Source organism: Nonomuraea sp. NPDC001699, from assembly GCF_053596455.1.
This window is the reverse complement of the sequence record NZ_JBSFGF010000037.1, coordinates 1-57671: the sequence shown is the minus strand read 5'-3', so window position 1 is coordinate 57671 and position 57671 is coordinate 1. Positions and strand designations below refer to the sequence as shown.

The window sequence follows — 57671 nt, the reverse complement described above, 5'->3', positions numbered from 1 at the left end:
CGAACTTGCCAGGCGGTCCGGGTACCAGGTCGATGATCTTCGTGATCATGTTCTTGTACATCGCGTACTTCTCGTCGTTCTTTTTGGCTTCTTCGATTTTGGCGATGTTCCCGGCATCGGTGATCGCGTACGTCGTCTTGCTGAGGTTGTCCACTATGCCTTGGAACTGAGAAGATCCGCCGCTGCCGCTCATCGTCTTCTCAAGGATGTCCTGCCGCTTGTCGTCGATCTGCTTCTTGGTCGCTCCGGGATGCGACTTGTGCCATGCCGCGAACTCGGCCTTGACCTCCGCAGCCAGTTCGGATGCTGTCTCGTCCAGGACCTTCACCGAGTACTGCGCGTGGGCCGCCATCACGGTCTTGAACGCGTCGTTGTCGTTGAACGCCCACGCCATGGCCTTCTTGAGCTCGCCCTTGTTGAGGACCGCGCCATAGGGCTCTATGCCGGACAGGGACTTGTCCGGATCGTAGGCGGCGTCCACGCCGTATTCCGTGGTCGCCGGAGCCCGGAAGGCCCGGTGAACGTCGCTGACGTAGTTCGCCTGGATGGAGGCGGCCCAGGTCCGGGTGCCCGGCAGGTTCTCCTGAACCTTCTCCTCAGCCCAGTAATGGCTGGCCCATGAGGCGATGAGCGCGGACTTGTATCCGCTCGACTGCTCCCGGGGCATGCCATGGTCCCGGGACTTCGTCGCCGCCTCGAAAAGGGCCTCGCCGAGCAGTTTGTCGCTCCCCGGTGCCCACCGCCGATCACGCATCAGATAGGCCAGCGGCCTGCGCTTGGGGTCGATGAAGAAGTCCTGGGCGACCTTCGGATGATGGATCAGAGCGTTCAGCATCGCGGTCATGGGGCTCTCGTCAGGGCCGGGCCGCATCTTGTTCGTGCCGGAAAGCGGCAACTCCATCTCGATGGTCCGTGCCTCGGGGTGAGCAACGTCGTAGTCGTAGACCCGCTTCACCACGTTGAGCAGGAACGCGTGGTCGAACGTCCCCTTGCCGAGAAGCTTGCCGAGAGCGAAGGGGCTCTGCGGGGCGTCCAGATCCTTGAGCAGCTCGTCGGCGTATTTGTCGGGCAGCTTCCGGGCCCGGGAGGCGGTACCCAGGATGACGCTGATCAGGTCGGCGATCTTCTTCTCGGTGCCCAGGTCCTTGTCATCCGGGCGGCCGGTGGAAGGGAGATCCGTTCTGAACATGCGGGTGATCAGTCGCTTGAGCTCAGCCGGCGGGAGTTCCTTGGCGAAGGCGGTCGCGAAAAGCGGATCGTTCCTGTGTTTGTCGAGTTGGGCGATCGTCTGGGCGTCGAGTTTCCCGGCTTTGACCTGTGCCCGGATTTTGGCCGCCACCGCCTGGGCGGCGGCGGCGCCTTCCGTGGTGCTGGACTGCCAGTCCGCGCCGTCCGCCCACATCATGCCGTCGCGGTCGAGCCCCACGTCGGGGGTGGCGAGGATCAGGTCCAGGCGGCCTTGCAGGTCCGGCGGCTTCGCGCTCATTTCGTCGGCGATCCTGCGCAGCGCGGGCGAGGCCCACAGCTCGACACCGGCACGGCCGAGCGCGCTCTCGACCTGGCGGCTGGATTCCCGGAACTCGGGGCCGGTGCGCTTGAGCATGGCGATGACCCTGGTCATGAGTTCGGGGTTGATGCCTACCTGAGGACTCATGGAGCCACCTCCGACGTGGCGAGTTGATGGAGGGTGTCCAGGGCCGCACGGAAGTAGTTCTTGGTGTCGCGCTCCCACTGGCGCATGTCGGCGGAGAGTTTGTCGCCCTCCGGCCCTTTCAGCGCGCCACCCTCGGCGAGTCGGATGAGCTCGCGTAAATCCGCCTCGCATTGATCGGAAAGACGCTCGATCTGCCGGCGAGCGGTCTCCACCTCATCTTTCGTCGGCATGGCGGCCTGACCCAGGAGAGACGACTGGACGCTTGAATCGTAACCAGGGGTGGCGCATCCGGGACGAGTCCGACCAAGTGGATATCGCGTCGAACCTGGAGACTCCGGCCGTACGTACAACGTGGGAAGTGGCTAGGGCATGGGCAGGCCACAGATGGCGCACACCGAAACCCTGTGCGTGCAATTCAGCGGCATGCGAGCATTCGAGGGATTTTGTTAGCCGCTCTCGTAGGTGTGGCGGTCAAGCTGGCGATTTATGCCGGATCGGTGACGGGATCCAGGGCGGCGTGTCGGGGAGTCGCCCGTGACAGGGACTTCCCGGTGGTCGTGTGCAGTTGGCCAGGGTATGGTGCTGACCTCGTCCCTGGTCCGTCCCCTGAGCCGCTGTCTCGAACCTCGCCATGCGGATTTCACCCCATCGGGCTCTCCGCATGTCTTTGCCGGTGAACCGCTAGCTGGCGGTTTGGCGGTCAACGAAGTAAGGATGGTCGCTCCATGGTAACGGCAGCGACATCGCGACGCTGGATGCGCTGCGGAAGGCCACCGGTCGCGGTGGATCTTCCATCCCGACCGCAGACCCTCCACAGGCAGCTGCAGGGGATCCGGTGCTTGCAATGGAACCATTGGGACCGCCCGCTACGTTGATCGGTGGACAGTCCCCGACTGCGTGAATGCGTGCGGTCGGCGGATGTGGGGCGGCGTCGGGCAACGGAGGAGTCACGTGACGGCGTGGTTGATGTATCTGGCCGCTAAGGCCAAGCGCGTAGGTGAGGGGTATGACGACAATCCCTCCACCCACTACAGCTGGGACAGCAGGGTGAACAACGCCTCCCAGGTGATGGTGGGGGACACGATCGTGTTGTGGGACGGGAAGACCTTGTTGGGTTTGTCCGTGATCGAGGACATCGCGATTGGCAGCGGCACCAAAGACCTTAGCTGGTGCCCGAAGTGCAAGAAGGCGGACATCAGCCCGCGCGTGAACAAGACGCCGAAGTACCGGTGCTGGAACAAAGAGTGCAAGGCGGAGTTCGACGTCCCGGACGGTAAGACGGTCGCGGTGACCACCTACCGCGCCCGGTATGAGGCTGGCTGGATTGACCTGCGGGGTCACGTCACCGACAAGGAACTGCGGGCTCTGTGTGAGAAGCCCAAGTCGCAGAACGCTCTGCGACGACTGCGTTGGGACGACTTCCGCGCCCGGGTGGAGACGGGAAAGAACGCCACCCCGCTGAACATCGCGGACAACACGCGCAAGGTCATCGCTGGCGGGCATAAGACCAGAACGGTCCGGGTCCGCAACGGTCAGGCCAGCTTCCGCGCCGACTTGTTGGATCAGTTCGGAGAGGTATGCGCCTTCCTTGGCCCCATGCCTGCGGCGGCCCTGGAAGCAGCACACCTGTACAGCTACGCCTCAAGCGGCAAACACCATACCCATGGCGGGCTGCTGTTACGCCGCGACGTTCATCGCCTCTTCGACCTCGGACAGATCGCCATCGATCCAAGCAAGCTGACTTTGGACATCGCGCCTGGCACCCGCGCTTACCCGGACTACGACAAGCTGCACGGCCAGCCGTTGGCCGTTGCTCTCAACCAGGCTCACCAGAGGTGGATCACCCAGCACTGGGCAATGCACCGTGGCGTTACAAGCGCCCTCTCGGGCACGTAGCCAGCGCCAGGGAAGCGCGCGTGCTCCTGGTAGATCCGATAGCCGGTGTTGGCTGTGGCTGTCATGCTGACGGACGCCTTCCTCTTGATGGTTGGAAGGTGGTGGGCGTGGCCTCGGCGAGTGCGCTTGGCGGCTCGTCGCCGTGGCCATGCCATATTGAGTTCATCCGAGGCACCCGTTTCTGCACAGTTACACAAGCGACTGGGCTGGGTGCTTCACCTTTAGAATTGATCGCCTGTAGGGCTTTCGGGAACAATATCGAGCACGAGAGGCTCCCGTGCAGACCCAGCTGGCATGACAGTAGGCCAATCAGATCCACCGAAGTTGGGACGCATCAGAACTCACTTCAACCTTGGCAGCGTTATCCATCTGTCACGTGTGCGACGGTTAGGCCGAGACGCTGCGCTATCCGCTCGTGAGTCGCCTTCTGGTTGGGTGTAACCCGACGTACGAAGGAGTCAACCGCGCAGATCACCCACGGCAGAGGGTCGCCGTCCGCTTGGGCGGTAATTGCCGCCCAAGCAAGGTGCTTGAAATCTCTCACGGGCCCCCATGTGAAGCGTTGCTCAATCTCCTCATCGTCTCTGCGTCGGATGACAACCTTGAGCGGCTTGATATCGAGTGACTCCAAGTCGACCAACCATCCTGCTCCGATGGCCTTCTCGACAAGCACTTCCACGCTGGTGGTGGGTTTGGCAACCAACGGCGCGTACTTACCCACGCCGTACGTTGCACGGGTGTACTCCTTCATCGGCCCATCCTTGATCCACGGGCGGACGTTCTCGGGAGTGCCGACAAAGGGCAGTAGACGGCCGCCGATCCGCGGGTCGGCCGTCCACTGTTGGTACAACCTCGTGCGTTCAGCGTCGGGGAGAAATGTCCAATTCACGTCGGCCGCCTCTCCATAGAGAAGGCGGACGATGTCTTCTTCGAGATCTGTAGGTAGAGAGTAGGCGGTCATTGGATTCCTGTCGTGAGGGGGAACTGAAGACGAACCTCGTCCGCTGCGGTCTCCAGATCGGCGGCGTCCTGGATCCAGTGATCCATAAGACTACCAACAGTCTCGTCGTTGAACTCAATCCGGCTGGCATGGGGCATCCGTACCTTAAGATGCTCGGTCTCCTCAGCCTCGAGCGAGCGACGCAAATCCAAGGTGGCAGCAACACGCCTGATATCTGTGACAAAATCGAGGACGCGAAGAGCTTCTTTGCCGGGGCTCAGACGCAAGCCTCGGCCGAGCTGCTGCACGAAGATACGCCGACTATGAGTGACTCGAAGAAACGCGATCAGGTTGACGTCCGGAACGTCAACACCTTCGTTGAAGACATCGACGCATGTGATCAGTGGAACCCGTCCGAGCCGGAACTCATTGAGCAAGATCTGGCGCCGCTGGCGCGGTAGCCCGCTATGTAGAAACGAGGCGCGAGCCCATGCGGAGTCCGCGCTGGCGAACAACCTGGCCATGTGCTCAGCGTGTTCAATCGTCTGGCAGAAGATGATGGCGCGTGGGTCAGGCGTTGTCCGCCAGGCCTCGCGAAAGTGCTCCACGACCTCTTCATCGCGTTGGGGCAAGAAGAGAGATCGGTTGAGGTCCTTAATCGAATACCCATGGACACTGGCCTTCCTTACGACATCCCAGTCGATGTTGTCCACGTAGAGCCGATAGTCCACGGCGGACAAGTAGCCGGCGGCCATGCCCTCGGCGATGCCCATCTTGAAACTTGGTTCGCCGAAGCGTGACGTGATGTCGAACCTGTCACCGCGCCAGGGTGTCGCGGTCACGCCCAATTGTACGGCGGTCCCGCACAGATCCAGCAGTTCCGCGAACCTACCGGTCTCCGCTACGTGATGAGTCTCGTCAATCATGATGAGGTCGGGGCGATAGCCCAAGCGTGCGGCCCCAAGAACGGACTCGACGGTGCCGACCAGAACGCCATCGAGGTCCTGAGGCCTGTTGTCTCCGGTGAGCAGGCGAGTTGGGATGTGCTTTGGGAGATGCCGCCACATCGCCCTTTCCAACTGTTCGACCAGATCCTTCATGTGGGCGACGACAAGAATCTTAGACTTGGGATCGACAGCGATATGCCGACTGATCACCTCCCCGCCGACAACCGTTTTTCCGAGCCCGGTGGCCAGAACGAGCAGGGCGGTTCCGTTGGCGAGAAGATCACGGGTGAGAGCATCCGCTGCGGCTGATTGGTAGGGACGCAATGCGTACTGGCCAGGCACGGTTTGAGGCATACGGTCACCTATCTCAACCAGTGTGGCCCCGTGCCAAACACTGATCGGGATGCCCACGCTCTTCAGAGCTCGGCGTCGTTCCTCAGCGGCTTGATTGATGTCGGTGTTGGTCACCAGTACGGACCTATCCGCGCGATACCAGGTGCGGGCGCGCTCGAGGTCGTCGATCCCGGTACGGTCAACCTTGCCGTTCGCCTTCCACTTGCATTGAAAGACCCATTGCTCACGGTCACGTACCGCCAGGAGATCTGCGCCGTTGTCGCCAGTGCCGTCGATGACGCGGACGTCGTTGAATCCGAGATGCCACAGCGCTCGTTCAACAGCGTATGGAAGTCTAGTCGGACCTCCTCGCAGGAGTTCGTCCCTCGTCAGGAAGACTGCGCTCAACGTTCCTCCGCAAGTTCATCGGACAGCAGACGGATACTCAACCTCGTGCGCAGCAGCTGGTTTGGAAGACTGGCGGCGGTATAGCTGGCTTGAGTGGCCACGTCAGAGAGGTAGCCGACGGTTCGCGCGAGGCTGAGCCGTTGGGCTCCTCGAGAGGAAACTCCCTGGTACAGCCCCTGAAACACGTTGCCATCCATAAACGGTTCCGGCCAGGACTCCAGCAGGTGCACCAAGAACAGTGGGGGAACGTGCAGCAAGAACTCGCCACTCGTGCCCAAGTCGGTAGTCCTCGTGATCTGCCCGTTCGCGATCATGGCGGTCTCGGTGGCCGTGAGCTCGTCTGGGGACAGATATTGGAATGCACGCTCGGGCTCGCCGGTGCGATCGAGTTCCACCGCCATGCGCTGACGGATCTCGGCTAGCAGTTCCTGTGCTTCGGCACTGATCAGTTGGGCGTCAAGCGCGGTGGCCGGCAGGGACGTGGCACGGATGGCGGAGATGAGCTGGGAATGGCTCCAGTTACTGTCAGCCTGGACTTTGAGCCAGACAGCGGCTTCCGCGATCAGCAAGTCAGCGGGATCCACGCCGAACTTCTCAAAGATCTCGTGTCCGAGGTAGAGGAAGGCGACGAAGGACATACCTCTACGCTGATCGAGCAAAACTGGGGTTGGGTTGAGGTTGTCGTCGAGGAGCGGGCCATGAGCAAGCTGCCGAGCTTCGATGTCGATGTACCCGATACGTGGATGACCGAAGGGACGGCTCAGCGCCGGGTACAAGGCGGAGTTCTCTGTATAGCGGTCGATGCGTTCTTGCCGGGTTTCCTTTTTCGGCTTTTCCTGCGCCGCAGGAGTGATGGGTGCGCCCACTGCTGTCGGTGAAGTCTGCGCTGGCGGTTGGACAGGCGGCTCGGTCGGCTCATTGATCAGCATGTCTTCCGCCTCGTCCAGACCGAGCGCTTCAAGCACTGCGGTTTCATCTGGCCTGTCCGGCGTGCTGATGGCGACCTTCTCCTGCTTGCCGTTGCGTTTAGCTGCCTCATGGTCCAGCACTGCCTGCCACCAGCGCTCGTCGGTCTGATAGGCCGTGATCCCCTTATGGAACTCCTGACCCCATCGGCGGGTATCATCGTGTATCGGCTTCCGGCCATCCCCCGGTATGAGGTAACGCTCGCCGGCGTCATTCCGACGGTATCCCTTCACCAATCGGGCTAGTGGGCTGGTGTTTTCCGGGTACTGCAGGGCTGCTGCCCTCTGAGGGAGCAGCGGGCCGACACCACGTAGAATCTCCACAGCCGAACGCCAGCTGCGATCACCGTACTCGAAGGCGTTCTTTTGGTAGCCGACCGGAACATGGTCAAGGTGAATCTCGCCAATAATGCGGCCCCCTTGATGGGCAAGCTCCACGGGGTACTCGGGCTCTTCGTTGCCGACACCACCGTCGGGATTGCTCCAGGTGAAGAGCCGCTTGTCCCACCGCAGAATTTTGCGGCCGTTGCGGAGGAAATCGATCCCATACTCCTGCTTGTGCAGGTAGCGCTGGATCCCAAGCCATCCGTGTACTCGACGCTCACGGATGCTAAGCCGGTCGCTGCCGCAGTCCTCGCACACTTCTCTACCGGGCAGCTGCCACTGTCCGCAATCGGAGCAGGCTAGGCCGTCTTCAAGCTTCTCATTGATCTCGATATAGGCAGGGATCCGCTCCTTGCTGTTGTAGAGCACAGAGCGATCGTCTCCCCAACGGCAGTGTCTCACCGGCTTGACCTGAACACCCCCGACCCACAGCTCGAACGGGCGGTTCTCGAACAGCCAGGAGTACACCCCGCCGAGGATGTTGCGCAGCGCTGTGCCATTCTTGCGGAGCCACTGGGCACGACCAGCGTTGAGCCTACTGATGATGATGCGGGTGCCGTGCTCGTTCGGGTCGACCTTAGGCTCCACGATGTCCTCGGCTTCGAAGTCATCTCGGATGCGGTCGAGGTCGATCTCTACGCCGATCCACTCAGGATCTCCTTGACGCGTCGTCAGTACGCGGGTGCGTCGGCCCAGCCGGGCCGTAGACACGTTGAAACCCATACCGAAAAGCCCGAGCTTGTCGTGCATGTCGTTGCCCGACCATCCGGCGCGCACTGCACGCTCAAGACGCTCATAAGTCATGCCGCGTCCGGTGTCCTCGATCACCAGCTCACCACTGGCCGAATCAGGGAGCCGTACGCTCACCCGGAAGCCTCCGGCCCAGGGGATGCCTGCTCGATGGATCTCGGTAAAGTCGTCGAAAGCGTTGTCAACGAGCTCCGCGATGCACTGCCATTCGTCGAACTCGATCTCGCCCAGCATGCGGAGTACACGCGCGGAAGGAGTGATCTTCATGGTGCTGGTAGCCTCCTGCCCTCAGCCGACGCGCGAGCACGCTAGAGGCCCTTCGCAGGCACCTCTCAACGTTCCGACTCTTGATAGTCAGCGCGCGTAGAAGAAAGCCTAGAGGCAAGCACCAACATCTACGCTCGGCTTCATGTCACAGTGTTGGATGCCGCAGGTCGTAGGTGCTGAGATGCCTCTTGCCGGCAGACGCCGGGTTTGCGTCTGAGGGGACAGCTGCGCCCTCTACATTATTGAGCTGCCGCGTAGCCGCTCGGACTCAAGCTTTCACGAGCCTTGGTAGGGCCTGCTGGAGAGCGTCGCCTCAGCGGGCAGACGCTGGGACAGTTGCAGCAACACCTGACCGTAGTTGCTCGATCACGTGACCGACCATATCCGCTGCTGCAGCAGGGTCTTCATGCTCCCAGATCCGGATGACTGTCCAGCCAGCTGCCGCTAGCCGTTCGGTGGTCTCGGTGTCACGAGCCTTATTGCCTTGGATCTTTTCACGCCAGAAGTCCGCATTCCTCGTTGCCGGACGGTAATGTTCCGGACATCCATGCCAGAAGCAGCCGTCCACAAAGACCGCGACTCGGTCGGCAGGGAAGACTACGTCCGCCTTGCGTCGAATCTCGGAGAGTGGCTGGGCATTGACTCGGTAACGCAGGCCACTCTGATAAAGCTTCTTGCGAAGGGCCAGTTCAGGCTCCGTGTCCTTGCCGCGGTTGCCCCGCATTGAGGCACGGACCTCTGGCGAAGAAGCTGTCGACTCAGGTGGTAGGCGCTCTTCGGTCAAGAACCCCTGCGCCCAAGCCTGGTGCCACGCCTCGACGAGGTTCTTGCGACGGGAAGCATGCTCGACTTCGCAGACGTATCTCTCCTCGGTCTTGCCGTCCTGAGACCAACGCAAGTACGCGCGGATGCGCCGAGTGCGTCCGTACAACCGAAGCGTGATTGAGGCCCGCGCGAACCGGCCATCACCAAGAGCGATGCTGCGGCGGTTGCGGCCGCCGGCGGCACGATCCTGTTCCACTGATGGCGCGACGGCACCAGCGCGACGTTTGTACGCTCGCTCCGCAGGGATCCCTCTCTTCCAGAGTCCCTCGCCTTGGCGCGCCATGGTGTCAGTGTCCTGCGGCTGCGAGCGCGTCAGCGACGGCGTTTGCGAAGAACTCACCCAGGACGACCGGGACCGCGTTGCCCAATTGTCGCATCTGCTCACCCCGTGGACCGGCGCCGAGCCACTCGTCGGGGAAGGTCATCACACGCGCAGTCTCACGAACTGTCATGTAGCGGTGCCGGTAGGTCCATCCGTTAGGAGCTTGGGGATCGCGGTACCTATCGTCCAACAACATCACCGACTCGCCGCCTGGCACACCGTGTACGCCAGCCTTAACTGTTTTGGCCGGTCGGTCAAGCTCGTTCGGAGTGTGCCCCTTGTAGATCCGGGCGCCGGGCCAGCCAATGTGGTCTGTTACGTTGATGTCCTTGCCGAAGTCGAACTTCTCGTCAAGTCGATCCAGATCCACTGTCGGCAGCGCTGGCAGCTTCACATCTGTGCCATACCCCTGGACCGCGTCACGCAACGTCCGCCATGGCTGACAATCGTCTTCCTTAATCACCTTGGGAAGGCGGGCTCGGACCCGCTCGCGCACATAATCCGGCACCTGGTGGCGTTGCCAGTAGGGACCGTCTTCGTCACGCATGGAGCGGAACAGAGCGTTTTCGGAAAACTTCGGTGTCCTGACGTACTTCTCGAACGTCTCTACGTCAACGCCGAGGTCAGCCCTGAAGGCGACTATAACAACGCGGTTGCGCACCTGTGGAACGCCATAGTCGGCCGCGTTGACCGGCACCATCACGACCTTGTAGTGGTCGGGATCAGTGTCATCATCAGAGAGCTTCTCGAGGATGCTCGTCAGATGATCGTTGTGTTCCTGCCACCTCACCTTGTCGTTCCGCTTCTGGAACGGGAGCCGTAGTTCATTCTGGATGTACTTGAAGTACTCCGCGAAGGATGGCCGCAACAAGCCCCGCACGTTCTCACAGATCACGGCCTTCGGTCGAATCTCGCGAACGGCCTTGAACATGGCGGGGAACATGTTGCGCTTGTCCTCGTCGCCTTTGGCGACGCCGCCCGCACTGAACGGCTGGCAGGGCGGTCCTCCTGCCAGAACATCAACCTTGCCCTCAAGGGCGCTCATGTTGAGATGGCGTACATCACCCGCGTATAGAGGAGCGGGCATGCCCGGCTTGGGCGGCTCAGGTCGCGTCTCCTGAGTTCGCGCCAAGCCGTCGACCCCGAGAGTCTTCTGGGCGCTGGCCACAAGCGTCTCGCAGGCGCGGTTGTCGAGCTCGTTGAACAGAAGCGGGCGGAAGCCCGCTTGGTGAACCGCCATGGCAAGGCCGCCACCACCCGCAAACAGCTCAACACTGGTGCGAGGTTCTTGTGTCGCTTGCGGCTGGTCAACCATGCGAGAACCATACCGCGGAGCTGTCGATCTTGGGCACCTCTCGCCAAGATTTCGATTACAAGTCGCATAGAGTGGCGGTGCTTCCAGTGCGGACCCTGCCAGGATGAGGCTGCAGTGGATCACGGCGCTGGCCTCAATGGCAACCTCCAGTGTGCCGCACCGGCTCTCACGCGGCGAGATCGCGGTACGGTCACCACAGCAAGTCCGACCTGAGCGTGACACATGGAACGGAAGCGCGCATGTCTGCTTTATTCCCCTCTGGTTCGCTGGAAGGCGACAGGGAGCGGGCGCCGAGGGCGCCCAGGGTTCCTCGTAAGAATCGATCGTGGTCTGCCGTCGCTCGACGATTCGAGGCGTACAACCCTCTGGATCTAGACAACCTAGGTCGCAGTGTCGAGGTAGAACTTCTCTCCCGAGACCCGGAGCCGCTCGGAGACGTCGCCCCCATGTTCGGAAGCGGCATCTATGCGATCTACTACAATGGTTCACACGAGCTGTACGCTCCAATCAGTTCGCCAGACTGCAAGGTGCCCATCTATGTCGGTCAGGCTCGGCCAAAGGGGACCCGGAAGGGAGTGGCCGACGAGACTGTTGACTCCACCACCCTTTGGGACCGCATCAAAGATCATAGATTGTCTATCGAGCAGGTCCTCGACCTAGAGGTCGAGGACTTCCTGGTCCGGCATCTTGTCGCTATTGAGGCGTTCGTTACCCTGGCCGAGCGGGTCATGATCAGACATCACCGTCCTGTCTGGAACAGTCTCGTGGACGGTTTCGGAAATCATGATCCAGGCGCGGACCGGCGACGAACTGGTAAGCGTCCCCCGTGGGATGAACTGCACCCTGGCCGCTGGTGGTCTCATCGATTGAACATGCCCACGCCAAGTCTTATCTCCGCCGATCTTTCTCGGCAGCGGATCAGAGACTTCTTCGCGGGTCAACTCTCGGAAGAGGAAATCGAATCCATCGAGGCCGAAGAGACCTCATAAGTTCAATCCCCTATTTGGAGACCTGGTCGCATGGTTTAGGGTGGGCGTACGAGGAGAGCAGGCAGAGTGTCGGGAAAGTCATCCGGATTGTCGAGCTTCGCATCTCGGACGTGGCGGATCGGGTCGCGTCGGCCACGATCGGTGGAAGAGCCGCGGCGCGACCCTCAGGCAGTCGTTGATCTTCCCCGCCGACAGTCGCGCCGTTAGCCTCCGGCTCGGATGGTATTAGCCTGAAATAACAGAAAAGGTGCTCCTGAACTGCAAGGATACGAGTGTAGGAGCCGTATCCACCGCAAAACAGGTCCACCTGGCTCGTCACCCCGTATGGGGGCAAGAACCAGGCCAACCGAATGGCTCCTCTTGGGAACGGCCGGCAATCCCATATCCGGTGCGGTAAGCGATCCAAGCATGCCAGAGTGATGCACATGATCCCCGCACGTATCCCGGACGAGCCGCCGCTCACCTACGCCGACAGCTTCGACGTACCGGTCCTTTTCCGTAACGGGCCTGAGAGGAAGCCCAGGAGGCAGTGGCGGACGGCCAAGCAGGAGTTGTGGGTGGGGCCAGGCGGGTTCCCGGCGACCGATGGCTGGTACGTCTCGACCACCACCTGGCGGGAGATCATCAAGGCCGCCATTGAGGTCGGACGCGACGTCACCCCGCACTTGCAGAATCAGCCGCGGTATGCGCACGGGGAACTCGTCGCCCGCGTTGCGCCGCTGTACGCCTATCTCGGCATGCACCCCGTCATGCTTCAGCATCCCGTACGAGGCACCAAAGGCTGGCGCCTGACCTTGAACCCGGTCTACGCGTACGGCACCGAGCGCAGCGCGAAGAACGCGGCCTCCTACCGGCTGGGTATGACGATGGCCGAGTGGGCCTGCCGCTCACTGCTAGGCCTGGGGCAGACCGAGCACCTCGAACTTGGTGGCCCGGTCCACGCCTTGCGTGACATGTTCAAGGATCCGAAGCTGATGCTGCCCGACCTATGGGGGCAGCATCAGGCAGAGGGCCTGTACTGGCTGATCGAGGCCAAGGGGGGCGACGTGGGCTTCGGCGCGCTCCGCAAGGGGTGGGCGCAACTGGCCGCCGGCAGCAAGATCCTTGGCTCGTACGCCCACCGCACTGTCCTGGTCGGAGCGTGTGTGCGGCCCGGTGACGACCTCTTCCTCACCATCGACCACGGCCTGCACTTCGGACAGCCGCCGCTCCCCGCAGCCGGATTCGACATCGATGACGAGTCAGCGGCCGGCCCGGGTAATCTCGAAGACCGTCTCGGCGACAGCGACGACGCGCTCATCGGTGCGGCCCGCGCCCAGATGCTCACCTACCTGGCGCTGCGCTCCGCTCCTGCCTCGCAGCTTCGCACCGTGCTCGTTTCCGCCGACCGCGCGTCCCGTCGTCGGCGCTCCGGGCTGACCACGCCCCTGGAAGGCGACGACTTCACCCGCGCCATGCGGGCCGAAGCCCTCGGAGTAGCGCCCTACACCGAGCGGCACACGCTGCGCGCCAGGGTCCGTTCCTGGGGCCTTGATGACTTTCTCACCTGCCGCATTCCCGGAACCGAGGTTCGCCTCGGCATGTCCCGGAAGCTGTTCGCTGCCTGCGAGCGGCTCCACGAGGAAGACCTCGCCATCGCCCAGCGCACCCCAGGGCTGCGTGCCGAAGACCAGCTGGCCGATGTCCAGGAACTCAACAAAGAGGCTCAGGAAGAACAGCGACTCATCCAGCGGCGGATCTTCCGTGAGCGGCAGGAGGAGGTCCGCCCCCGGCTGCGCCCCCTGCTCCGCAGTGCCTACGAGGAGGGAGCGACACGCGACTGGAGTGATCTGCTGCACCGTTCCCAGGAGCCAGAACTCGACCTGGCAGGAGACGGTGGGCTCCTCGAAGCGGCGACGCCGGAGACGTACCTGGCCGTCAGCAGCTCCAGCCTGCCCCCACCACGCGCCTAGCCATCAGGGGCACTCATTCGATTGCGGTGACCTCAGGTCAAGTGCCCGGAGTACGGGAAGCTCCGGGGTGAGGCCAGCATGTCGGTTTGAAGATCTCCCCGGAGCCTTGCCGCCTCGCATGGATAGCTCACGCTACGTCGCTCTGGGTCTCCGGGAGCCTGTACCGCGTCAAACTCATCGTGTGGGGCTTGACCTGCGGGTTCTCTGGGGTGGCTACACAGCTCGGTGGTACTCGTTGATTAGCCCGCCGAACACCCTCTGGCGTTCGATCCGGCCTTCCAGCGGCATCACGGTTCGCTCGTGGTGATCGGGTGGCTGCTGTCGGCCAGACTGGTGCAGCCGATGGCCATCGTAGTGATCGGCGGCGTACTGGGCCAGCACCGACCGCAGGTGCCGTTCGTTGTAGATCAGCATGCGATCAGTGCACTCGGCCCGCACAGTGCGCACCCGCCGCTCGGTGTAGCAGTTGACCTGCGGCGTGTGCGGCGGGATTTTCACCACCGTCACGCTCTCGCCGGCGAAAACCTCATCAAAAACAGCGGTGAATTTGGTATCCCGGTCGCGGATGAGGAAGCGGAAAGATCTGACCCGGGCACCGAGGTCTATGAGCAGGTTGCGAGCCTGCTGGACCGTCCACGCTCCGGTGGCGTTGGCTGTCACGCCGAGGATACGCACGGTCCGGGTGGCGACTTCCATGACGAACAGCACGTACAGGCGTTTCAGGAGATCGTGTCGATGTGGAAGAAGTGGACGGCCAGCAGCTATTTGCTTGGGCGCGCAGAAAGGCCCCCATGAGGTGTCGACGTTTCGGGGCTGGATCGAAGCGTCGGCGCCGCAGGATCCGCCCGACGGCCGCTTCACCGACCTGATAGCCGAGCCGCACAAGTTCACCGTGCATCCGGCGATATCCCCACGTCGGATTCTCCTTCGCCAACCGCACCACCAATTTCCGGATCTCCCTGCTTGTCCGAGGCTGGCCGGGCCGGCTCGGATACCTCCAGGCGCGTTTGACCAGGCGGTGGTGCCAGGCCAGCAGGATACCAGGTGTCACCAGCCGGGGAGCCCGCAGCCCGGGCGACAGGAGCCTGGCCAGCGCGGCCAGGAGCGCCCAGTCGGCCCAGTTCGGCTTCGGACGGCTGACCTGACGGCGCAACATCGCCACCTCATGCCGGAGCACCATGATCTCGGCATTCTTGACCGCCTCACTTCGGCCCAGCAGCGCCAGCCAGCCGAACATCCGAATCTTGATCATATACAGCAGACGGAGAGGCACAGGAACCGATCTTCTCCATACCGCCGCATCAGCTCGACCTGCAGGTTAAGCGCCCTACGAGGATTTTGAATCGGTACAGCGCGTGACGATTTCCGCAACCCGCTGACCGCCTCGGTCTCACGATGTGAGAACTCCTTCAGCCTTGTTCACCACCGCTCTCGGCCGATCGCTCTGACTCCGCAGAACTCGCGGCAATCACACCCGTTGGCCTTGATCCCAGGAGGGGTACCTAGAGGGCGCAGGTGGCTGGCGGGCAGTACGCCCCTCACCGTGCGGTGGCCCCACATCCAACCTGAGGCGAAAGGTGACAACATGTCCGGGACCGTTCAGCATCGCACCTACACGATCCGAGAGGGCCTGTTGGAGGAATGGTCGGAGAAGTGGCGATCGCAGGTCGTGCCGCTTCGTCTTGAATTTGGGTTCGAAATCCATGGCGCCTGGCTGGATCATGAACGGAGCCAGTTCGTGTGGGTGCTTTCGTACGACGGACCGGAGAGCTTCCAGGAGCGGAACCAACAGTACTGGGCCTCTCCTGAACGCGTTGGAATGGGCCTGGATCCATCGCTGTACCTGGTGGACCGGGTGGTTCGCGAGGTGACCGCCGTCTATTGACGTTCGGTGAGGGGCAGCATATGTCTGCGTCGTTCTTCCACCGTCAGGATCCGGTAGACCCGACCTCGCGCCAGGGCTTGCAACCGGGTTTGGTCGGGAGTGGCCTGCCAGACTCGCGCGGTTCCGTCGAACGATGCGGTCAGCAGCGCCTGCCCATCTGTGGACCAGGCGATGGAGTGGACCTTTCCTCGATGGACGCCGGCGATAGTGATCTCTTCACAGTTCTCGGCATCCCAGACCCGTACGGTGCAGTCGTCGGATCCGGTGGCCACCCGCGTGCCGTCCGGCGACCAGGCGACCGCGTGGACTCGGCCCTCGTGGCCGTGCAGAACTCCAATCTGCCTGCCAGAGCCAATGTCCCAGATGCGGGCGGTCCGGTCCGCCGAGCCGGTGACCACGCGAGTCCCGTCGGCGGACCAGGAAACGCAGTCGACCCAGCCGTCGTGGCCACGCAGCACGGTGTGTTGCTCCCCGGCTGAGATGTTCCATATGCGGGCGGTACGGTCGTCGGACGTCGAGGCCAGCATTTGTTGTGTCGGGGACCAAGCAAGGCAGCTGATCCAGTCCTGGTGGCCGGTCAGTACGGTGAGTTGCCGCCCGTCACCGGTCGCGTCCCAGATGCGAATGACCCGGTCGTGGCCGCCGCTGACCAGCCGGGTTCCGTCCGGCGACCAGGCGACACACTCGACGATCGAGCCACCGGGATCCAGTCGCATGCGCGCGGTGCTTTCGCCCAGCCGCCAGATTCGTACGCTCCGGTCGCTGGAACAACTCGCCAGGGCACTGCCGTCAGGTGACCAGCGGACCTGCTGCACCAGATCGTCATGACCGCTGAACACGTACTGGCTCCGCCCGCTTCGGGCGTCCCACAGACGTACTACGCCGTCTTGCGAACTGGTCGCGACCTGCATGCCATCTGGAGACCAGGAAGCGTCGTACACGTTGCCGCCGTGAGTGGCGAACAGCACGGTTTCGGCCCCTCGCTGCTGTAGCTCCCATATGCGAGCGGTGCCATCGGCGCACCCGGTGGCGATGCGGGAGCAGTCCGGGGACCAGGTGACACCCCAGACCCCGTCACCGTGGCCGCGCAGCGTAGCGAGTGGGCGGGCATCGAGAGGGTCCCAGATTCGGCTGGTACGGTCTGCCGACGCAGACGCGAGCATCCGGCCGTCCGGTGACCAGGCGACGTTCCAGACGGGTTCGGTATGGCCACGGATCAACAGCGTCTGGCGGCCGTCGGAGGCGTCCCAGATCCGGATGGTGTGGTCGCCCGACGAGGTGGCCACCTGGACTCCATCGGGAGACCAGGTGATCCCTTCGACGTAGTCTTGATGTCCCTCAAGCGTCAAGTCCGCCGTACCATCTGCGACATTCCATACGATCACCGTGCGGTCGTGGGACGCAGTGGCCAGGCGGCTGCCGTCGGGTGACCAGGCCACACCGAGCACGTTGTCGCGGTGGCCGTGTAGTTCACGCACTATCTCGCCGGACTCCGCATGCCAGATCCTCACGGTCAGATCCCGCGAAGCACCCGCCACGTGCCGACCGTCCGGTGACCAAGCCACGCCTCGCACGACGTCCGCCGCACCGGTCAGAACCCGCTGGAGTTCGCCGGTCGCGGCGTCCCACAGGCGAACACTTTGGTCTCGTGACGCGGTCGCGACCATGGTTGAGTCGGGCGACCACGAGGCCATCTCGACCATCCCCTCATGGCCGGAGAGCACAGCCAGCGTCCGGCCTGTCACGGCGTCCCACACCCGACCGGTACCGTCACGCGAGGCGGTGACGATGCACCTTCCGTCAGGTGACCACGCCAGATTGCGCACCGCGTCCGTATGCCCGTGTAGAGACAGAGTGGAGTGGCTGAACGCGAGCGCGGCCATGAGGCCGCGCAGCGCGGCCGGAGTTGTCGCGCACTCGTCCAGTGCCGCTAGTGAAAGGAGCAGGGACTCCTCCGGAGCCTGCTCGGCGGAAGTCAGCACATGGCTGCCAATCCCATCCGAGATTCGCCGGAGGTACGCCAGATCCCGGCGCTGAGAGACCTCGACCAGTTCGCGCACACTCTCGGTGGCCTGGCCGGACTCCGTCAGGTCGGTCACCCATCGCTGAGCGAGCGCAAGCCGGCTCCCCGTCAGCAGATAGTCGTCACTGCGCCCAGACCTTTGCCAGTCGACCGCCCATCTTTCCAACTCAGCGCGCTGGCGCAGTTGTTCGGCACGAGTCTCAACCTCTTGCCGGAGCGGCGGCCACTGACGGAAGAGGGCCTCGTGTGCAACCTGCCCCACTGGCTGGCCATCTCGTACATCGGTGACGAGCAACCGGGCATCGACGAATGTGTCGATGATTCGCCGTTCGCCAGGTGTCAGTTCGGCCAAGACGACTCTGCGCCGAGTCGCTTGCTGCCCCTCGAGGGTCACGAACTTCAACAGCACAGCGAGAATCGGCTCGATGCCGACCTCGTCGTGTAGCGCCACGACAACTTGGTCGGCCTGACGTGCCATGGCCCCGCCCACACCACCGAGGGATCGGTAATGGCCGATGTCAGCAGTCCTGCCAGAGCCCACAGAGTCGTACAGCTCCTGCAATAGGTACGCCATGAGTGGCAGTGCGTCGGTGGTTCCGGCCTCCTCCACGATGAGATCCACGAGACCGGGGGCGAATCGCATTCCCGCCAGCCGACCTGGTTCCTCTACGGCCTGCGCCAGTTCGAGGTGCCCGATTGCCCCGATGGCCGCCGGGTTTTCAAAAAGCTCCGCTTGTCTGGTCTCCAGAAAGTCGCGCAGGAACTCGATGCGCAGCGTACCAATTACCCAGAACCTCCGATCTCGGTCAAGGGCTGTATGAACGGCGGAAAGGAAGAGATCCCGCTCACGTTCTCCCGCTGATGTGAGCAGCTCCTCGAACTGGTCGACGACCAGTAGCAGGCGACTGAACCGGTGCCCGGTCGTCATTCTCAACTGCTGGACATGACGAGCGAGCGCATCCGGTGACCGCCGCAGTCGGCGTAGTAAGGCATGCGACTCGGTTGTGCCTTCGGCATTGGCCGCAGCTACGGCAAGCGCCGCCATCGGGTTGCTTCCGGGCGTCATTACGGGCAGCACCAACCAGCGCCGATCCCGCACCCTCGGGATCACGCCCGCTTGCACCAGCGATGACTTACCGCTCCCGGAGGCGCCGATCAATGCTACGAATCGGTCACCTGGTTTGGTGGAGGGGCCGTATAGCCGCCGAACGAGCTCGGAGATCTGCCGGTCGCGGCCGAAGAAGACGGCCGCCTCGTCCTCTTTGAAAGCATCCAGTCCGGGATACGGTGCACGGTTGGCATTCCATACTCGTTTTGGAGGCGGTGGGTTCTCCAAACGGTACGTGATCACGGTCCCAGCGACCAGGATGAGGACCAGCACCCCGATGGCCGGAGCAGCGATCTGTTGCAGAATGCGCAACAAGAAGGGGGCGCCCTCGACGCTGGTCGCGTAGTTCGTCACGATGCCAAGAAGTGCGGCGACCACGATCAGGAGGAGCTGTAGGAGCAACGACAATCTCCGGCGTCTGCTCATCGTGGTCGTCCAAAGCAGGCACGCATCCGGACTCTCCTGTTGCGGCGTTACGTTCCTGTCCTATTGACGTATATCAGGGATGTTCCTCGTCAGTCTCATGGAGCTGAGCATTAGTCTTTATGGTCCGCCCTGATTCCGTAGATTCGTGTCAACGACGGCCGAATTCTGACCCCTGGCGACGCGCGGGTTCTAGTGTTTGTCGCAACACACCTGATCATTAGGCGTGTTGATGGCGAGGCGAGGAGCTATGCGGCCGGGCCGGGCTGGGCGGTGTAGCAGCGCGGACAGATGACCACGGTGGTGCTGCTCGGGACCTTCCAGCGATGACGGCACAGGCGCGTGCGCCGGCAGCGGGTGAGCGTGTCGTTCGGTAGCAACTCGCCCACCTGGAGCGGACCAGCGCGGCCGCAGGAGGGATTGGTCCATTCTGGCGGCGTCTGATCCCCGTCGACCAAGCGCCCTCGACGGTGGTGAACCGCACCAAGACTCGCAATAGAGCCTCGCCTTCGCTGGCCGTGGTGCCGCAGGTTGCGCAGCGGACATAGCGGGGATCGCCGGACAGGTGCCGGTTGAGCGCGATCGAGATCAGTATGCGGATCACGCGGCAGCCCTGACCTTCCTGAAGGGGGAACATCGCGGCGCTTGGATCGTCCGTCCGTCCACCCGTCGTGACAAGCAGCGGCCTCTATCGCATATAGAGAGCCCTTATCTGCGGCAACGGGCTCATGACGTTTCGCGATGCCTCGATGGGATCCCTGGCCAAGCCCTGAGCGGCACGTGCAGCGATCACGCCGCCACTGGGGTGGTGGCGATGCTTATCTGCGGTTTGAGCTTCCTGTCCTGTTGCTCATGGGGTCATTCCTGCCTTTCTGGCATTGCTTCCGACGGTGTGTAGCGTTCCCGATACTTAAAGTGTGCATTGAAGCGCCGCACTTGCATACCTGGGTAGCGGGGGCTGCGCCCGTTGCCGGAGCAATTTGCCCATATCATTCCAGGTCGCAGCTATAGGTGAAGTCCTGGCAGCTTCGAGTTGCTTTGTACCGGTAACATCACTCTCTCTCGGGTCGAGATATATGTGGGTGAACGGGAGAGGATGTCGGTGTGGGAGTGACGCCTGCGTGAGTGCGAAGCAGCCTGGGGCTCCTTTGGATGAACTGCCCATGACGACGAAGAAGGAGCAGTTCAGCCTCGCTTACGTACACATGGTGGCATCTGCGGCTGGATGTTCCATCAAGGACCATCGAACCGATCTCGACGGAGTCGACATCACGCTGGCCTCGTCCGCTGAGTACGAGGTGTTCTACTGTCCCCAGTTTGAGCTGCAGCTCAAGTGCACCTCACAGAGGCGTGTGTTGTCTGAGGAGCACGTAACCTGGCAGATGAAGGCGGGGCCGTTCCGGAGGCTGACACACCCAAAACGTCACATTCCGGCCTTTTTGGGGATTTTGTTCGTTCCGCGGGAGTCCGATGGCTGGCTGGATCAGGACGAAGAGCGCCTCCTCATCGATAGCCGCATGTACTGGGAGGCTGCCCAAAACTTAGGAAGCATTGAAGAGGCGCAGGAGTCTAAGATCGTGCATCTACCCCGCTGTAACCTCTTTGATGTTGAGCAGCTTGTTGGCATCATGAAGGCGATCGGAGATGGAGGTAGCTGGTGACGCGCTCCACCCTAGACTCCTCTCTGCTGGAGCTGACCTCGAGCCTCACGCCGGCTGCGGTCTCCCAGTTCCTGGCCACGCAATCCTGGGAACTGGAGTCACGGCTCGATGAGGTCCGCGAAATCTGGCGATTACGCAAAGATCACGGTGCGCTGGCCGCCCGGATCATGCTGCCGCTGTCGAGCGACTTCGCCGACTATTCTCATCGCTTCTACGACGCTTTGAACGCAATCCGGCTGATCAACGACTGGGACGTAGACAGCCTCTACGAACACATCGTCGCGACACGTGCCGATCTTCTGTACATCAGGCTTGATCAAGCCATGCCGGATGGGACCATCCCCTTCAGGCAGGCAGAAGCCACCATCAAGGCAATCCACCGCATGATGCGAGCAGCTGCGACGACAGCCGCGGACCCCAGGCACTCCCATCGTGGACGCCGGTCTGCCGTCGTGACCGAGTTTCTCAACGAGGACGTGCGGCTAGGTCATACCAAGCGTGGAAGCTTCGTCTTCACGGTCGTAGCAAGAGTTGAAGACGACGCTGACACTGGACACGCGGCCAACCTGCCTCGCGCGGACGGCGATCCCATGGGGGACCCCTTCCCGCGCAAGGTTATGGAGACTCTAGCGAGAGGGCTTCAGACAACACATCGGCTTGCTCGAGGACAAGACCGGGAAGCTCTAGAAGACCCCGCAGCGTGGGGACTAAGTGCAAACCTTATCGAGTCCTTGGAAGAGATGGCTGAGCCCGAAGGACTGCGATCCCTGGACCTGTCCTTTGAGTGGGCGGCAGCTGGACAAGCCCCTGCGGTGGGCAGGGAGCCCATCAAGCTCGAGCGCGAGATTCTCGGCGAACTAGCTCGTGTCCGTGAGCGCCTCGTCAGACAGGAAGAGCCACCACGTCGGGAAACCCTTGTAGGTCCTGTCAAGTCGCTGGCTTGGGAAGAGGGCGGCGATCTTGAGGAAGAGGTCGGCGCGATTGTGATCCTCGCCGACGTCAACGGCCGCACCCGGAGCGTGCATCTGACCCTTTCTGGTCGGGATCACGACTGGGCTATTCGGGCTTACCAAAACAAAATCCCTCTAACCGTGACAGGCAACCTGGCGTACGAACGACGAGCCTGGCGTCTTCAAGGTGATGTTGAGGTCGATACAAGTTTCCTGCAGCACACACTTGGCGACCTGCCGGATCGCTGAGCGTTAGTCGGCGCCTGTCGATAATTCCATCCATGCAGGTCAAGCCGCTTGTGAGTGCTCATGGAGGACGCCGCCGAGCCGGTCTCGTCGGCGTATGTTCAGGTCGATGATTGGCTCGGGATCCGTGATCGGATCGGGGATGGTGCGTAGCGGGGCGGCCTGGTTCAGGGCTTGATGGGCCCGGTGCTGGTTGTAGAAGTGTTCGTACTCGCGCTGGGCGTGCCGAAGGTGGTGTTCGTTCCACAGGAGGCAGCGGTCGAGGAGTTCGCGGCGGCAGGACTGCACCCACCGTTCCATGATGGATTTCATGCGGGGCATCCGGATGCCGGTGAGTACGGTCTGGATACCCGCGTCGGCGAGGATTCCGTCCATGAGGGTGGGGAACTTCCCATCCCTGTCTCGGACCCGAGAGCGTGCTCGGCAGCCTGCGTCTTCCAGGTCCATCACCAGATTCCTGATCACCTGGATGACCCGGCTCGCGCTCGGGTGAGCGGTGGTGCCGAGCACGCGGATCCGTCTGGTGGTGTGCTCGATGACGGCCAGGATGTCCTGGCGCTGCCCGTTCAAGGTGATGGTTTCGATGAAATCACAAGCCGGCAGGGCGCCGGCTTGCGAGCGCGGGAAGTCGGCCCACGTGGTGGACGCCCGCTCGGGCGCCGGACCAAGGCCGGCCCGCTTGAGGATCTCCCACACCGTGGACGGCGCGACCTTGATACCGAGTGTGGCAGCTCACCATGCGCCCTCCGACGGCCCCAGCCGGGGTTCTCGCGCACCAAGCGCAGGATGAGGGCGTGAATAGAGCGGACGGTGGGTGGGCGGCCAGGCCGCTTCGGCCGGGAGGTACGGGCGTGACGACGTCGCATGAAATCGCGGTGCCAGCGGAGAACCGTGTCCGGACGGATGAGGAGCCGCAGCCGGCACAGGACCTTGCGCGGCAGCGACGTCAGAAGCGCGGTAAGGAAGGCTCGGTCCTCGGGCGCGAATCGCACTCTGGTGTCGGCGCCGAGTTGGCGTTCAAGGACGGTGATCTGGTGGCGCAGGGCGAAGGACCTCGATGTCCTTGTCCCGTTCGCCCATGGGGAGCAACCACAGCGCGGCGAACGTGTTCGTGACGGTCAGGTAGGCCAGGCGAAGCAGCACGGCGGATCATCCTGCCGTACGCGCTTCCGTCTCCCGGGGGACCGGGGCTCGCGCACGCCACGCGAAGCCCTCGCAGAGTCATAACCTGAGTGGATGCAACCATCGGCAGGCGCACAGCCACCGCTGTAGCGTCCGATAGCAGACGCCGCCCTCGCCTTGGGCGGCGGCCACCTACGCCAGCGGCACTTCCTCGAAAAAGTGCGGCGCGAGCATCTCGTACCGGCTCAAAGCCTGGGCACGCCCGGCGTGACCGGCCGCACCGCCGGCGCGCCCGCTGCCCGGCCCGGCCTGTGCGCGTTGTTCGCCGACACTACTGACTCTGTCATCGTCCGACCCCACAACCGATGCCCACCAGTGAAGGTCACGGTTTACGACAACCTCCACACACCGGGATCTGCGGATTTTGACCGCGATCGGTAACGGATCGGTTCAGTTGCACCCCGCTAAGTGCGGTGTCTGATGCGCAGGGAGAGAAACACGCCGACCTGCTCGCTGGCGCGGGTGGTCAGGGGCTGACCGAAGGGCTGGCCGGTAGAGGGGCCCACAATCGCACCGTTCCGCCCTCGTCGATGCTGACGGCCAGCAGGGGGCCGTCGAAGGAGCGCAGCGCGGTGACGTCGCCGTTGGTGGGGGCGGTCAGGGGCTGGCCGACGAGCCGGCCGGTGGCGATGTCCCACAGCAATACCGTGTTGTCCTCGCTGTTGGTGGCTAGCAGAGAGCTGTCGGGGGAGAAGGCCACGTCCCAGACGGTGTTGGTGTGGCCGACAAGGGGTTGGCCGACGGGTCGGCCGGTGGCGGGGTCGCACAACCGCACCGCGGCCATGCTTCAGGTGGCGGCGGTCAGCGCGCGGGCGGCCATCCACGCCGAGGCCGGTGGGCGGTGGCGCAACGGTGTTTGCGGGCATGCTGAAGAGACTCCTGCTCTCGTGATTGATCAGGTGGGGGCCCGGGGTGGCCGGCGTGCTTGGCGGCTTGGACGGCCGCCCCCAGGGGATCAGTCAGAACCGCGGTTCGTCGCCGTCGTACACCCCGCCCGCGCTCTCAGGCCACGGCTCGCCGGCGCCTTCGGCGGGGCGGCGCGTGGTGGTGCGGGTGGTGGTCGCGTTGGCCCACCGCAGGCTGGGGCCGATGTCCTCGATGTCCAGGCCGTAGCCGGTGCGCCGCACATCGTCTGCCGAGATCCACCGGCGTTCCCCGGCTGGTGGCTGATGGTGCGTGCGCTGGAACAGCCACCGGGGGATTGGGTGGGTGCTCACACGGCCGTGCGCGGTCGCCTCGATGTGGTGGCGGTGCCGTTCGGTGCAGGCTTGACTTAAGGCAGTCTTCTACGTAACCAAGGTCACTTCCTACGTGAGAAGTACGAGTTCCTACGTAACTTTACCATCTATTTACTTGGTGATAGCCTGCTACTACCTCAGATGAGGCTCGTTGTTCGTCGTTCAAGGAGACACGATGGAACTTCAGCTTCCGGGCATCGGCTACAGGCAGGGCCAGCGGCTCATGGTCGTCACCGCCCTGGACCCGATCGCACTGGTCAAGACCGTCACCGAGCCCGACCCCTGGAACCCGGTGGGGGAGCAGCCACACGGCAACCGGCCGGTGGACAAGCCGCACCGCAAGCGCATCGCGATGTACCTGGAAGAGGAGGAAAACTTCGTCCTGAACTCTGTGGTGCTCTACGCCCGGCCGCAGGAGGCGCGCTTCGTCGCCGCCGACGGCTACAAGGAGGCAGCGGTCCAGTTGGGCACGCTGTTCCTGAACTACGGCGCGCAGTTCGACGTCGGGGACGGTCAGCACCGCATCGGTGCCTACTCCGACGTGATGAAGCAGCACCCCGACGAAGAGGACCCGATCCGGATCCGGATGCGCAAGAGCGGCCAGCCCGTCGTCATCGTCATCGATGACAACCCGCTGCACCGCGCGCAGGATTACACCGACTTGCAGCGCAACACCAAGGCGCAGCCGACCAGCCTGGCGATGAGCATGGACCGGCGGCAGGCCATCAACCGCGCGCTCATCAAGATGGTCCAGGACCCCAAGCTGCCAATCTTCGGCGACGGCGCCGGCCGCGTCGAGTTCATCGGCGACTCGCCGGGCAAGTTCAGCGCCAAGCTGCTGTCGTTCAAGACCATCCGCTACCTCAGCGGCACCGCCCTCATCGGCGTGAGCCAGCGCACCACCGCAGGGTGGGACAAGGCGGTGAACGCAGAGGTCGAACAGGACGAGAAGAAGGCCAGCCAGGTCCTGCACGAGCTGTGGGACGGCATGGGCCGCCTTCCCGACATGGCCGAGATCATCGACGGCAGTCGCACGACCGCTGACCTGCGCGAGAAGACCTACCTCGCCGCGGCCGGCGTCCTGTACGCGCTGGCCAACGCCGTCCACAAGGCGCACCACGACCACCACATCCCGGTGCCCAAGGCGATGGAGCGGCTGGCGACCGTGGACTACCGGCGGGCCGAGCGTGGCGAGGGCCAGCCGCCCCTGACGGCCAAGGACACGATCTTTGCGGGGACGCTGGTGGACCCCGAGACCGGGAAGGTCGGATCGGGCCGCCCCGCCTGGGAGGCCGCCAGCGAGGACCTGCTTAAGGTCATCCTCGACACCTAGCCAGGCCCTGCCGCAACGGCACAGACAGCTCAAGCACCTCCGCGTCCGCCAGCGTGACAACGCTGGCGGACGCGGAGGTGTCGGGGCCGGCCGGAACCGGTGACCACCGCCGTGGCTTGGGCGATGTCCGGGCCGAAGGCGATCACGCGGGGATAGGTGGGGTCTGGGTGGCCAGCGCGCGGGCTCGGGCGGCCATCCACGCCGGGGTCGGCGGCCGGTGGTGCGATGGGGTGGTTGCGGGCATGCTGAAGGTCCTCCTGTACTCGTGATGGGTCAGGGGTTGGGCCCGGGCGGCCAGCGTGCTTGGCGGCTTGGACGGCCGCCCCGGGGCGCGGTCAGAACGGCGGTTTGTCGCCGTCGTACATCTCGCCCGCGTTCGCAGGCCACGGCTCGCCGGCGCCTTCGGCGGGGCGGCGGGTGGTGGTGCGGGTCGGGGGTGCGGCGGCCCACCGCAGGCTGGGGCCGGTGTCCTCGATCTCCACGCCGTAGCCGGTGCGCTGGACGTCGTCTGCCAAGATCCACTCGAACTGGCGCAGGACGCTGGTGGCGATGACGCGCTGACCCTTGGCAAGGGACTGGCCGATGTGGTCGGCCAGGCGGAGCAGTACAGGAACAGTGGGTCGCCCTCGCGGTAGGTGCCGCTGCTCTGGTCGTAGACGCGGGGGTTGGAGGCGATGGTGAATCGGGCCATCGTGAAGCCGTCCTTGGCTTTGCTGATCTCGGGGCGTTGGTGAGGTTGCCGATGATGGTCAGGGTCGCCTGTCGGATAGGCATGATGTGGATCTCCCTATGCGTTTCGTGAGGTGCTGGTAATACGCACGAGCCTCGGCGCTGTGGGCGCCGAGGCTCGTGCGTGCGTTGATGCTGGTACGGGTGGCCCTAGGCCCTGTCTCAAAGGATCGTGAGCCAGTCGTTGATGGCCGCGATATGGACGGCGGCCTCGTAGCGGACGGCGAGTTTGTCGTACCGGGTGGCGATGCCGCGATGGCGTTTGAGCCGGTTGATGCCGCACTCGACGGCTGAGCGGGCGCGGTAGTCGGCCGCATCGAAGGACGGAGGACGTCCACCGCGGCTGCCACGCCGCTGCCAGGCGGCGATGCGGTCGGCCGGCTCAGGGATGGTGCACCGGATCTTACGAGCGCGCAGCTGCTGCCGGATCGCGCGGGAGGAATACGCCTTGTCAGCGCGGACGATCTCGGGTCGGGTGCGCGGGCAGCCGGGCCCCAGCCGAGGCACCTTGATGGCAGCCATGACCGTGGGGAACTGTGGCGCGTCGCCGCGCTGCCCAGCCGTCACCACCAGGGCCAGCAGACGCTGGCCCTGCTCACAGGCCAGGTGCAGCTTGGTCGACAGGCCGCCCCGGGAGCGTCCCAGGGCGTGATCGGCGGGCTCGGGCTGGGCACCACCGGGCGGCTCAGCCTGCGTCTGGCCGTTTCTGGAGGCGCCGGCCGCGTGCTGGTGGGCCCGGCAGATGGTGGAGTCCACGCCGACCTGCCAGCCGATCAAGCCCGCAGCATCGGCCAGAGCCTGTAGGTGGGTGAGGATCTGCTGCCAGACGCCGGCACGCTGCCAGCGGCGGAACAGGCTGTAGACCGCCTGCCAGGAGCCGTAGTACTCCGGCACGTCCCGCCAGGGCGCGCCCATTCGTACTCGCCAGCGGATGCCGTCGATCAGCTGGCGCTTGCTCCACCGCGACGGGCGACCTGCTTTCCTGCCGGCAGGCAGCAGCGGTTCCAGCCGCGCCCACTGCGCATCGGTGAGGTCGAACCGCCGCGTCACCGCTAAGGTGTCCACGAGGTCTCCGGGGTGTTGGTTCTTCTTGGTCGTTGAACCCTTTACCGGAGACCTCTCTGCATGTCCGGCTTCGACACGCTGTTGATCAAGACTTCGAAACAGGCCCTAACTCCCAGCTCAGTGAGCAGAGGCCGTGTTGCCCTGGGAGGCGGTTACAGGTTGCTTACGTGCTTGACGTGGTCTTGCCGGTCGCAGACGCAGCAGCGGTCGAAGTCGAAGCGTTCGGCTGACGCTTCCTCCCAGATGGCCATCCTGTTGGGACGCGAGGGGGAAGGGTCTATCACCCTGATGATGACGAGCGCGACGACTTCTTCCGCCCCGTGTTCGAACAGTTTGGACGCGGCGCTCTGCACGTGGGCGCCGGACATGAACCAGTCATCCACGAGGAGTACCCGTTCGCCCCGCAACACCTGATCTTCTTTTTGTGTCCCCAGGATGTGGAAGGCGTCGGGGTGGGAGTACCGACCGTAGAGCCTTGGCACATACTCATCGTTTGCCAGCAAGAGTTGCGGCTTGTGCAGGTCCCTCAATGCGCTGACGTCATTGATGACCCGCATCAGGGGGTGGAAAGCCTCAACGAGCTGGTTTCTCCGGGTGGTGGGGATGAAAGTCACCCGTGTGAACGGCCCGCCGGCTAAGCCTGTCAGGCATGCCTCGTGGGCTTCGTAGAAGCGGGACAAAGTCGCCGCCATCAGGGTGCGAGGCGTCATCCAACCCGGAGCCGCGTTTGACTTGCTGACCACAATCTTGAACAGGCCGTTGTCGTCGCCGTCCTGGACAGCTAACGAGATGGGCACCACATGCGTGGCCGGGCGGTAGAGCCCATCCATGGTGCGCTCGCAGCTTGAGCAGATGTCGTATGGCTCTCCTGTATCCGGATTGTTGTTAGGCCCCGTGTGGCAGATCCGGCAGACTCCGGAGCGCATCGCCGGAACGTTCCTGTACAGCTGGATGACATGGTCGGTGATCGCCCTAGCGTTACCCATAGTCAGAACATGGTCGTTTGGGAGCACATATCTACGAGATTGACCGCGTGCTTGGACAGGTCGTCAGTGTCCTGGACGACAGTGATGCCTCCCCGGAACCCTACCTGTGTGACCCACGAGTGTTCCTGCTGAAGCCGCTGGGGCACGAAGACGTGCTTGCCTGTCTTCAGCACCATTTCGGTGCAGCGGTGGCCGGGCCCGTCATCGCCGCCGTCCACGATGTACACGGTGGCGGCTAACCCGCAGGTCACGATGCGTTCCTGCGCGATCGTGCGGTCGGTGAGGGTGGTGTCGGGCCAGAATGGGGAGACCAACGCGCCGCGCTGGCCTATCTGCTGCGCGACACTCGCGTACGGTCCGAGCACGTCGGGTGCAGCCATCCCGCCGGCCAGCACGCCGAGCGTACGCCCGCCGGTGTCGAACACGGCCTCGTGGACGGCTGCATCCAGATCGGAACGCAGCGGCGCGATGACGGTAAGTCCGGCCTCAGCCAGGGCACCTGCAGCGGCGGCGGCAAGCGCGCTGTCGTGTTCTCCGACGATAGCGACGGCCCGGAAGTCTTCGGGAGTCATCCGGCCGCGGACCCACACGAACGGCTGGTAGTTGTTTGCCCACAGCATGTTGCCGGGGTACGTGTCGTCGAGGACGGTGAGGAGATGGATGTCGTCGACGCGCATGGTGGTGATGAGGTCGCGCGCTTGCTCGAGGTCTTCGATGCTCACGCGGGAACGGAGATCAGCGGCGTGTGCCTGGTCGGTTTCGTCCAGCCCGGTGACATCGCCGTCCATGAGCTTGAGGGCGCTGCCTGCAGAGGCGATGGCGCGGGCAGTGTGGTGCCAGGGCTGCGTGTGGGTGGCTTTGGTGAGGGCGAGAACGGCGGCTTGCTCATCGATCGTGGTCATGGTCATCACCATCTCGAACGTGGTTTCGGTGCAAACGTACGCTCCGACGCCGACAAGAGCGGCGACGGGATGCGTGGCTGCCTTGGGGCCTATCGTGCCGAGGTCGGCACTACGGCGGGGCAGGTTTACCGGGTTGGATACCTTGCCGTGCCGGCCGTGCCGCGGGAGCCTGGTCTTGGTCACCGGGTTTTCGGCGTCGTGCGTGAGTGGTGCGGCTTCGGCGGCTCCCTTCGTGGATGCTCTGTCGGCGGTGGGGAAGCAACCCCAGCGGGTGCCCAGGATTTCCGCGTCGGCCTCGATGGGTACGCCGCAGAAGGCGGTGGTTATGGCCTCCATGAGAAGTTGCCGGATGGCCTCAGCTTGGTCTTCGGGGACTTTGCGCCTGCTGAAAATTTCATCCACGCAGGTCAAGCGGCATGTGGCTTTTTGTGGAGGACTCCGCCGAGTCGGTCTCGTCGGCGTATGTTCAGGTCGATGATTCGTTCGGGGTCTGCGATCGGGTCCGGGACGGGACGCAGCGGGGCGGCTTGGTTCAGGGCGCGGTGGGCGCGGTGTGGTTGTAGAAGTGTTCGTACTTGCGTAGGGCGTGCCGTCGGTGGCGTTCGTTTCAGATGAGGCAGCGGGACAGGAGTTCGTGGCGACAGGACTGCACCCACCTCTCCATGATCGAGTTCATCCGCAGCATACGGATACGCGCGGACGGTGGTGGAGTCGACGCTTACCAGGCCGAGTTCGGCCTGTCCCCGGGCTGCGACCTCGCTGATCACGGCTTGCATCAGTTGCTCGAACACGCCGTCCCGCTCCCAGGTGCGGGACCGGTCGTAGGCGGTGGACCATGGCCCGTACTCCTGCGGCAGGTCACGCCAGGGGCTGCCGGTACGAAACCGCCACATCACCGCGTTGAACAGCCGCCGCAGATCCGGGATCGGCCCCCGCTCACCCAGGGGTAAGTGCGGCTCGATCAAGGACCATTCTTCGTCGGTGAGATCTCCACGCGCCATGTTCGATGGCCTACCAGGGCCACCGGCCGTACCGCAGCGCAGGCAATCCCTCTGATCTCAACTCCGTACAGGCTCTAGCACCGTTTGCACAGGTACACAGAAGGCGTCCAGTAGTACGAGCATGTGCGCTCGCTGCACGGCGGGCGCTTCTGCAGGGTCTGATGGGACCTTCCCATGGCCGGCGGGCCGCATCCGCCGGTCTTGCCTTGCGCCGCGCCTCACTGCCCGCAAGGCGGCATTCCGTCACTCTCGGCGTGGTCTGCCTGGGCGCCCCGCCTAGGAAGGTGCAGCCGCACGTCCCATTCCACTACACCGCTGATGCAAAGTCCGATCGAACACACTCATACGACCCTTTAACGCACAAACCGGATTCAGGCGATATCGCCACGACCCTCAACTAGGAATGCCTCCGATCTACACGCATTGGACGGCCAGAAGATGTCGACCAAAACCCATGCATCTCAGACGGAACAGCGGTACCGTAGCACCACGTCGATACCGGAGTGACGGTGCCAGGATATAAGAAGATTAAGCGGATCGGGTCGGGCGGCCAGGCAAACGTATGGAAGGGCGTAAATGTTGACACTGGTGACATAGTTGCTCTTAAATATCTGCAACTGCAAGGCGACAAGCGAGCCGACGCGGGGACAATTGCAGAGGAACGCGCCCGCTTCATCCGTGAGGTGCGCATCCAGAAGGGGCTGGACCATCCGAACATTGTCCCTGTCTTGGATTATGCTGACAAGGGCTATCATCAATGGTATGCGATGCCTCTTGCTGAAGAGACGCTCAGTGAAGCCCTAAAAGCCGACAGTAGAAGCGAATCCTGGTCGCTTGAGATTATTCACCAGGTAATCAACGCGATGGAGTATGCTCATGGTCGCGGCGTAATTCATCGGGATATCAAGCCCAACAACATTCTGAGGATTGGCGACGATTGGCTTGTTTCGGATTTTGGATTCTGTAGAGACCTAAAGTCCGACAGCCTACTGATAACCAAGGCAAACACCTTCCTTGGGACCCCCTACTATGCGGCTCCCGAACAATACGACGACGCACATCTGGTTGGCCCGACAGCGGATGTTTATGCCATTGGGAGAACACTTCTTCACTGTCTCACGGGAAAGCAAGCAGGGCCATCTCTTAAATTTGACGGCGTCGCTGCACCTTTCGAATACATAATCAGGAAGTGTGCCGCTGAAGAGCCAGACGACCGGTATCAGTCCGTTGCCGAACTGCGAACGGATCTCATCGCGGCTAGCGTATCAACGGCATAGAGACTATGATAAGGAGACGCCATGTCTTCAATGTTCAAGGAAGACCCCGTTTTTAAGGCGACGCCTGAAGCCGTTGGCGCGCTGGTCGCTTCTATTCATAAAGGCACGCTAGCACTTCCAGACTTTCAGCGCAGCTTTGTCTGGGAGCCTAGGCGAACCATTGAGCTCCTGAAGTCGATCATCTCGCGATACCCTGCCGGCACCCTGCTTACATGGGAGCAGTCAGATACGCACTTCGGCTACCGCAAGTTCGAGGGAGTTCCCCAAAGCGACACTAAGCCGCGCCGTCTCGTGCTAGACGGGCAGCAGCGTCTGACTTCGCTATATCAGGCATTGACGGGAACCGGCGATTACCGATTCTTCATGAAAGCATGGCCTTTCATAGATCGAGAGAACCGCACTCTCCGCCCGCTGGAGGATGTGGATCTAGACAATACGCTCATCGCGTATGACGCCAACCGCAAATCCCGCCACAATCCTGCCAGCGAAGACTGGCAGATAGCGAATGGCGTATTCGCACTCGCCGACTATGAGAAACTGCGTCCATGGTTCAAGAAGCTAGCTCGCACGGTTACGCCTGATCGAGATGAAGCTGACCAATTGGAGGAGCTTCTACATCAGCTGCGAGACACCTACCTGCAGCCTCTCGAATCCTACGCCTTCCCGGTTGTAGACCTGCCCGAGCAAACTTCCCTGGTCGCGGTCTGCAACATTTTTGAGACTCTTAATAGGTCAGGGAAGGTTCTAGGCCCATTCGAACTGCTGACAGCCAAGTTCTATCCTCAGCATGTCAACATGCGAGAGCTATGGGATGCCGCGCGCCAAGAATATCCGATTCTTAGCGAGTTCGATATAGATCCGTACAGTCTACTCCAATCCATCTGCCTGCGTGTACATAATTCAGCCCAGCGGATCGATGTACTCAATAAACTTAGCGCAGAAGACATCAAAGACCAGTGGGACGTTGTCGTCGCTGCCGCTGCGGATGTCATGGACATGCTGAAGCGGGAGTGCGGCGTAATATCGATTCATTGGCTGCCATATGGAATGCTTCTTGTGCCTATGGCTGGAGTATTTCCGGAGATCAGTCACCTTCGGTCGTCATATCGAGTTACTGCCAAAGAGCGACTACTCCAGTATTATTGGTGCTCGATTTTCTCGGAAAATTACGATCAGGGTGCCAACAGTCAAGCCGGTGCAGACTTCCGCCTTCTGCGCAGTTGGATATTGGACGAATCCGCCGCAGCTCCAGAAGCGGTCGCCGAATTCGACCTTACAGATTCCGATATCCTTAGCGCGCGCGCGAACCGGAAGGCGCTATACAGAGGATTCGTATCTCTTCTAATTCAGCAAGGTGCCAAGGACTTCAGTTCGGCGCAGGCTATTTCAAGCACTTTCGCCAGCGAAACAAAGATCGACACTATGAGAGTGTTCCCTAAAGCGTGGCTGGATAAGAGCGGAAATAATCCAGAATCCCACGGCGCAGACCTGATACTCAACCGAGTACTGGTAGACCAGATCACAAAGAAGGACATCCGTGATCGTCCGATAAGCGAGCATCTTCAATTGCTGGATGCGAGCAGTCAGCGCAAGTTTATAGAAGTACTAGACTCGCAGCTCATAGCGGCAGAAGACGAAGAAAGTGGGCTGCGCTCCTACAACTATGCGCTATTCTTGCGAGAGAGACTTTCGCTCTTGATTGAGATGATCGAAAGCGCTACTGGACAGTCAATAATATATGAGCCAGATTCGTCGGAATTCTGAACTGCCTCGGCGATGAGCTAGGTGTTCCCCCGGTAGCGGTATGAGGCGGTGCTGACCGTCTCCCGGGGGAACAAGGTTGTGTCGCAAGTTGGGCGGTTCTAGCGACCTTGATCGGATTTCAACGCCCGCTTCTATTCGGCGATTGATCTGATCATCACGCCCATTGAGGCACCTCTCGTGAAGGACCTTCTTACGTGCCCAGGCGAGGCAGGTGCTAGCCGTCGACCTCTTCCATGTCGACGCGGCCTTCTTGAAGCGCCTGTACGTGTTGTTCGTGATGGAAGTGGCCACCCCTCGTGTGCACCCACTCGGGTGTGACTGGCAACCTCACTGGTGCCCGGACGGCCAGCAGGCCCGCGACCTGCTGATGGACCTCGGCGGCCGGGCCGGTTCGTCCCGCTTTCTCATTCGCGACCGAGATGCCAAGGTCACCCGCGTCTTGGACACAGTCTTCGCCGGCGCGGGCGTTACGGTGGTGAGGACACCGCCGTGGAAGCCACGGACCGAAACTGCTATGCCGAGCGATGGGTGCGCACTGTACGGACGGAGTGCGCCGACCGCATGCTGAATTACAACGAACGACGCCTACGCTTGGTGTTGGCTGGATATGTCGACCACTACAACGGCCATCGCCCACACCAGTCCGGCTCACACCTACCGCCCGATCACGATGAGCGGACCGCCATGTCGCTGGGAGGCCGGACCTGCACGATCACTTTACATCGAATTTGGGGACGATGACTCGCGTCCATGTGGTGATCTTGTCTAGAAGCTTGAGGATGACCTCTCGGCCAGCTGTGGAGAACGGCAAGACGAGGAAGGACGGAGTCATCAAGACTACGATCAAGATGGCTGGGGCGACCAGTAGTCCCGCTAACGCGACACGCTGCCAGGTAGCGTTGACGATGAACAATATTGCCCACCTTCATTGAGCAAGAGACCCTGTGACGTTGTGGCGAACGTCTGCGGATCTCTCGCATGTTAAAGACGGTGGTGGGCGTTCAGAATCAAGCTTCTCCAATATACCTGCATGTTCGGCCATCAGCATAGCTGAGCGGAACTTAGAGGTTTCGTTTATGGCGGGCGAGGAGTGTCAGCGCTGGGATATTGAGTTACATGGCCAGAGCTGCGGAGGTGGCCTGGTGCGGCCGCCCTGCACGTCCCTCGAAGAGGGTGCCTACTCGAGGTCGCGCCATGTCCATATCCCGGCAGGGGTTCCATCCGATTTGATTCCAAAAAGGGGCGAATCAACCCAATCGCATTCAAGGCTTCGTTGGTAGTGCCCTGCCGCGAAAAGCCGTTTGACCAGGACGGCCACCTGTCGATGGAACGCGAGTTCCCGCAAGGCATTGAGCAGCGTGGCTGCGGCTGAGAAGTCGTCGAGGGCTGCATGTCTCGCGGCCCTGTCTGCCAGCGTACGGATCTGCTGACTGGCTTTCACATGGTGCAATTCGATCATCAGCTCGACCACGGCCTGCGGGTCGTCGACGGCCGCGTCAGCGGCTCTGGCCGCCAGTGCGCGCACTTGCTCGGCGGCCTCGACATTGTCAAGGGTGCTGAGCAGGCGTGCCACAGCGGCTGGGCGGCCCAGCGAGGCGCGCGCGGCAGGGGCGCGGTTCAGCAGCGTCTTGATGTGGTCATCGGCCCCGACCTTGCGCAGGTTGGTCAGCAGCGTTGCCACAGCGCCGGGGTCGTCGATCGCGACGAGGTCGACGGCGCGGTCGGCCAGCCTCGTTACCTGCTCGTTCTCCCCCATGGCGTGCAGCGTCTTCAGGAGTCGGGTCACGGCGCTCATCTCGTCGATGCGGGCCTGTCTCGCGGGGTCAAGGGCCTGGAGCAGGGCGCTCTGTTCGCCCTCCCCTGCATGCTCCAGCCGCTGCAGGAGGTCGGCCACGGTCGCAGGGGCGTCCATCGGGATGTGCGCAGTGGCGTGACCGGTCAACGTCATGGTGTGCTCGCGCGCATTCCGGTTCTGCGGCCTTGCCAGCTGCCCGGTCATTGCGGCCGTGTCGTCAAGGGGGACCTGCGCTGCGGAAGCGCGGCGGGTCAGCAGCAGTCGCATCTGCTCGTCCGCCCCGAGGTGATACAGCGTACGCAGCAGGTCGCGCACGACCTCGGCGTCGTCGACCGGAACGTGCATTGCGGCGCGGGTGGCCAGCACGCTGACGTGGGGGCCGACGGGACCGAGGTCGCGCGGGCGGGCCAGCAGGCTGGCATGTTCGTCCAGGTCTAGATTCCGCAGCGCGTACAGCAGCCGCTGCACGTCGCCCGGATGATCGAGGGCAGCGTACGCGGCCGGGTCGCGCTGAAGGAGCGCGGCGATCTGGTCGCCGGCGTCGAGCTTGCGAAAGCCTGTCAGCAACTCGGCCACCTCTGACGGTTCAGCGAAGGACACGTGGGCGACGGCCCGGCCGGCCAGCACTGTGAACTGTTCGTCAGCTTCTACCTTCCGCAGTACCTTCAGCAGCTCGACTACGGCGGTCATGAGATCAAGGGGAGAGCGCGCGGCGGCGCGGCCGGCCAGCGCCGTGAGTTGTTCGCTCGCCCTTACCTCCCGCAAGGTGCTTAGCAGCCATCCTGTCGCCTCTACGTGGTCAAGGGCGACGTCCTCGGCGGCGCGGCCGGCCAGCTTCAAAACCTGGTGGTGCGCTCCTAACCGGTGCAACACGCTTAGGAGGTTGGCCACGTGGGCGGCGTGCTCGAGGGTTGCATGTCCGGCGGGGTCGCGCGCCAGCAGCGTACTGATCGGACCCCATGTTCCGGCCAGCCAGAAACTGTGCAGCAGCTCGCTGACGAGGTCTGGGTCGTCAAGGGCGGCGTAGGTGGCGGCCCAGTCGGCGGCGTCGTGGATGACGTCATCGAGGGCGCGGACGTGCTCGACGAGTTCGGCGGCGGCGCGGGTGTCGCCATGGCGGGTGGCGTTCTTCCACAGCTGGGCCGCCTCGCGAGACAGGCCACGCGCGTGCGCCGCCCGGCCGAGGGCGCCGAGGTCTCGGGGCAGGGCGTGTAGAGCGGCCACGGTCCAGAATTCTTCGGGCGGCAGCCGATCGGTGCGGTCGCGGGCACCGTGCTGGTCGAGGTAGTCGGCCAGCACGTACAGCGACCCGGTCTGCTGTCCGGCAGGTTGAGCAGGTCCGGTACGACTGGCCCGCTCGCCATGGCCGGAGCCGCCGAGAGGTGGTCTCTGTGTGACGCGGGTGAGAATTTTGGGGATTGCCCTGCCAGGCGGGGCCAGGTACGCCAATGCCTCATCCAGCCAGCGCTCGTTGTCCAACTGCTCCCAGTCGGCATCGGCCAGGTAGTAGGGGACTGCCTCAGCCAGCAACGCCCACGGAAGCTTTTGCCCGCAGCCGAGCCTGCGGGCGTCCATCGCAGCGTGGATTAAGCCCTTGGCCGCCGGCGACGCGTTGCGGTAGCGGCTCATCAAGACCGGCGCCCCGGCCAGATACTGGGTGATCTGGCCATCTCGGGTGCGCTCAGCCGCTTCTGCAAGGCGGGAATCCTTCCTAACCTGAACGGCGAGCGCGTCCAGATCGGCGCCGGTGAAGGCGGCAGGAACCTCGATGTCGGCACCGGTGAGCAGCTCCCGCGCGTGGGCGTGCCGGTCCGGTTCGGCCCGACCGGTCAAGGCGTCCCAATACTTTGGCCACAGGGTGGCCAGCACCAGCACCGGCGCCCTGCGCGCATTACGTAATAGGTTCCGCAGCGCGGCAGCCACCTGCTCGCCCCGTTCCCGGTCCGTCAGATAGAACTGGGCCTCGTTCAGCCATATCACCGTGCGCGGACCAATCTTGGCCAGATCGGCGAGCACCGCCTCGGGACGGCTCGGTTCGATGGGATGCCACAGCCGCCACGACTCCGGCTGGGTCCGCAGCTGGTGAAGCGCCTCCCAGCAGGCCCGGGTCTTACCCGTCGACGATTCCCCCACCAGCACCGCGATCCGGCTGTCGCCTGCGGAAGCGTGCTCCACCATCTTGCGCAGCGCTCGGTCATGATCGCGCTCAACGTAGGAGGGCAGCGCTGGCAGGTCGATAGTGCCGGCGTCGATGGCGCGATGCACTTCCAGGTCGAAGCGGAATGGATCGGTCACCTGTTCCAGCGGCCAGCCCGGCCGCATCCGGTCCAGCACAGCCCGGCCCTGCTGCGCCTGCACTGCGGTGCGTGTCGCTTGCGCGCGACGCTGGGCCTCGGCCTGATGGGCCGTCCGCCAGCGTCGCTCATCCAACAGCATTGCCACGTCGGAGTCCTGGTCCAGGCCGGCGCTTCGAGCCCGGGCCTGCAGCGCGGCCAGCACGGTCAGCAGCCGGTCGGGCTGCTGAGGGAACCCCTTGCCGCACAGCCAGTTGCCGATTGTGGTCGGACTGACATTCGCGGCCCGGGCCAGAATACGAGCCGACGGCTCGCCCCTCAGCCGCTCGCGGCGGAACTCGACCAGTTCGGTGAGCAGGGCGAAGTAGTCCCCGTCTCGTGCACCCGCCGTAGGATCCGTCACGGCCGTCTCCCTCGACACCTCTGTTTAGCGTCCATCCTGCCCTGTGGACAGCCGTTCTGGACACAACCTTTCCGATGTGCGCTCGAGGCAACTGTGCAGCTGTTTCGCCTCTTCTGGCGTCGATTCGCGGTACAACTCCTCATGGACGGCGGTGTGGACAGGCAGTTTCGAAGTGTCCACCCCCTGGCGCCGGGGACCCCCATTGCTTTGACGGGAGCCCTTCTCGATGAGTCTCGTGCAAATTTTGTCCCTGCTGCTCGCTCTGTCCATCACGCTCAACATCGCCGTCGGTGCCACGCTCCTCGCCCGCTGGGCCGGCGTCGGTCTCGGCAACGCCATCCTCACCGGAGCGGGTGCAGCCGCCACTAGCCTCGCGCTCTACCTCGCCGCGGTTGCCGCCTACCACTGAGCAGGCTGCCACGCTGTAACGCGGCCGGCTCATCACCAGCTGGACTGGTATGAGCCGAGTTGTCTCCATGTGAGGAACAGCCTCTGCTCTATCCGGCGGTCGCAGGTTCGACTCCTACAGGGCGTGCTTCTCCACCTGCGGAACTCCAGCCGCAGTCGCGGCCGGCGGCGGCACGAGAGGCAAGGCTGGAGCCAGACGCTGAGCTGCCGCTCCAGCGTGTTCGTGGGCATTCAGCACCGGTCGGGCTGTCTTCCCGGGTGGCTTTCTGGGTCACCTTCGGTGGCAGCACCGAGATGTAGGCGTCGGCAGTCAGCACGATGCTGGCGCGCCCCAGCGTCGCTTGCACCGTCTGGGTCCTTGCGCGCGGTACAGCTTCGCGGCGCCGTGCCATGCCTCGCCGTGCTATCTCCCTGATGTGTCGACCGCTGACATGCGAGTCGGGAAGAATCCGGGCCTACTCGATCCTTCCCCGGCGAACCGGTAGGTGCATGCCCTGGAGATCACGCCGGCCGGTGGGTCTCCGTTCTCGATGATGATTGATTGCCCGGAGAAGTTCAGCATGTCTCGGTAAAGTGGTCGACCACGGTTGATGTCAGTGTGATGTCATCGTCGGCCGATTCGATGATGGGATCCCGGTAGGCGACAATTGGGGAGTCAAGGACGACAAAGCCCAGATGAGGTGTGGACTTGTTGAGGCAATAATTGGCCAGAGCGGTCGTAAATGCTGAATGTAGAACCGAACGGACACCCTTGCCGTGATTGGCCCGGTGTCGACATCCCGCACGAATGTCCATGGTGTACTGGTCGTACTCCGCGAACTCCACAGCGGGTACCTCCCAGGCATCCAGCGTGCGGCCGGGCGTCTCGTCGAACACGGACAGAATCCGGGTGGGGACGTATTCGGCAGGTCGAGTTGCGGGCACGGCTCCCTCTCCCACCAGCCGCGACCGTCGCTCCTCCAGCTCGTCGATGCGTTCGGGGAGTTCCAGGGCCCGCTCTACGGACGAACGGGCCTGCAAGATCTCCTGCAGGCGCTCGCGTATAGGCGTAATCAGTTCCTCGGCTCCCGTGATTTCCTCATCGATCTGAGCAGTCTCTTCGATGAGAGATCCCCGCCGGGCGCTGAGGTCGTCGAATTGCGTCCGTAAGTCCTGGATCGTGGGGAGCAAGTCGGTGAGCAAGGCATTGGTTTTCGCGGTTTCGTTCTGTACCGTAATGTGTAGCTGGGTAGCTTCGTGGTCTCCGTGACCCGGGTTCTGATGCTCGGGCTCCGCGCCACAGAACACGCAGGTGCCCACCCGGAAGAAGCCGAGAATGCTGCCTGCTTCGGTCACCATTTCCAAGCGGGCGAGGTCTGATCGGTACTGTGCCTTCAGGAGGGAGAGTCTGGACACGAGGTCGCCGATCTCCCTGAGGCGCGATTCCACCTCTGCCAGACTCTCGGCAGTACGCATGGGTCGGGGAAGATGCCGACCACGTCGGTGCGGCGGCGGATCTCCTTGTTCAGCCGTTCTTGCGGGTTGTTCGACCAGATCTGGGTCCAGATCTCGCGCGGGAAGGCGGCGAAGGCCAGCAGATCCTCCCGCGCGGCGTCCAGATGCTGCGCGGCGGCTGGATGCTTGGTCTCCAGCGCGTCCAGCACCCAGGCGTGCTGGGCCCGCACTGAGGCGGCGTCGGGCTGATCGAAGATGGTCCGCACCAGCGTGGCCACGAACGGTTGCGCGCTCTTGGTCACGCAGGTGAGAGCAGGTTGCGCAGATGGTGGGTTCTGCATCGCTGCCAGGACGCGCCCGCCAGTACGGCGCCGATGGCCGAGACCAGGCCGCGGTGGCAGTCGGAGATCACCAGGTGCACGCCGGACTGGCCGCGGGCGACCAGGCCGCGCAGGAACGACAGCCGGCCCGCGCTGTCCTCGCCGGTGGTGACCTCCAGCCCGAGGAAGGTGTAGGGGCCGGCGTCCAAGGCCCGGGTGCGGAAGGCTTCGACCTGCTCGTCCAGAATCTTAGCCATCTGGCTGACCTGGCTTTTGGAGATGTGCTTGATGCCGAGCTGCTCGACCAGCTTGTCCACCCGCCGTGTCGAGACTCCGAGCAGGTACCTGGTGGCCAACACGCTGATCAGCGCCTGCTCGGCGCGGCGGCGGCGCTCCAGCAGCCAGTCGAGGAAGTAGGAGCCCAAGCGCAGCTTGGGGATCGCCAGCTCCACGGTGTGGCTGTTGCTTTTCGAAAACGATCTTTGTGTGTCATGGGTTTGGTGATCTGAGTGACTCTTGTATGGGTGGATGGCAAGAGGCTTCCGACGGGTTGATCGGGATCAGCAGTTTCTGCTGCCGGTGGATATGCGTGAATGGCTTCCCGACGACCATGTGGCGTGGGTGCTGCTCGAGGTGGTCGAACATCTGGACGTCGCTGCGCTGGAGGCTCGGTATGTCCAGAGCGGCCCGGGCCGCCGGGCCTATGATCCTCGAATGCTACTGGCGCTGCTGATCTATGCGTACTCGGCTGGAGTGCGCTCGTCGCGGCAGATCGAGCGGTCGTGCCGGACGGATGTGGCGATGCGGGTGATCTGCGGGCTGCAGGCGCCTGATCACACGGTGATCGCTCGGTTCCGACAGCGGCATCAAGACGCAGTGCGGGATCTGTTCACGCAGGTGCTGTTGATCTGCGCGAAGGCCGGGTTGGGGCGGCTCGGGGTCATCGCCGTGGACGGCACGAAGATCGCGGCGAACGCGGCGAAGAAGGCCAGCTGCCGTCGGCAGTGGCTGCAGCAGCAGGTCGATGAGATCCTCACACGGGCCGCGGCGGAGGACGCAGCCGAGGACGCTGCGCTCGGGGCGGGCGAGTGCAGCGAGGAGACGCCGCGGCAGTTGCGGGCTCGGCGTGATCGGGAAGAGCGGATCAAGCAGGCGCTGGCTGAGGTGATTGCCGAGGAGGCCGAGCGTGGGCTGGATGCCGAGTCCGCGGCGGCCAAGGAACTCGCATTCCTTGAGGCGACCCGGGCCGGCCGCAGTGACGTGGGGTCTCGACCGGTGGGGGCCGATCCTGTGGCGATCGCCGAAGCGAGGCTGCAAGCAGCCCGAGACCGGCTGGCCGAGGAGGTCGCGGCCAAACGCGAGCGGATCGCGGTGGTGCGCGAGCAGATCCGCCAGTTCGAGGCCGGTCAGGGACCCAAGCCGCATCTCGGGCCGTTCAGCTTCGATGAGAATCGCGGTCAGCAGGTGGCCCGAGCCAAACGGTGGGTGGCCCGGGCCGAACGGGAACTGGCCACCGCCCGAGCACGCAAGGCCGCACCTCCCGCTGAGGACATGCAGGCTGATCTGTCACCCGTGCCGGGAGGGGGCAGGCATGGGCCGCGCGGCATCACCGCCAGGAGCGAGCGCCCGGTCGCCCGGCGCAATGTAACCGATCCCGACAGCAGGCTGATGCACGACAGCCACGGAGGCACCGTGCAGGGATATAACGCCCAACTCGCGGTGGCAGACGACGGCCTGATCCTTGTCGCTAAAGTCGTCCAAGACCTCAACGACCGACGGCAACTGCGACCAATGAGCCAGGCGGCGCTTCGTGCGGCGTTGCTGGTTCACCAAGCCCGGTGCCTGCGCCAATGCCCGACCCTGGGCGGATGCTGCATCAACGCCTCAGAGCTGCAAGCCGATGGCGACCCGCGCGGTTGCGCTGACCTGGACTGTCCGTGCCTGGCCGACTGGATCGGCCCCCTGCTGTTCGATGCCGGCTACTGGACCCAAGACAACCTGACCGTCCCCGGTCCGGACCGGCTCATCGCGCCCGGGAAGAACTCTGCCCTGCCCCCGGTCGGCCAGCACCACGCCCCTCCGCCCCCAGACGCAGATCCAGCCACCCACATGATCCATCGTCTGGCCTCGAAAGAAGGCGCCACGCTCTACAAACGGCGTGGTGCCACGGTCGAACCTGTCCACGGTCATCTCAAGGACCGCACCGCCTTGCGACGCTTCGCCCGCCGTGGCCTGCCCGCCTGCCAAGCAGAGCTAACCTTCGCCGCCATGGTCCTCAACCTCGGCAAGTTCTGCCGCCTGGCGTCGCCTCAGCGCACAGCCGCACTGACCGGCTGAAAGCCGCGGCGCTCATCGGCAGGACTCTGGGCTCAACATCTCAACGACCTGCGCGTCCGTGAATCACGGCCGCTTGCAATTTTGCAACAGCCACGGTGCCGGCGCGGGTGTCCCACTCCCGCCGGCGGTAGCCGTTACGGGCGTTGGTCCGCTCGTTGCTGCGCTCCCCGTAGGGCGCTCCGCACAGGGTGTCGGCCCCGGCCGACATCAACGCCTCGGCCATGGTCTTGACCATGGATCGCAACACGTCGGGGTCATCGGTCTGGATCTGCTTCGCCAGCCACTGCTCAGGCGTCACACTGTTGTCTGCGGCCATCGCTTTGATCTCCTTCGTTGTTCGCACTCGAAGGATCACGCGATGGCCGTCTCTGTTTCACGGCCGCCACGCTTGTGACCAGGTCAAACTCGTACACCACTCCCGTGGACGCAACCGGTGAAACGCAATCTTGGGGCGCTCATCGTCGCGTCGGCGAGAACATCACTGGAGTCATCACCCGCAATATTGTGCGTGCCCGACGGGGCCTTTGCCTTGCGTGACAGTTACGGTGACGGACGTTTTGTCGCGCAGGCGGATGAGTACGACCCGGTACCAGCGTTCTTGTGCGTCCCAAACGACCAACGATTCGCCTGGGTGGATAGATCCGGAGCACTCATCTCGATCTGTGGCGAGAGCGAGATCCGCAAACGAGTCGAAGACCGTAGTGGCCCCCACCCGGAGTCCGTCCTTAAAGAAGGTCTTGGAGTCGGCTTGGGGAATGACCGCAGCCTCACGCTTGCGCTTGCTGGAGCTCGCAGGACTGGGGGTGGGTGTTGGGATGGGCTCCGTCAACGTCGGTGAGGGCGACTGGTACGGCGTGTCCTCTGGCATCGCTGATGGGCTTGAGGAGGCCACTGCTGTGTTTGGCGGCTCCAGGGGAATCATCTGCACCAAGACGAGGAGAACGACCGCCAGGACCCACGAACCTATGGCTGACAGCCATCGCCAAGCCATCCGCTTGACGTGCCGGACCGAGACGAAACCGATGAGAAAGAAAGCTATGGCTACGACAGCCAACCACGCCCGTCCCGGCGGAAGCTGACTGAAGGTCAGAATGGCGCCTATGATGCCGAGCATCACGGCGGTGAAATCTAAGGAGACCGTTCTCGGTGCGTCGGGTACTGGTGGGGTGACGTCGGCCGGCTCCTTCTTCTTGCGCTCCCGCTTGTTCGGAGCGCGTGACTGGAGGGTGGGTTTCTTCACCAAGATTCACTTCCAGCGGGCGACGACCCGGATGCATCTGTGAGGCAGCGCTTTCCCGGCCTGCAGAGTCCGGTTGGGGTCTTTTCTAGCAGAAGCCGATGGTCGTGAGCGGTGTCCGAGCCGATGACTCACGCCGGTCCGTCGGTCAAGTCATGGTCGAGAGCTGAGGGTAGCTGGGCGTCACCTCGACGAGGGCGTTCGCCGGTCACGCGTTCGCGCAGGGGACGCCAAGAAGGGACAGCGGCGGTAGACACATGCAGCCAGGGTAGGGCGGCCAGGATGCCCGCCGCGTAGTGACTCAGCGGATGTGCGGCACCGAATCGGCCGATAATGAGTTGTCCCGGCTGGACGGTTGACAGTGCCACCCGTGGCCGTAGCGAAGTCTCGCTTTGGTCCTGGATTCGCTGGCTGCGGCAACACCGGTGAGTACATCGTGTGGTACGACGAGGGCCTGGGGCTCATGGTGGAACCCGGTTCGTAGCGGTGGCCTCCCTTCGGAGGACCACTTGATCTGGCGCAGCCAGGCGACCTTCGGCGAAATGCTACGCCTGCACCCACCTGGCTAGCGTCAGACTTGATCCCCGCATCGCGGGGCCAACCAAGTGTCGAGACACGACCCACAACACAACTGGGGATCATCCCCGCTCTGGTCAGGCCGCGGGGCCGAGGACCACCCTACGCGTTCCGCTGCGGACACGTCCTCCCTATGTCACGCTATCCCTAAGACAGTCCCTCAACAGAACTGCTTGATGGATCAGTAGATCCACTGGTCCGCACTGCGGCACCTGGGCGTCTCGCGAGGGCGAATGCGTGGGCTCTTACTTCCCTATGGAAGTCGGCCCGGGAGGGGACAGAATGCACGCGATGGGCTCTGGGGATTCGGACGGCGAGGTGATCTTGCTGCTGCTGCAGTTAGCGATCATGTTGCTGGACTTGGCCCTGAAGGCGAAGGGGCTCAGCTAGCAGTCAAACTGCTAGCTGAGCCCTCCGAGACCCCGTCTTTGGTTCCGAGGCCGGACGGGGTCTCTTGCGCTCCTGGACGAGAGGCTGCTGCCTCTTGTCGAGGTTCTATGTCATCTTAGCAAGAGGTAGTGCTTCCTGGCGGATTCAATTCATATTCAGAAAGAAGTCAAGGCTGTAATAAGACTGAAGTTTCTCGAAATCGGCAGATGTAGACCGTTGGATTACGGTGACTTGTGTCCAACGTGGGGCTGGGTGCCAGTATTGTTCTCGGTCGGGTCAATGTTAGCCTGACATTCCAAATGTGAAATATCGGTGGTTCGCTGCAATCGAGGGAGTAACTCATGCATAACTTTGATCTAATCGAATCTCCCTGGCTGCGGCTGCGACCCATAGGTGAAGTGAAGAGCGAACTCTGCTCGTTGCGTGACGCTCTGTTTCGTGCCCACGAGTTTGACGTGCTCGAGGTCGAGGTTCCCACTCAAAAGCCGGCGCTTTTGCGTCAGGTACTCCTACCTGTCGTGATGGATGCCTTAGGACGTCCTGCCGATCTGGCGGAATGGGCGCGTCGCTTCGCCAACAGGCGATTCACCGACGAAGAACGAGAGGCAATCAACGCCTACCTCGACGCGTTTCGGTCTCGTTTCGACTTGTTCAGCGTCGATGCCCCGTTCGCTCAGGTGGCCGGGCTGCACACGGCCAAAAACGAGACGAAGGGGTCTGCGCTGCTGGTGGCCACCGCGGCCTCGGGCAATAATGTGCCGTTGTTCGCGACGCGTACCGAGAGTGACACACTATTGTTGACTCCGGAACAAGCAGCACGATGGTTGTTGCACGCACACTGCTGGGACACTGCAGGGATCAAGTCAGGAGCGAGTGGCGACCCCGCTGTGAAGGCCGGAAAGACCACGGGCAACGTGACCGGTCCGCTCGGCCCGCTGGGCGTGATCTTGCCGGTCGGGCGGACGCTGTTCGAGACCCTGATGCTAAACACCCCAATCGGCTACCAGTCCGTCGAAGATCTTCCCCAGTGGCGCCGTCCGCCCGCGCAAGCTCACTGGCAGAGCCGCGCTGCGGCTGGGCTACTAGATCTGTGGACGTGGCAGGCACGACGGATCCGCCTCATCCCAGAGGAGACAAACGAGGGCCTGCGCGTCTCCCAGGTGGTGCTGTGTGCGGGGGATCGGCTGCAGACCATCCCGGAATGGGAACCCCACACCGCTTGGACCTTCCAGAAAATGCCCAGGAGCCGAACGGGACCCCTTCGCCGCCCGCGACGGCACGTCCCGGGCAAGGCGGCTTGGCGCGGCTTGGAGGCGCTGCTGGCCTCGGAACGGCAAAACGGCGACGGCGATGTGGAAACCTCGGTGCTACTGAGCCAACTCGCCGACATTCAGGCCAAGGGGCATGTCGATTACGACTACCCGCTGCGGGTGGAGACAATCGGCATCACCTACGGAACGCAGTCCGCCGTAGTGGAGGACATCATGTTGGATTCGATCCCGCTGCCGGTCGCCGGACTGCGCGCCGACACCGACACGTACACCACGTTGATCGAGGTGGCTGAGCAGGCCGAGGAGCTGGCACGGGCCGTGAACGAGCTTTCGGCCGATCTGCGCCGGGCTCGGGGCGCGGATCCGATCCCTTGGGACAGGGGACAACGCCCCAGTGAGTTCGTCTTGCACGCTCTTGACCCGCTGGTACGGCGCTTCCTGATCGGAGTACGTTCCGCCGAGGGCGATCCAGACCTGCTGGAACGTGGCCGCACTGCCTGGGAGAAGCACGCCCGCGACCGGACCAAAGACGTCGCCGAGAAGCTGCTTGCCACTGCCACTGGTAGTGAGTTCGCCGGGCGGAATGTGAAGAAGGACAGAGGCGAGTACGTCTACCGGCTCGCCTACGCCGAACAAAACTTCTACCAGCGAGTCAGCAACGCGCTACCCCGTTGGGCCAAGACGGCGCGCGAGCTGCGGCAATCTAGCGCAGACCCGCTCATCGCCCCGTCGATCGCGTAGCCGACCTGAAGGCAAGGACACACATGACAGATGCCAACGAGCGCGTCGTGCGCTATTGGACCCGCTACGTGAGCGCCGACGGGACCTGGCGCGACAAGCAGAGACCGCCGGGAGAGGACCTGGCCGCGTTTCGGGCTGGACTGGGTAGGCCGGCCGGGACAGTGCCAGCCTTATGGCCGTACTACACCTCGCCCATCGACGACCGGCTCGCCCAACAGGGCAAGGTATCGGCGGAGCTGACGGCCGAACATGCCGCGCTCGCATTGTATGGCCTGCACCAACAATCCCGCCCTGAGCCAATGCACCGGCCTAACGTCCGGCTGGGCCAGGCCCTGCGGCAGCTCCGCAAGGAGAACGACAACGACAAGGGCTTCGGCCGGGAAGCGGTGGATCGGCGGGTCAACGCCACCGCCTCCGCTACCCAAGTCTCTGCCTTCCTCAACCACCTGCGCGGCCTGATTTCCCAGCTTCGGACCGTTGGGCAACCACTGGACTATGACCTGCTCCTGACGGACATCCTCGGTTGGCAGCGCCCCGACACCCGCCAAGTAGCCCGCCGCACGCTGGGGCTGGACTACTACGGCTGGCGCCCGGCCCAGAAGTCTGCAGCTGAAGCAAAGCCGGCCACCGTTCCCACTCCCAAATAGTGGGTCCAGGACCACGGCAGCACTTCTTTCAGACCCATCTCATCAGGAGTCCCCATGGACAAGCGCCTGTACATCGACGTGCACATAATTCAGTCCGTTCCGCCGGCGAATCTGAACCGCGACGATCAAGGTAACCCAAAGGAGGCCTACTTCGGCGGGCATCGCAGAGCTCGTGTCTCCTCACAGGCATGGAAGCGCGCCACCCGTGCCAGCTTTGCCAAGGACGCACCGCAGCAGGACCACGCCACCCGGACCAAGCGAATCGTAGGCAAACTGGCCGAACGGCTGACCGCCCGAACCGGACTGGAGATTGAGCAGACCGCCCGCCTGGCGTCGGCCTTGCTGGAGCCGCTGGGCATCAAGGCAGGCAAGAAGGCGGGCGACACCGCGTACCTGCTGTTCTTTGGCTACCGGCAACTCGAAGACATCGTCGACCTGATCGCCGACCAGGCAGACGCCCTGGCCGCCCTGGAAGACGAACAGCTCGCCAAGGCGGTCAAAGGTCTACCTGTCGCAGACAAGCTGCAACAGGGCCATCCGATGGACGTGGCGCTGTTCGGCCGTATGGTCGCCGATATCGCCGCGCTCAACGTTGACGCCGCCACTCAGGTCGCCCATGCGCTGTCCACCCATGCAGTGGATCTAGAGTTCGACTACTACACGGCAGTCGACGATGAGAGTCCCACAGAGGAAGCCGGCGCTGGCATGATCGGCACCATCGGCTTCAACTCCGCCACGCTGTACCGCTACGCCACCATCAACCTTCCTCAGCTGATCGCCAACCTCGGCGACAGCGACGCCTCGCTGCTCGCCGTCGGCGCCTTCGTTGAACACTTCGCCCGGTCTATTCCCTCCGGGCATCAAAATTCCTTCGCCCACAGAACGCTGCCCAGCCTGGTCGTCGTCGTGGTTCGGGACGACCAGCCGGTCAATCTCGTCTCAGCTTTCGAAATGCCGCTCATGGCCAGCGAAGAGGGCGAGGGCTTGGCCGCAGACTCCGCCGTCCGTCTGGCGGTGGAATACGAACGTGCCATCCGCCAATGGGGCGACACCCCCATCCATGCCGCGGTCTGCCATACCTTCGCTCCCGATGGGTACACCGGCGAACGGCTCACCACGATCTTCGGTGCGAACACCGTTTTCCCCGCCCTACTCGCCGACCTGCGCGCCACGCTGGCTGAGCATGTCGAGCAGGCTCGATGAACACCTCTCACGCCACCTTGGTGCTGCGCCTGGCCGGTCCCTTGCAGTCCTGGGGCGATCGCAGCGCCCTCAATCGCCGGGACACCCGACCCGAACCCACCAAATCGGGCGTGCTGGGTCTGCTCGCCGCGGCAGCTGGCCGAGCCCGCGGAGAGGCCCTCGATGACCTGCTCGGCCTGCAACTTGGGGTACGCGTGGACCAGCCCGGCAGTCTGCTATACGACTATCACACCGTGAGTGACTACCGGGGACGTCCTCTGCCGCAGGCAGGCGTATCAGCCAAGGGCCTGCAAAAGCCCACATCGCCTGCTAAATACACGCACATCACCCAGCGCTTCTACCTCCAGGACGCAGTCTTCCTCGCCGCGCTGTACGGTCCCGCCGACTTCGTGCAGACGCTCGCCGATGCAGTCCGGCGCCCGGCTTTTCCCCTCGCACTTGGCCGCCGCTCCTGCGTCCCCACCCAGCCACTCCTTCTCGCCATACGCCAGGCGCCTTTGCTGGAAGTGCTGCGTACAGAACCCTGGCAAGCCACCGAAACAGCGAAGCAGTTCTACACTCGCGACCGGGGTAAACCCGCCGCCATCGACGTGGCAGCCACCCTGGATGACCCGAACGGTCCGGACTCTCTCACCGACGTGCCGTACTCCTTCGACCCGTGGGAACGCCGCTTCACCAGCCGTCGGATCCGGCACATCTGGATCTCGGTACCCACAGGCTACGCTGCACCCGACCACACGGGGCCAAGCCACGACCCGTTCGCCCTGCTGGGCTGGTGACCCGACATGACCTTTCTGTCTCGTATCAGAATCAACCCGCTGCGTGAGAAGAGCCGACTCCTACTGGCCAGTCCGCACGCCATGCACGGTGCCGTCCTGCACGGCATTCCTGACCCTACCGACCAGCGCATCCTGTGGCGGCTGGACGCCGACAATCCCCACCGACCATTCCTGTTCGTCCTGACCGTCACTCGGCCCGACTGGAGCCACCTCGTCGAACAGGCTGGCTGGCCCAGCGCCGACGGCGAGCACGTGGCCGTACGCGACTACGCGCCTCTGCTGGCGCAAATCGCCGTCGGTCGACAGTTCGCTTTCCGGCTGACCGCCAACCCTGTCCAGAACATCTCAAGCCCTATCAAACCCTCGGCCACTCAACTGGAACGAGCCACCGAGGCCAAGCGGCGCTCCTTCCGCATCGGTCACCGCACCATCACCGCGCAACTTAACTGGTTCCTCTCTCGCATGGGCCGATGGGGGTTCGAGATCCCCTCGGCCCACATCGACACGCCCGCGCCGGGTCTTGAAGCGCCCAACGACAAGCAAACGCCCCCGCCCCCCGACCTACGGATCATCGCCCGCGAACGCCGCTCCTTTCGTAAAAAGAGCAACGGTGCCAAGCCAGTCGTCCTGCACATAGCCACCTACGAAGGGCGACTTCGCATCACCGACACCGCCATCTTCACCGAACGCCTTCTTTGCGGGATCGGCCCTGCCAAGTCCTACGGTTGCGGCCTACTCACCCTGGCCCCACTACCCGGCTACGCCGCCCAGCAGGACCGCTGATGGCAGACATCTGGTGGAAGGCTCATCCCTACGATCTGCCTTGCATCGCCGGCCTCGACGGCGGCCACGTCCACGGGTGTGGTGTACGAGTAGTGATTTCGAAGACATGGCCACAGCGCCCTTAGCGGGCGGTGCCCTGTTGAGGACGAACTCGTCGGCCTGTCCTGCTGGCCTGGGACGTCGGTGATTCTGTACTCAGCCACAGCGGCCTCCGTGCCGAGCGCGACAAGCCGACAGTTCTTGCTGGCACTGGTGTGGGGCTCAAGAACACAATCTGTCGCCAGCGCCGGGCTTCCTCGCTTGGCGGGCCGAGCGCTTCCAGGGCGCTGGGCGACTGTACGCCTGCCGAAAATTCCATCCACGCAGGTCAAGCCGCTTGTGAGTATTCGTGGAGAACGCCGCCGAGCCGGTCCCGTCGGCGTATGTTCAGGTCGATGATTCGCCCTGGGTCCGTGATCGGATCGGGGACGGTGCGCAGCGGGGCGGCCTGGTTCAGGGCTTGATGGGCCCGGTGCTGGTTGTAGAAATGTTCGTACTCGCGCTGGGCGTGCCGAAGGTGGTGTTCGTTCCACAGGAGGCAGCGGTCGAGGAGTTCGCGGCGGCAGGACTGCACCCACCGTTCCATGATGGATTTCATGCGGGGCATCCGGATGCCGGTGAGTACGGTCTGGATACCCGCGTCGGCGAGGATTCCGTCCATGAGGGTGGGGAACTTCCCATCCCTGTCTCGGACCCGAGAGCGTGCTCGGCAGCCTGCGTCTTCCAGGTCCATCACCAGATTCCTGATCACCTGGATGACCCGGCTCGCGCTCGGGTGAGCGGTGGTGCCGAGCACGCGGATCCGTCTGGTGGTGTGCTCGATGACGGCCAGGATGTCCTGGCGCTGCCCGTTCAAGGTGATGGTTTCGATGAAATCACAAGCCGGCAGGGCGCCGGCTTGCGAGCGCGGGAAGTCGGCCCACGTGGTGGACGCCCGCTCGGGCGCCGGATCAAGCCCTGCCTGCTTGAGGATCTCCCACATTGTGGATGGCGCGACCTTGATACCGAGTGTGGCGAGCTCACCAGGCACTCGCCGGCAGCCCAGCCGGGGTTCTCCCGAACCAGAGGCAGGATGAGGGCACGGATGGAGCGGACCGTGGGTGGGCGGCCAGGCCGCTTCGGCCGACAGGTACGAGCGTGACGCCGTTTCATCAGATGCGATGCCGGCGCAAGACGGTGTCGGGGCGGATGAGCAGCCGCAGCCGGCGCAGGACCTCGCGGGGCCAGCGAGGTCAGGAGAGCGGCCAGGGAGGCTCGGTCCTCGGGCGCGAATCGCACTCTGGTGTCGGCCCTGAGTTGGCGTTCAAGGACGGTGATCTGGTGGCGCAGGGCGAAGGACCTCGATGTCCTTGTCCCGATCGCCCATGGTAAGCAACCGCAGCGCGGCGAACGCGTTCGTGACGGTGAGATAGGCCGGACGAAGGAGCACGGCCGATCATCATGCCGTATGCGTTCGCCCTCTCCCGGTGGTTGGAGCTCGCGCGCGACGCGAAGCCTCCAGATGGCCATGACCTGGGTGGATGTAATTATCGGCAGGCACACTGCTGGACGCATGATGCGCCTCAGCGGCTGCGGGGCCTGATGGCCGTGCTCAGGCCCTATCTCGACCGCCGTGAAGTTCTATCATCAGGGACATTTCGGCGCATCGTAAGGCAACTAGAGGTCCACGAGAGGGCGATATCATTGCGAGCATGGGAATGGTCGGATTCTCCAGATACAAATGGTCTCCCGTCCCGAACGGGCCGGATGGAATTCAATGGCGTGAGACGCGGGATCTGGCGATCAGCCTCGCTTCTGTGGTACTGACCAATGGTCTCTCCTCCATTGCCGGAAGCCGACACGGCTCCTTCGAATCGCTGATGCTCGAAACCCGGCTGCTTGCCACGGCGCTCGACAACACAGGAGGAAGCACCAAGGGCGCACTCCGCCGGACAAGGGCGTATGACTGCTCGTCACACCACATCAAGACGTTCATCGTCACCTCCGCTGGCCTGGGTCTGCTGACGGCGAGCATCGAGAGCCTGATCGCGCAGGGGGCGATCGGGCCACTGCAGATCAGCCACTTCGATCTGATGTCCGCCGTTTCCTCACGTGGGCCGAAAGGCGGGTACTCCAGGCCTGACCTGCTGATCGAACTACCCAGCTATCGTGAGATGGTCTGTGAGGCCAAAGGAAGAAGCGGCGGCTCGGGGCGGACGACGATGGCAATCATGAAATCGCTTAAGAAGCTCTACCTCTGGGCGTCGATCAATCGGTACGTCGGGTCCTCGCTCGCCTTGAGCTGGGCCGCGATTCGCAAGAACGAGACCTTCGTCAACCTGTACCACACGGAGCCGGGAAAGGACGTCGATCTCATTCCGCAGAACACCGACGATCAGCAGGAGCAATCCGCGCAGGTCGCATGGGATTCGGTCGACCTGTGGCCCGACCGCCTGGATCTACTGGACCAGGAGCGTGAATGGGAGCGCCTCACCAACGAGCTGGCGACACCCACCATGGCCCAGCTCCGCGAGGATCCGCTCTTCTGGAGTGCCCCCAGTCCCCCTCGCGGGGAAGGGCACCTCGCGGACACTCCGGTTCGCGGAGCCTGGGCGCCCGTGGGTCGTGACGGGCGATCGGTGTTCGTCGGCGTATTCCAGCACGCCCCAGAGGACGATGCCTCGACGAGCATGCGGCGCGAACGCCTGCTGAGCATTGCCGAGAACCAGGTCAGCCCCCTGGACATCGCTGCCGAAGAGCGGCTCATCTTCGCCGTCGCCCAAAACGCGGAGTTCGCCACTTGGCGGGCGCTTCGCCAGTGGATCAGCTGAACACAGCAGCCGCGACCCAGTGACCCATTCACGCGTCCCCTCGACAGCGAGCACCGTAGCGATGGCGCGCCTCAAGTGTTCGCCACATGCGTCATCTGCGGTGTGATAGCTCCTGACCAGCTCACTGATCCGCTCCAGCCGGGCCTGAATCTGATCGATCCGAATCCTGAGCCCTCGCAGCCGGGTGCCCTGGGCTCCCATCTGGCGGCGCATCCCGAGCAGACGCTCCTATCTCCGACTGCATCGCCACCGGCCACCCCCCACCTCGGAGCCGTGCCCTGCCGCTAACTCATACCCGCGTCCACGTCCGAGCCCGGTTCTGCAACCGATGCTCAAGCGTTCTCACCTTCCGAGAGGCCCGGACGCGGGAGGCGGCGTGCTTCCGCGTCATCGTTCTCCGGTGCCGCGTTCGGCCGCCTCCGCCAGCCATTGGCCGCTGTCGACCAGTTCCTGCCTCTGCTCGGGGCCGATCGCGTCGCCGAGGCGCATGACGAGATGCGTACCCTCCCTCATCAGGGCTCGGACGCGCTCGACCCGATCACCGCACTTCGCCTCATGCAGCTCGTCGATGATCTCCTGCAGCCGGTCCGAGGGCGGGGACCGGCGGAACGTCTCGATCTCCTTGGTCAGCTTCCGGAGAGCAGGGTCGGCGGCAGCGGACTCCGTCAGAGCGGCGTGGGCGTCGAGCAACTGGGAGATACGTCGGTGGTCGCCCTTGGTCCTCGCCCCTCGAAGCTGCGCGAGGAGCAGCGCGAGCTCGTGGCGTACCGCGTCCATGGACACCCGGACCGGCGGGTCGCCACCGAGCGCCCGTGTCGTCTCTCGCCGGGCAGCCGGCGCCGGGCTCGGCTGGTGGGCCTGCGTCCTGGCATGCGCCCAGCGATCCACCTCGATGACCTTGGCACGCTCGGAGCGGAATTCCCTGCGGGTCAGCTCGCTGAGAAGGGCCCGGTGGGCGTCGAGCATGGCCAGGACCTCGTCGTGCCGACCCGCGTTCCTGGCCTTGCGGAGCTCGGCGATGAGGGTGGTCAGCCTGTGCCGGATCAGCTCGTCCGGCGCGGGGGCCTTGTCCGCCTCCGACTCGGGCGGGTTAAGCGGGGTGACGCCCGCGCTGAAGATCGTCCATGTCGGGACGGGATGTCCTTTCACCCCGGCGGCGTCGACCGAGGCGGGCTCTACCAGCGCGTACGGCTCACCGACCACGAAAACATCATGGCCGGGCAGCGCGAGGCGGGCTTTGAGCGGCTCGCGTTCGCCCACGACGACCTCGATCGCCGCGACATGAGAGTGAGGCAGGACATCCGGCCTGGTGACCGGCTCCTGAGGGCGGACAACGACGTCCTTGACCGCCAGGGGAAAACCGGGCGGCGTTGTGGCGCGGCCGCCGGTTCGGGTGTTGCGGAGTAACGGGGTGACGAGCCCTTTGTCGGTGAACTCGCAATCGTCCAGGCTGCTCCATTCGAGGTCGCCGTCGCGGGTCTCGGTGCCGACCATGACGGCCCGCACGCCGTTTCTTCCCTTCGCGCAGCGGACATGCAACGCGTAGCCGTCGCGCTCCAGCAGATGGCGGCCGGTTCTGCTCGCCGTGGGGCCGACCATCCAATTCACGTGCTCGAACTGGGCATGCAGGAGTTCGTCCTGCTCCGCCCATTCGGCGGGGGTGAGGTTGACGAACTGAACCTTGACGGCCGACCTGCTCCTGCGGCGGCGTACGAGAAGGTCGGTGCAGCGCTCCTTGTCCATCCGGCCGTCGAAGCGCTGCTGTTCGCCCATGCGCGACGTCAGGCCGCGATGAATGAAGAGATGGTCGGCGCTTTCGATTCCGCCCCGGCGTTCACAGGCGGGGGCCATTCCCTCCGGGGCGGGAAGATGCGCGAAATGACAGACTCGGTCACGGTAGAGTTTGGCGGTAAGCCGCCATCCGCAACCCCCGAGCCACAATCCGCAGTAGAACGCCTTTCCGCGATACCTGGACAGGTACCAGTCCGCCTCTTTCCGGTCCGTCGGGAGGGAGAGCGGATGGTCGGAGTCGGGGCTGTCGAGTACCGCAGTCTGCACGCGGCGATTGTCTGGAGCCATACGGCCTCCCGGTGAGATACCGATTCGGAGAATCGCACATTACTCTTGACAGCCGCGCGCTGGGATCCAGAAATGGCCTCCATGCGATCTGGCGTGTTTCCTTCAGCATCCCGCGTATGTGACTCGCCCACTCCAGCGGCTAGCCGGGTGCTACGTCGCGCCTATGCCGGATCGTGTCGTGCAACGCATGAGGAAGCGGCGTCGACGTCCAGACCGCGCTCGGCCAGCCGCCGGTAGAACTCGTTCGAGATCACCGCTGCCTTCTGGTCGTCGATCGACCACAGGGTGCCGAGGGCCGCGGGAATCCGGCGAGCATGAAGGCCGACGTGATGTGTACGGCCTCGTCCAGCACGCGGGTGCTCGGGTCACCGGTGTTGCAGGCCGACAGGTAGGCCAGCCCGGCCTGAAGGGTGTCAGAACTAGGCCCAAGGCGCTGACCTGCCTCTTCACGACTGAACCCCCGTTGGTCAGCTGGCTCGTTGATACTCGTTGATCAGCGCGCCGAGGACGTGATGACGCACGATCCGGCCCGTCGGCAGCAGGATCACGACGGAGTCGTGATCGGTGCAGGGCTTGGAGGCCGAGGGAGCGGTGCGGCCGGTGCCGATTGTAGTGATCGGTCGCTGGCCGTCCTATTGTTCGGTGCGGGTAGGTCCAGTGACGTGCGATCAGATGCTGGTGCCAGCGCAGCAGCGTCCCTGGTGTGACCAACCGGTGGGTACGCAGGACCGCCGGCAGTTCTCGGGCCAGCGTGGACAGCACTGCTCGGTCCGCCCATGACAGCCTTGGGCGGTGGACCTGGCGGCGCAGCACGGTGACCTCGTTGAATGGAATACGGACACCCTTCAGGTAACTGCCGTCGAGAACGCGATTCGGAGTTCAGGCACACCCACGCATATTCAGAACTTGCTCAGCCCTTCAGATGGCGCGGTGGCCCGCTTGCCACGTGTGATGGCATCGTTGGCATCGATAGACGTTCCAGTCGACGTAGTGCCATGGTGCGGAGGTGTCGTCAGCGGCGACTTCTGGGTCGTCGTAGGCCCAACCCTGGTAGGTGCCGATGTCGACGTCTGAGGCTCCGCAGCGTCGGCAGGGGACGCGGGGTGTCCGCGACCACTGATGATCACAACTGGTACACATCAGGCGGATGCGTCCGTCAGGCAGCGGGCTGCCGTGCACCTCGTCTTCTGATCCACACACTGGGCAGTCCAAATCAGTGCGCGGCCCTGTCGGCAAGGTCTCTCGAGGAATGAGCTGCGGCACGCCGTACTCATCGATTTGGATGTCAAAGGCGCGTCGCACGCCGGGCGCTACTGCCCAGAACACGGTCGCGCCGAGCCTCGACAGCGCGGCGATCTTACGCTGTGTTGTACCCATCGGCGCTGTGACCTGGCGCGCCGTCGCGGTACGCATGTGGTCGAGCATGCGGTCCAGTGACGCGGTATCGCGCTTGGCCTCTGCTACCACCACTGGCCGTCCAGCCTCGTCAAAGGTCCCCAGGTCGAATGCGCCGTACTCGAACGCCACTAGCCGTGCCGGCCAGCGATGCTCGGTCACCAACTCGGAGAAGGCCGCGATCTGCACTAGGTACTCGCGATTGAGCGATGGGGTGGGACCTTGTGAGAAGAGGTTGTACGGTCCTTTGCCGGGTGCCGCGCCGGCGAGCCGGAACACTCCGTCGGGTTGTATCTTTACCAGCCCCGCGCCGACAGCGTGGATCAACCCATTGGCCTCGTCTAAATCGAGTGGCGGGTGCAGTCGTAATACCTGAGCGGACAGGCCTCGCTCGCGGGCGAAAGCCGACGCCCAGTTGTCCAGTTGGGTACGACAGGCTGCGATGAGATCATCCATGGGCACTCCCGATGTCCTGCCTCACCATAAACCGGTCCACCGACAATGCGTGCGGGATGTCTTCCGGGTGCTGGCCGCATACGTGCTCTGCTGCCCGCGCTCGCCCAGGTCTCAACGCGGTATGACGCTCCCCAAACCATGTCGCGAAGCAGCCCGCCTGGTAGAGGCTCCGCAGGCAGAGTTGTCTGTCAGCGGCGTTGGAGCACGCGGCGAGCACAGAGGCGTCAACCATACTCATTGCGGGGCGGCCTGGAGCCCGGGATTCACTACACGAAGTCACGGCGTGATGATTCATTTGGGTGTCCGCCGTGCTCGGTGCGTGCTCGTACGCCCCGTCACGCGCCGTCAGGGCCCGGCACTGTGGGGCACACAAGGCATGCTGTGATGGCACGAACTGCCATCAAACGGCATCGCACTTCTAATCCGACGGTCGCAGGTTCGAATCCTGCAGGGCGCGCTTTGTGATGTCTCGGGACATCGGAAACCCTCGAACCTACGGGTTCGGGGGTTTCGTCTTGTTCGGGTTTGCCTGGGGCTGGTAGTCGCGGGCGGGG

Annotated in this window: 42 protein-coding genes and 3 pseudogenes (1 of these 45 running past the window's edge); 18 read left to right on the top strand and 27 right to left on the bottom strand. The window is 63.6% G+C overall.

From position 1 onward, the window contains the following. Positions 1-1621: the 5' portion of a hypothetical protein gene (locus ACWCSU_RS49375; RefSeq protein WP_449943829.1), read on the bottom strand. Its footprint begins 371 nt before the window's first position; only the first 1621 of its 1992 coding nucleotides appear in the window; it begins with the start codon at positions 1619-1621; the stop codon falls past the left edge of the window. 29 nt (positions 1622-1650) lie between these two features. Next, complete coding sequence (locus ACWCSU_RS49370; protein WP_449943827.1) at positions 1651-1884, bottom strand: hypothetical protein; 234 nt, start codon at positions 1882-1884, stop codon at positions 1651-1653. Positions 1885-2605: 721 nt separating this feature from the next. On the opposite strand from ACWCSU_RS49370, the gene ACWCSU_RS49365 reads away from it, so the two are divergent. Further along, on the top strand, positions 2606-3550 hold the full coding sequence (locus ACWCSU_RS49365) for an HNH endonuclease signature motif containing protein (RefSeq protein WP_449943825.1): 945 nt from the start codon (positions 2606-2608) through the stop codon (positions 3548-3550). Between the two features lie 361 nt (positions 3551-3911). Here ACWCSU_RS49365 and ACWCSU_RS49360 read toward each other — a convergent pair whose 3' ends face one another. From ACWCSU_RS49360 to ACWCSU_RS49340, 5 genes are all read right to left on the bottom strand, one after another. Beyond that, positions 3912-4511, bottom strand: coding sequence for a hypothetical protein (locus tag ACWCSU_RS49360; protein ID WP_449943822.1), 600 nt, complete (start codon positions 4509-4511; stop codon positions 3912-3914). Next, positions 4508-6178, bottom strand: a complete 1671-nt coding sequence (locus ACWCSU_RS49355) for a DEAD/DEAH box helicase family protein (protein WP_449943819.1) — start codon at positions 6176-6178, stop codon at positions 4508-4510. The genes ACWCSU_RS49360 and ACWCSU_RS49355 overlap by 4 nt, the downstream gene beginning before the upstream one ends. After that, on the bottom strand, positions 6175-8544 hold the full coding sequence (locus tag ACWCSU_RS49350) for an ATP-binding protein (RefSeq protein WP_449943816.1): 2370 nt from the start codon (positions 8542-8544) through the stop codon (positions 6175-6177). The genes ACWCSU_RS49355 and ACWCSU_RS49350 overlap by 4 nt, the downstream gene beginning before the upstream one ends. Before the next feature lie 313 nt (positions 8545-8857). Continuing rightward, positions 8858-9565, bottom strand: a complete 708-nt coding sequence (locus ACWCSU_RS49345; protein WP_449943813.1) for a very short patch repair endonuclease — start codon at positions 9563-9565, stop codon at positions 8858-8860. Between the two features lie 91 nt (positions 9566-9656). After that, positions 9657-11006: a DNA cytosine methyltransferase gene (locus tag ACWCSU_RS49340; RefSeq protein WP_449943810.1), complete on the bottom strand. Its 1350-nt coding sequence runs from the start codon at positions 11004-11006 to the stop codon at positions 9657-9659. Positions 11007-11245: 239 nt separating this feature from the next. On the opposite strand from ACWCSU_RS49340, the gene ACWCSU_RS49335 reads away from it, so the two are divergent. Beyond that, positions 11246-11995: an Eco29kI family restriction endonuclease gene (locus ACWCSU_RS49335; RefSeq protein WP_449943808.1), complete on the top strand. Its 750-nt coding sequence runs from the start codon at positions 11246-11248 to the stop codon at positions 11993-11995. 425 nt (positions 11996-12420) lie between these two features. Next, positions 12421-13947 (top strand): hypothetical protein, encoded by a 1527-nt coding sequence (locus ACWCSU_RS49330; protein ID WP_449943805.1) that lies wholly within the window; start codon positions 12421-12423, stop codon positions 13945-13947. A 213-nt stretch (positions 13948-14160) separates the two neighbouring features. Here the strand turns inward: ACWCSU_RS49330 and ACWCSU_RS49325 are convergent, their stop codons facing one another. Further along, complete coding sequence (locus ACWCSU_RS49325) at positions 14161-14655, bottom strand: integrase core domain-containing protein (protein ID WP_449943802.1); 495 nt, start codon at positions 14653-14655, stop codon at positions 14161-14163. 106 nt (positions 14656-14761) lie between these two features. Next, positions 14762-15103 (bottom strand): annotated as a pseudogene (locus tag ACWCSU_RS49320) (helix-turn-helix domain-containing protein); the annotation flags it as partial. 429 nt (positions 15104-15532) lie between these two features. On the opposite strand from ACWCSU_RS49320, the gene ACWCSU_RS49315 reads away from it, so the two are divergent. Further along, a complete protein-coding gene (locus tag ACWCSU_RS49315; RefSeq protein ID WP_449943800.1) occupies positions 15533-15832 on the top strand; it encodes an NIPSNAP family protein in 300 nt (99 codons plus the stop codon). On the opposite strand, the gene ACWCSU_RS49310 is transcribed toward ACWCSU_RS49315, so the two are convergent. Then, the gene (locus tag ACWCSU_RS49310; RefSeq protein WP_449943797.1) at positions 15826-19365 is read right to left on the bottom strand and encodes an nSTAND1 domain-containing NTPase; all 3540 of its coding nucleotides are present in this window, start codon (positions 19363-19365) and stop codon (positions 15826-15828) included. The two genes, ACWCSU_RS49315 and ACWCSU_RS49310, sit on opposite strands and share 7 nt — an antisense overlap. Positions 19366-20549: 1184 nt before the next feature. Here ACWCSU_RS49310 and ACWCSU_RS49305 point away from each other — a divergent pair. Next, positions 20550-21047, top strand: coding sequence for a DUF4365 domain-containing protein (locus tag ACWCSU_RS49305; protein ID WP_449943794.1), 498 nt, complete (start codon positions 20550-20552; stop codon positions 21045-21047). Beyond that, complete coding sequence (locus ACWCSU_RS49300) at positions 21044-22246, top strand: hypothetical protein (RefSeq protein WP_449943792.1); 1203 nt, start codon at positions 21044-21046, stop codon at positions 22244-22246. The genes ACWCSU_RS49305 and ACWCSU_RS49300 overlap by 4 nt, the downstream gene beginning before the upstream one ends. 39 nt (positions 22247-22285) lie before the next feature. Here the strand turns inward: ACWCSU_RS49300 and ACWCSU_RS49295 are convergent, their stop codons facing one another. The 4 genes from ACWCSU_RS49295 to ACWCSU_RS49280 form a co-directional block, all read right to left on the bottom strand. Next, positions 22286-22939, bottom strand: coding sequence for an integrase core domain-containing protein (locus ACWCSU_RS49295; RefSeq protein ID WP_449943789.1), 654 nt, complete (start codon positions 22937-22939; stop codon positions 22286-22288). 321 nt (positions 22940-23260) lie between these two features. Beyond that, positions 23261-23386, bottom strand: a complete 126-nt coding sequence (locus ACWCSU_RS49290; protein WP_449943787.1) for a hypothetical protein — start codon at positions 23384-23386, stop codon at positions 23261-23263. Between the two features lie 505 nt (positions 23387-23891). Further along, positions 23892-24200 (bottom strand): WD40 repeat domain-containing protein, encoded by a 309-nt coding sequence (locus tag ACWCSU_RS49285; protein WP_449943784.1) that lies wholly within the window; start codon positions 24198-24200, stop codon positions 23892-23894. A 184-nt stretch (positions 24201-24384) separates the two neighbouring features. Next, positions 24385-24642: a hypothetical protein gene (locus ACWCSU_RS49280; protein WP_449943781.1), complete on the bottom strand. Its 258-nt coding sequence runs from the start codon at positions 24640-24642 to the stop codon at positions 24385-24387. A 196-nt stretch (positions 24643-24838) separates the two neighbouring features. Here ACWCSU_RS49280 and ACWCSU_RS49275 point away from each other — a divergent pair, with 196 nt between their 5' ends. After that, a complete protein-coding gene (locus ACWCSU_RS49275; RefSeq protein ID WP_449943779.1) occupies positions 24839-25996 on the top strand; it encodes a DNA sulfur modification protein DndB in 1158 nt (385 codons plus the stop codon). 335 nt (positions 25997-26331) lie between these two features. On the opposite strand, the gene ACWCSU_RS49270 is transcribed toward ACWCSU_RS49275, so the two are convergent. The 5 genes from ACWCSU_RS49270 to ACWCSU_RS49250 all read right to left on the bottom strand — a co-directional run bounded on the left by ACWCSU_RS49270 (position 26332) and on the right by ACWCSU_RS49250 (position 30679). Beyond that, on the bottom strand, positions 26332-26511 hold the full coding sequence (locus tag ACWCSU_RS49270; protein WP_449943777.1) for a hypothetical protein: 180 nt from the start codon (positions 26509-26511) through the stop codon (positions 26332-26334). A gap of 376 nt (positions 26512-26887) precedes the next feature. Continuing rightward, positions 26888-27790 carry an IS5 family transposase gene (locus tag ACWCSU_RS49265; protein WP_449943774.1) on the bottom strand — a complete coding sequence of 301 codons (903 nt, stop codon included), beginning with the start codon at positions 27788-27790 and terminating at the stop codon, positions 26888-26890. Positions 27791-27942: 152 nt separating this feature from the next. Continuing rightward, complete coding sequence (locus ACWCSU_RS49260) at positions 27943-28620, bottom strand: hypothetical protein (protein ID WP_449943771.1); 678 nt, start codon at positions 28618-28620, stop codon at positions 27943-27945. A 158-nt stretch (positions 28621-28778) separates the two neighbouring features. Continuing rightward, positions 28779-30080: a DNA-processing protein DprA gene (locus ACWCSU_RS49255; protein ID WP_449943768.1), complete on the bottom strand. Its 1302-nt coding sequence runs from the start codon at positions 30078-30080 to the stop codon at positions 28779-28781. Positions 30081-30085: 5 nt separating this feature from the next. Next, on the bottom strand, positions 30086-30679 hold the full coding sequence (locus ACWCSU_RS49250) for a transposase (RefSeq protein WP_449943766.1): 594 nt from the start codon (positions 30677-30679) through the stop codon (positions 30086-30088). Positions 30680-31188: 509 nt separating this feature from the next. Here ACWCSU_RS49250 and ACWCSU_RS49245 point away from each other — a divergent pair. The 3 genes from ACWCSU_RS49245 (at position 31189) to ACWCSU_RS49235 (ending at position 34461) form a co-directional block, all read left to right on the top strand. Then, positions 31189-31956: a serine/threonine-protein kinase gene (locus tag ACWCSU_RS49245; protein WP_449943763.1), complete on the top strand. Its 768-nt coding sequence runs from the start codon at positions 31189-31191 to the stop codon at positions 31954-31956. Between the two features lie 21 nt (positions 31957-31977). Continuing rightward, complete coding sequence (locus ACWCSU_RS49240; protein WP_449943761.1) at positions 31978-33720, top strand: GmrSD restriction endonuclease domain-containing protein; 1743 nt, start codon at positions 31978-31980, stop codon at positions 33718-33720. 333 nt (positions 33721-34053) lie between these two features. Then, positions 34054-34461: an integrase core domain-containing protein gene (locus ACWCSU_RS49235; RefSeq protein ID WP_449943758.1), complete on the top strand. Its 408-nt coding sequence runs from the start codon at positions 34054-34056 to the stop codon at positions 34459-34461. Between the two features lie 436 nt (positions 34462-34897). Here the strand turns inward: ACWCSU_RS49235 and ACWCSU_RS49230 are convergent, their stop codons facing one another. Beyond that, positions 34898-38212, bottom strand: a complete 3315-nt coding sequence (locus ACWCSU_RS49230; protein ID WP_449943756.1) for a hypothetical protein — start codon at positions 38210-38212, stop codon at positions 34898-34900. A gap of 226 nt (positions 38213-38438) precedes the next feature. Here ACWCSU_RS49230 and ACWCSU_RS49225 point away from each other — a divergent pair, with 226 nt between their 5' ends. After that, positions 38439-38621: a hypothetical protein gene (locus tag ACWCSU_RS49225; RefSeq protein WP_449943753.1), complete on the top strand. Its 183-nt coding sequence runs from the start codon at positions 38439-38441 to the stop codon at positions 38619-38621. Positions 38622-39175: 554 nt separating this feature from the next. On the opposite strand, the gene ACWCSU_RS49220 is transcribed toward ACWCSU_RS49225, so the two are convergent. Beyond that, a complete protein-coding gene (locus ACWCSU_RS49220; protein ID WP_449943751.1) occupies positions 39176-40048 on the bottom strand; it encodes a hypothetical protein in 873 nt (290 codons plus the stop codon). Between the two features lie 8 nt (positions 40049-40056). Beyond that, positions 40057-40829, bottom strand: a pseudogene (locus ACWCSU_RS49215) (transposase); the annotation flags it as partial. Positions 40830-40902: 73 nt separating this feature from the next. Between ACWCSU_RS49215 and ACWCSU_RS49210 the strand changes: the two are divergent. Beyond that, positions 40903-42711, top strand: coding sequence for a transposase (locus ACWCSU_RS49210; protein WP_449943748.1), 1809 nt, complete (start codon positions 40903-40905; stop codon positions 42709-42711). An 82-nt stretch (positions 42712-42793) separates the two neighbouring features. Here the strand turns inward: ACWCSU_RS49210 and ACWCSU_RS49205 are convergent. Together ACWCSU_RS49205 and ACWCSU_RS49200 are read right to left on the bottom strand one after the other, a co-directional pair. Continuing rightward, positions 42794-43027: pseudogene (locus ACWCSU_RS49205) on the bottom strand (transposase); the annotation flags it as partial. Positions 43028-43201: 174 nt separating this feature from the next. Next, complete coding sequence (locus ACWCSU_RS49200) at positions 43202-43951, bottom strand: YrzE family protein (RefSeq protein ID WP_449943745.1); 750 nt, start codon at positions 43949-43951, stop codon at positions 43202-43204. A gap of 1304 nt (positions 43952-45255) precedes the next feature. Between ACWCSU_RS49200 and casA the strand changes: the two genes are divergently transcribed. From casA to cas6e, 5 genes are read left to right on the top strand one after another with little or no spacing between them, the layout of a single operon-like run. After that, positions 45256-46926, top strand: a complete 1671-nt coding sequence (gene casA / locus ACWCSU_RS49195; protein ID WP_449943742.1) for a type I-E CRISPR-associated protein Cse1/CasA — start codon at positions 45256-45258, stop codon at positions 46924-46926. Between the two features lie 23 nt (positions 46927-46949). Then, positions 46950-47573, top strand: coding sequence for a type I-E CRISPR-associated protein Cse2/CasB (gene casB, locus ACWCSU_RS49190; protein WP_449943739.1), 624 nt, complete (start codon positions 46950-46952; stop codon positions 47571-47573). A 54-nt stretch (positions 47574-47627) separates the two neighbouring features. Next, complete coding sequence (gene cas7e / locus ACWCSU_RS49185; protein WP_449943736.1) at positions 47628-48776, top strand: type I-E CRISPR-associated protein Cas7/Cse4/CasC; 1149 nt, start codon at positions 47628-47630, stop codon at positions 48774-48776. Continuing rightward, entirely contained in the window at positions 48773-49555 is a 783-nt protein-coding gene (gene cas5e / locus ACWCSU_RS49180) for a type I-E CRISPR-associated protein Cas5/CasD (protein WP_449943734.1), read from the top strand. Before cas7e ends, cas5e begins: the two co-directional genes overlap by 4 nt. Before the next feature lie 6 nt (positions 49556-49561). Further along, complete coding sequence (gene cas6e, locus ACWCSU_RS49175; protein ID WP_449943732.1) at positions 49562-50338, top strand: type I-E CRISPR-associated protein Cas6/Cse3/CasE; 777 nt, start codon at positions 49562-49564, stop codon at positions 50336-50338. 367 nt (positions 50339-50705) lie between these two features. Here the strand turns inward: cas6e and ACWCSU_RS49170 are convergent, their stop codons facing one another. Further along, complete coding sequence (locus tag ACWCSU_RS49170; RefSeq protein WP_449943729.1) at positions 50706-51359, bottom strand: integrase core domain-containing protein; 654 nt, start codon at positions 51357-51359, stop codon at positions 50706-50708. Positions 51360-52068: 709 nt separating this feature from the next. On the opposite strand from ACWCSU_RS49170, the gene ACWCSU_RS49165 reads away from it, so the two are divergent. Next, positions 52069-53187, top strand: a complete 1119-nt coding sequence (locus ACWCSU_RS49165; RefSeq protein ID WP_449943727.1) for a hypothetical protein — start codon at positions 52069-52071, stop codon at positions 53185-53187. Positions 53188-53574: 387 nt separating this feature from the next. On the opposite strand, the gene ACWCSU_RS49160 is transcribed toward ACWCSU_RS49165, so the two are convergent. Then, entirely contained in the window at positions 53575-55245 is a 1671-nt protein-coding gene (locus ACWCSU_RS49160; RefSeq protein ID WP_449943724.1) for a hypothetical protein, read from the bottom strand. Positions 55246-56184: 939 nt separating this feature from the next. Further along, positions 56185-57117 (bottom strand): hypothetical protein, encoded by a 933-nt coding sequence (locus ACWCSU_RS49155; RefSeq protein ID WP_449943721.1) that lies wholly within the window; start codon positions 57115-57117, stop codon positions 56185-56187. Positions 57118-57671 lie beyond the last annotated feature (554 nt).

What these genes read in the sequence shown, in the direction of transcription:
- cas6e (WP_449943732.1), top strand. Translation starts at nt 49,562, where the DNA reads ATGACCTTTCTGTCTCGTATCAGAATCAACCCGCTGCGTGAGAAGAGC.
- casA (WP_449943742.1), top strand. Translation starts at nt 45,256, where the DNA reads ATGCATAACTTTGATCTAATCGAATCTCCCTGGCTGCGGCTGCGACCC.
- ACWCSU_RS49240 (WP_449943761.1), top strand. Translation starts at nt 31,978, where the DNA reads ATGTCTTCAATGTTCAAGGAAGACCCCGTTTTTAAGGCGACGCCTGAA.
- ACWCSU_RS49170 (WP_449943729.1), bottom strand. Translation starts at nt 51,359, where the DNA reads ATGTGGGAGATCCTCAAGCAGGCAGGGCTTGATCCGGCGCCCGAGCGG.
- ACWCSU_RS49360 (WP_449943822.1), bottom strand. Translation starts at nt 4,511, where the DNA reads ATGACCGCCTACTCTCTACCTACAGATCTCGAAGAAGACATCGTCCGC.
- ACWCSU_RS49260 (WP_449943771.1), bottom strand. Translation starts at nt 28,620, where the DNA reads ATGGATGGGCTCTACCGCCCGGCCACGCATGTGGTGCCCATCTCGTTA.
- ACWCSU_RS49350 (WP_449943816.1), bottom strand. Translation starts at nt 8,544, where the DNA reads ATGAAGATCACTCCTTCCGCGCGTGTACTCCGCATGCTGGGCGAGATC.
- ACWCSU_RS49370 (WP_449943827.1), bottom strand. Translation starts at nt 1,884, where the DNA reads ATGCCGACGAAAGATGAGGTGGAGACCGCTCGCCGGCAGATCGAGCGT.
- cas5e (WP_449943734.1), top strand. Translation starts at nt 48,773, where the DNA reads ATGAACACCTCTCACGCCACCTTGGTGCTGCGCCTGGCCGGTCCCTTG.
- ACWCSU_RS49225 (WP_449943753.1), top strand. Translation starts at nt 38,439, where the DNA reads ATGAGTCTCGTGCAAATTTTGTCCCTGCTGCTCGCTCTGTCCATCACG.
- ACWCSU_RS49305 (WP_449943794.1), top strand. Translation starts at nt 20,550, where the DNA reads ATGACGACGAAGAAGGAGCAGTTCAGCCTCGCTTACGTACACATGGTG.
- ACWCSU_RS49275 (WP_449943779.1), top strand. Translation starts at nt 24,839, where the DNA reads ATGGAACTTCAGCTTCCGGGCATCGGCTACAGGCAGGGCCAGCGGCTC.
- casB (WP_449943739.1), top strand. Translation starts at nt 46,950, where the DNA reads ATGACAGATGCCAACGAGCGCGTCGTGCGCTATTGGACCCGCTACGTG.
- ACWCSU_RS49330 (WP_449943805.1), top strand. Translation starts at nt 12,421, where the DNA reads ATGATCCCCGCACGTATCCCGGACGAGCCGCCGCTCACCTACGCCGAC.
- ACWCSU_RS49155 (WP_449943721.1), bottom strand. Translation starts at nt 57,117, where the DNA reads ATGGATGATCTCATCGCAGCCTGTCGTACCCAACTGGACAACTGGGCG.
- ACWCSU_RS49165 (WP_449943727.1), top strand. Translation starts at nt 52,069, where the DNA reads ATGGGAATGGTCGGATTCTCCAGATACAAATGGTCTCCCGTCCCGAAC.
- ACWCSU_RS49250 (WP_449943766.1), bottom strand. Translation starts at nt 30,679, where the DNA reads ATGGCGCGTGGAGATCTCACCGACGAAGAATGGTCCTTGATCGAGCCG.
- ACWCSU_RS49335 (WP_449943808.1), top strand. Translation starts at nt 11,246, where the DNA reads ATGTCTGCTTTATTCCCCTCTGGTTCGCTGGAAGGCGACAGGGAGCGG.
- cas7e (WP_449943736.1), top strand. Translation starts at nt 47,628, where the DNA reads ATGGACAAGCGCCTGTACATCGACGTGCACATAATTCAGTCCGTTCCG.
- ACWCSU_RS49210 (WP_449943748.1), top strand. Translation starts at nt 40,903, where the DNA reads ATGGCAAGAGGCTTCCGACGGGTTGATCGGGATCAGCAGTTTCTGCTG.
- ACWCSU_RS49315 (WP_449943800.1), top strand. Translation starts at nt 15,533, where the DNA reads ATGTCCGGGACCGTTCAGCATCGCACCTACACGATCCGAGAGGGCCTG.
- ACWCSU_RS49340 (WP_449943810.1), bottom strand. Translation starts at nt 11,006, where the DNA reads ATGGTTGACCAGCCGCAAGCGACACAAGAACCTCGCACCAGTGTTGAG.